The sequence below is a fragment of the Streptomyces sp. NPDC059718 genome (genome assembly GCF_042733315.1).
Classification (GTDB): domain Bacteria; phylum Actinomycetota; class Actinomycetes; order Streptomycetales; family Streptomycetaceae; genus Actinacidiphila.
The window spans coordinates 1-57671 of the sequence record NZ_JBHWGA010000039.1 but is presented as its reverse complement, the minus strand read 5'-3'; the positions used below and the strand labels follow the sequence as shown (position 1 = coordinate 57671).

The 57671-nt window shown below is 73.3% G+C and carries 47 protein-coding genes and 1 pseudogene (1 of these 48 running past the window's edge); 18 read left to right on the top strand and 30 right to left on the bottom strand.

Going from position 1 to position 57671, the window contains the following annotated elements:
* Window positions 1–672: the 5' portion of a carbohydrate ABC transporter permease gene (locus ACFV3E_RS33925; RefSeq protein ID WP_500363940.1), read on the bottom strand. 213 nt of this gene lie to the left of the window's left edge; the window shows 672 of its 885 coding nt (coding positions 1–672); its start codon is at window positions 670–672; its stop codon lies off the left edge, out of view.
* Window positions 669–1937, bottom strand: a complete 1269-nt coding sequence (locus tag ACFV3E_RS33920; protein WP_500538339.1) for an ABC transporter substrate-binding protein — start codon at window positions 1935–1937, stop codon at window positions 669–671. The genes ACFV3E_RS33925 and ACFV3E_RS33920 overlap by 4 nt, the downstream gene beginning before the upstream one ends.
* 165 nt (window positions 1938–2102) lie before the next feature.
* Between ACFV3E_RS33920 and ACFV3E_RS33915 the strand changes: the two genes are divergently transcribed.
* The 3 genes from ACFV3E_RS33915 to ACFV3E_RS33905 all read left to right on the top strand — a co-directional run bounded on the left by ACFV3E_RS33915 (window position 2103) and on the right by ACFV3E_RS33905 (window position 5270).
* Window positions 2103–3362 carry an FUSC family protein gene (locus tag ACFV3E_RS33915; protein ID WP_500538337.1) on the top strand — a complete coding sequence of 420 codons (1260 nt, stop codon included), beginning with the start codon at window positions 2103–2105 and terminating at the stop codon, window positions 3360–3362.
* A gap of 20 nt (window positions 3363–3382) precedes the next feature.
* Window positions 3383–4189, top strand: coding sequence for a 4-hydroxy-tetrahydrodipicolinate reductase (dapB, locus tag ACFV3E_RS33910; RefSeq protein WP_500538335.1), 807 nt, complete (start codon window positions 3383–3385; stop codon window positions 4187–4189).
* A gap of 151 nt (window positions 4190–4340) precedes the next feature.
* Window positions 4341–5270: a hypothetical protein gene (locus ACFV3E_RS33905; RefSeq protein WP_500538333.1), complete on the top strand. Its 930-nt coding sequence runs from the start codon at window positions 4341–4343 to the stop codon at window positions 5268–5270.
* 80 nt (window positions 5271–5350) lie between these two features.
* On the opposite strand, the gene chvE is transcribed toward ACFV3E_RS33905, so the two are convergent.
* Complete coding sequence (chvE, locus tag ACFV3E_RS33900) at window positions 5351–6451, bottom strand: multiple monosaccharide ABC transporter substrate-binding protein (protein ID WP_500538331.1); 1101 nt, start codon at window positions 6449–6451, stop codon at window positions 5351–5353.
* A gap of 274 nt (window positions 6452–6725) precedes the next feature.
* Entirely contained in the window at window positions 6726–7148 is a 423-nt protein-coding gene (gene panD, locus ACFV3E_RS33895) for an aspartate 1-decarboxylase (RefSeq protein ID WP_499515347.1), read from the bottom strand.
* A gap of 213 nt (window positions 7149–7361) precedes the next feature.
* On the opposite strand from panD, the gene ACFV3E_RS33890 reads away from it, so the two are divergent.
* Complete coding sequence (locus tag ACFV3E_RS33890) at window positions 7362–9167, top strand: AMP-dependent synthetase/ligase (RefSeq protein ID WP_500538329.1); 1806 nt, start codon at window positions 7362–7364, stop codon at window positions 9165–9167.
* Here the strand turns inward: ACFV3E_RS33890 and ACFV3E_RS33885 are convergent.
* The 13 genes from ACFV3E_RS33885 to betA form a co-directional block, all read right to left on the bottom strand.
* Window positions 9146–9667, bottom strand: coding sequence for an NUDIX hydrolase (locus tag ACFV3E_RS33885; RefSeq protein ID WP_500538327.1), 522 nt, complete (start codon window positions 9665–9667; stop codon window positions 9146–9148). The two genes, ACFV3E_RS33890 and ACFV3E_RS33885, sit on opposite strands and share 22 nt — an antisense overlap.
* Before the next feature lie 17 nt (window positions 9668–9684).
* Window positions 9685–10887 carry a globin domain-containing protein gene (locus ACFV3E_RS33880; RefSeq protein WP_500538325.1) on the bottom strand — a complete coding sequence of 401 codons (1203 nt, stop codon included), beginning with the start codon at window positions 10885–10887 and terminating at the stop codon, window positions 9685–9687.
* Between the two features lie 88 nt (window positions 10888–10975).
* On the bottom strand, window positions 10976–11425 hold the full coding sequence (locus ACFV3E_RS33875) for an RrF2 family transcriptional regulator (protein ID WP_499515343.1): 450 nt from the start codon (window positions 11423–11425) through the stop codon (window positions 10976–10978).
* A gap of 62 nt (window positions 11426–11487) precedes the next feature.
* The gene (locus tag ACFV3E_RS33870; RefSeq protein WP_500538323.1) at window positions 11488–12081 is read right to left on the bottom strand and encodes a sarcosine oxidase subunit gamma; all 594 of its coding nucleotides are present in this window, start codon (window positions 12079–12081) and stop codon (window positions 11488–11490) included.
* Window positions 12074–15151 carry a sarcosine oxidase subunit delta gene (locus ACFV3E_RS33865; RefSeq protein WP_500538322.1) on the bottom strand — a complete coding sequence of 1026 codons (3078 nt, stop codon included), beginning with the start codon at window positions 15149–15151 and terminating at the stop codon, window positions 12074–12076. Before ACFV3E_RS33865 ends, ACFV3E_RS33870 begins: the two co-directional genes overlap by 8 nt.
* A 12-nt stretch (window positions 15152–15163) precedes the next feature.
* On the bottom strand, window positions 15164–16396 hold the full coding sequence (locus ACFV3E_RS33860; protein WP_500538320.1) for a sarcosine oxidase subunit beta family protein: 1233 nt from the start codon (window positions 16394–16396) through the stop codon (window positions 15164–15166).
* Window positions 16393–17679: a serine hydroxymethyltransferase gene (gene glyA, locus ACFV3E_RS33855; protein ID WP_500538318.1), complete on the bottom strand. Its 1287-nt coding sequence runs from the start codon at window positions 17677–17679 to the stop codon at window positions 16393–16395. The genes ACFV3E_RS33860 and glyA overlap by 4 nt, the downstream gene beginning before the upstream one ends.
* Before the next feature lie 61 nt (window positions 17680–17740).
* On the bottom strand, window positions 17741–20182 hold the full coding sequence (locus ACFV3E_RS33850) for a GcvT family protein (RefSeq protein ID WP_500538316.1): 2442 nt from the start codon (window positions 20180–20182) through the stop codon (window positions 17741–17743).
* A 244-nt stretch (window positions 20183–20426) separates the two neighbouring features.
* On the bottom strand, window positions 20427–21416 hold the full coding sequence (locus ACFV3E_RS33845) for an ABC transporter substrate-binding protein (RefSeq protein ID WP_500538314.1): 990 nt from the start codon (window positions 21414–21416) through the stop codon (window positions 20427–20429).
* A 19-nt stretch (window positions 21417–21435) separates the two neighbouring features.
* Window positions 21436–23424 carry an ABC transporter permease subunit gene (locus tag ACFV3E_RS33840; protein WP_500538312.1) on the bottom strand — a complete coding sequence of 663 codons (1989 nt, stop codon included), beginning with the start codon at window positions 23422–23424 and terminating at the stop codon, window positions 21436–21438.
* Window positions 23424–24524 (bottom strand): quaternary amine ABC transporter ATP-binding protein, encoded by a 1101-nt coding sequence (locus ACFV3E_RS33835; RefSeq protein WP_500538310.1) that lies wholly within the window; start codon window positions 24522–24524, stop codon window positions 23424–23426. Before ACFV3E_RS33835 ends, ACFV3E_RS33840 begins: the two co-directional genes overlap by 1 nt.
* 20 nt (window positions 24525–24544) lie before the next feature.
* Window positions 24545–26014, bottom strand: coding sequence for an aldehyde dehydrogenase family protein (locus ACFV3E_RS33830; protein ID WP_500538308.1), 1470 nt, complete (start codon window positions 26012–26014; stop codon window positions 24545–24547).
* Between the two features lie 140 nt (window positions 26015–26154).
* A complete protein-coding gene (gene betA / locus ACFV3E_RS33825; protein ID WP_500538306.1) occupies window positions 26155–27819 on the bottom strand; it encodes a choline dehydrogenase in 1665 nt (554 codons plus the stop codon).
* Window positions 27820–28034: 215 nt separating this feature from the next.
* On the opposite strand from betA, the gene ACFV3E_RS33820 reads away from it, so the two are divergent.
* Entirely contained in the window at window positions 28035–28832 is a 798-nt protein-coding gene (locus ACFV3E_RS33820) for an IclR family transcriptional regulator (RefSeq protein ID WP_500538304.1), read from the top strand.
* Here the strand turns inward: ACFV3E_RS33820 and ACFV3E_RS33815 are convergent.
* The 3 genes from ACFV3E_RS33815 to ACFV3E_RS33805 form a co-directional block, all read right to left on the bottom strand.
* A complete protein-coding gene (locus ACFV3E_RS33815) occupies window positions 28820–29953 on the bottom strand; it encodes an aromatic ring-hydroxylating oxygenase subunit alpha (protein WP_500538302.1) in 1134 nt (377 codons plus the stop codon). The genes ACFV3E_RS33820 and ACFV3E_RS33815 overlap by 13 nt on opposite strands.
* Before the next feature lie 83 nt (window positions 29954–30036).
* Window positions 30037–31206: an NAD(P)/FAD-dependent oxidoreductase gene (locus tag ACFV3E_RS33810; RefSeq protein ID WP_500538300.1), complete on the bottom strand. Its 1170-nt coding sequence runs from the start codon at window positions 31204–31206 to the stop codon at window positions 30037–30039.
* Window positions 31203–31565: a bifunctional 3-phenylpropionate/cinnamic acid dioxygenase ferredoxin subunit gene (locus tag ACFV3E_RS33805; protein ID WP_500538298.1), complete on the bottom strand. Its 363-nt coding sequence runs from the start codon at window positions 31563–31565 to the stop codon at window positions 31203–31205. Before ACFV3E_RS33805 ends, ACFV3E_RS33810 begins: the two co-directional genes overlap by 4 nt.
* Before the next feature lie 260 nt (window positions 31566–31825).
* Here ACFV3E_RS33805 and ACFV3E_RS33800 point away from each other — a divergent pair, with 260 nt between their 5' ends.
* The 3 genes from ACFV3E_RS33800 (at window position 31826) to ACFV3E_RS33790 (ending at window position 36641) form a co-directional block, all read left to right on the top strand.
* Entirely contained in the window at window positions 31826–32551 is a 726-nt protein-coding gene (locus ACFV3E_RS33800; RefSeq protein WP_500538296.1) for a response regulator transcription factor, read from the top strand.
* 196 nt (window positions 32552–32747) lie between these two features.
* Entirely contained in the window at window positions 32748–35522 is a 2775-nt protein-coding gene (locus ACFV3E_RS33795; protein ID WP_500538294.1) for a SpoIIE family protein phosphatase, read from the top strand.
* Between the two features lie 84 nt (window positions 35523–35606).
* The gene (locus ACFV3E_RS33790; protein WP_500538292.1) at window positions 35607–36641 is read left to right on the top strand and encodes a helix-turn-helix domain-containing protein; all 1035 of its coding nucleotides are present in this window, start codon (window positions 35607–35609) and stop codon (window positions 36639–36641) included.
* Here ACFV3E_RS33790 and ACFV3E_RS33785 read toward each other — a convergent pair.
* The gene (locus ACFV3E_RS33785) at window positions 36628–38052 is read right to left on the bottom strand and encodes a sensor histidine kinase (RefSeq protein ID WP_500538290.1); all 1425 of its coding nucleotides are present in this window, start codon (window positions 38050–38052) and stop codon (window positions 36628–36630) included. The two genes, ACFV3E_RS33790 and ACFV3E_RS33785, sit on opposite strands and share 14 nt — an antisense overlap.
* A 115-nt stretch (window positions 38053–38167) precedes the next feature.
* Here ACFV3E_RS33785 and ACFV3E_RS33780 point away from each other — a divergent pair, with 115 nt between their 5' ends.
* From ACFV3E_RS33780 to ACFV3E_RS33770, 3 genes are all read left to right on the top strand, one after another.
* Window positions 38168–39112 carry a D-2-hydroxyacid dehydrogenase family protein gene (locus ACFV3E_RS33780; protein WP_500538288.1) on the top strand — a complete coding sequence of 315 codons (945 nt, stop codon included), beginning with the start codon at window positions 38168–38170 and terminating at the stop codon, window positions 39110–39112.
* A 146-nt stretch (window positions 39113–39258) separates the two neighbouring features.
* Entirely contained in the window at window positions 39259–39417 is a 159-nt protein-coding gene (locus ACFV3E_RS33775; protein WP_500538286.1) for a hypothetical protein, read from the top strand.
* Between the two features lie 3 nt (window positions 39418–39420).
* Entirely contained in the window at window positions 39421–39678 is a 258-nt protein-coding gene (locus ACFV3E_RS33770; RefSeq protein WP_500538284.1) for a DUF4190 domain-containing protein, read from the top strand.
* A 43-nt stretch (window positions 39679–39721) separates the two neighbouring features.
* Here ACFV3E_RS33770 and ACFV3E_RS33765 read toward each other — a convergent pair whose 3' ends face one another.
* The 5 genes from ACFV3E_RS33765 to ACFV3E_RS33745 form a co-directional block, all read right to left on the bottom strand.
* A complete protein-coding gene (locus ACFV3E_RS33765) occupies window positions 39722–40354 on the bottom strand; it encodes an MBL fold metallo-hydrolase (protein WP_500363995.1) in 633 nt (210 codons plus the stop codon).
* Window positions 40351–41436, bottom strand: coding sequence for an S-(hydroxymethyl)mycothiol dehydrogenase (locus tag ACFV3E_RS33760; protein WP_500323083.1), 1086 nt, complete (start codon window positions 41434–41436; stop codon window positions 40351–40353). The genes ACFV3E_RS33765 and ACFV3E_RS33760 overlap by 4 nt, the downstream gene beginning before the upstream one ends.
* Window positions 41437–41639: 203 nt before the next feature.
* Window positions 41640–43946, bottom strand: coding sequence for an ABC transporter permease (locus ACFV3E_RS33755; protein WP_500538282.1), 2307 nt, complete (start codon window positions 43944–43946; stop codon window positions 41640–41642).
* A gap of 5 nt (window positions 43947–43951) precedes the next feature.
* Window positions 43952–44725 carry an ABC transporter ATP-binding protein gene (locus ACFV3E_RS33750; protein ID WP_500538280.1) on the bottom strand — a complete coding sequence of 258 codons (774 nt, stop codon included), beginning with the start codon at window positions 44723–44725 and terminating at the stop codon, window positions 43952–43954.
* Window positions 44722–45228 carry a PadR family transcriptional regulator gene (locus ACFV3E_RS33745; protein WP_500323080.1) on the bottom strand — a complete coding sequence of 169 codons (507 nt, stop codon included), beginning with the start codon at window positions 45226–45228 and terminating at the stop codon, window positions 44722–44724. Before ACFV3E_RS33745 ends, ACFV3E_RS33750 begins: the two co-directional genes overlap by 4 nt.
* Window positions 45229–45397: 169 nt before the next feature.
* Here ACFV3E_RS33745 and ACFV3E_RS33740 point away from each other — a divergent pair, with 169 nt between their 5' ends.
* From ACFV3E_RS33740 to ACFV3E_RS33715, 6 genes are all read left to right on the top strand, one after another.
* Complete coding sequence (locus ACFV3E_RS33740; RefSeq protein WP_500364001.1) at window positions 45398–46675, top strand: ABC transporter substrate-binding protein; 1278 nt, start codon at window positions 45398–45400, stop codon at window positions 46673–46675.
* A 255-nt stretch (window positions 46676–46930) separates the two neighbouring features.
* A complete protein-coding gene (locus ACFV3E_RS33735) occupies window positions 46931–48616 on the top strand; it encodes a glycoside hydrolase family 13 protein (protein WP_500538278.1) in 1686 nt (561 codons plus the stop codon).
* A gap of 40 nt (window positions 48617–48656) precedes the next feature.
* Window positions 48657–49988, top strand: coding sequence for an ABC transporter substrate-binding protein (locus ACFV3E_RS33730; RefSeq protein ID WP_500538276.1), 1332 nt, complete (start codon window positions 48657–48659; stop codon window positions 49986–49988).
* A 9-nt stretch (window positions 49989–49997) separates the two neighbouring features.
* Window positions 49998–51350 carry a carbohydrate ABC transporter permease gene (locus ACFV3E_RS33725; RefSeq protein WP_500538274.1) on the top strand — a complete coding sequence of 451 codons (1353 nt, stop codon included), beginning with the start codon at window positions 49998–50000 and terminating at the stop codon, window positions 51348–51350.
* A gap of 92 nt (window positions 51351–51442) precedes the next feature.
* Window positions 51443–52273: a carbohydrate ABC transporter permease gene (locus ACFV3E_RS33720; RefSeq protein ID WP_500538392.1), complete on the top strand. Its 831-nt coding sequence runs from the start codon at window positions 51443–51445 to the stop codon at window positions 52271–52273.
* Between the two features lie 155 nt (window positions 52274–52428).
* Entirely contained in the window at window positions 52429–53700 is a 1272-nt protein-coding gene (locus ACFV3E_RS33715) for an alpha-L-fucosidase (RefSeq protein ID WP_500538272.1), read from the top strand.
* A 321-nt stretch (window positions 53701–54021) separates the two neighbouring features.
* Here the strand turns inward: ACFV3E_RS33715 and ACFV3E_RS33710 are convergent, their stop codons facing one another.
* From ACFV3E_RS33710 to ACFV3E_RS33700, 3 genes are all read right to left on the bottom strand, one after another.
* The gene (locus ACFV3E_RS33710; protein WP_500538270.1) at window positions 54022–55002 is read right to left on the bottom strand and encodes a hydroxyacid dehydrogenase; all 981 of its coding nucleotides are present in this window, start codon (window positions 55000–55002) and stop codon (window positions 54022–54024) included.
* A 209-nt stretch (window positions 55003–55211) separates the two neighbouring features.
* Window positions 55212–56288: an adenosine deaminase gene (locus ACFV3E_RS33705; protein WP_500538268.1), complete on the bottom strand. Its 1077-nt coding sequence runs from the start codon at window positions 56286–56288 to the stop codon at window positions 55212–55214.
* On the bottom strand, window positions 56285–56707 hold the full coding sequence (locus ACFV3E_RS33700; protein WP_500538266.1) for a VOC family protein: 423 nt from the start codon (window positions 56705–56707) through the stop codon (window positions 56285–56287). Before ACFV3E_RS33700 ends, ACFV3E_RS33705 begins: the two co-directional genes overlap by 4 nt.
* Before the next feature lie 327 nt (window positions 56708–57034).
* Here ACFV3E_RS33700 and ACFV3E_RS33695 point away from each other — a divergent pair, with 327 nt between their 5' ends.
* Complete coding sequence (locus tag ACFV3E_RS33695) at window positions 57035–57553, top strand: hypothetical protein (protein WP_500538264.1); 519 nt, start codon at window positions 57035–57037, stop codon at window positions 57551–57553.
* Here the strand turns inward: ACFV3E_RS33695 and ACFV3E_RS33690 are convergent.
* Window positions 57540–57671 (bottom strand): annotated as a pseudogene (locus tag ACFV3E_RS33690) (ABC transporter ATP-binding protein); the annotation flags it as partial. The gene ACFV3E_RS33695 and the pseudogene ACFV3E_RS33690 overlap by 14 nt on opposite strands.

The following is a 57671-nucleotide window of genomic DNA, read 5'->3' as shown; positions in this document are numbered from 1 at the left end:
GAACGCGTCGAGGGTGCGGAACAGCAGCGCCACCAGGATGGCGGGCTTCATCAGCGGCAGCGTGACCAGCCGGAAGCGCTGCCACCGGCCGGCGCCGTCGACCATGGCCGCGCGCAGGGTCTCCTCGGGCACCAGGGCCAGCCCGGCGAGCAGCAGCAGCGCCATGAAGGGCGTGGTCTTCCAGACCTCGGCCAGGATGATCAGTCCGATGGCCTTCCAGTGGTCGGTCAGCGGGGCCTGTCCCGCCGCGTCGACGAGGTAGCCGATGCCGGGGGTCCAGGCGTACTGCCAGGAGAAGGCGGCGACGACGGTCACGATGCCGTACGGCAGCAGGATCGCGGTGCGCACCGCGGAGCGGCCGAGGACCGCCCGGTGCATGACGACGGCCAGGGCCATGCCGAGGGCCAGTTCCACCGCCACGGACACCACCGTGATCAGGCAGGTCACCCAGAAGGCCTCCCACCAGAACCCGGAGCTCAGGACCGCGGCGTAGTTGTCCAGGCCCACGAAACGGGCCAGCTGGGGGAAGCGCAGGTCGTAGCGGTGCAGGGACAGGTAGACGGCGTAGAACACGGGGTAGGCCGTCACGACGAGCATGACGACCACGGCGGGGGCACAGAGCAGCCAGCCCAGCCGCCGCTCCTGGCGGGCGCCCTCCGAGAGCCGCGTCACGGGACCAGCCCCTTGGACTGCAGGGCGTCCTCGATCTGCCCCCGCAGGTCCCGGACGGACTCGGCAGGCCGGATCGCGGCGGGTGGTGACAGGGTGTGGGACACCGCGATGGACACGTTCTGGTAGGCGGGGGTCTGCGGCCGCAGGGCCGCGTTCTCCAGCTCGGCGAGGATGTCCTGCGCGAAGGGGTAGCTGCGTTCGATCTGCGGATCGTCGTAGAGCGCGCGCAGGGTCGGCGGCAGGCCGCCCCGCAGCGCGGCGGTCCGCTGGTTGTCGCGGTCGCGCAGGCACAGCGCCGCCTCGAAGGCGAGGGCGGGCCGGCGGCTGTAGGCGCCGACGGCGAGGTCGATCCCGCCGATGGTGACCCGCGCGGGGCGGCCGGCGTCCACCCTGGGGTAGCGGGCCCACCGCAAGTGCCGGAACAGCTCCGGGTTGTCGGCCTTCATCGCCGGATACACGAAGGGGTAGTTCAGCTGGAAGGCGGCGGTGCCGGACTCCATCGCCAGCCGGTTCTGGTCCTCCGTCTGGTTGGGCAGCGACGGGTCGGCGGCGGGCGAGACCGCCAGGTCGCGCATGATGCCCGCGGCCCGTACCGCGGGCGCGCCGAGCGAGGGCGCGGTCGCGTCGGCGTTGAGGATCGACCCGCCGGCGCTGGCGACGAGCGTGTTGAACCAGACGGTGAGCCCCTCGTACTGGGCGCCCTGGACCTCGATCCGGTGGGGCTTGCCGGCCTTCGCCAGGGCGCGGGCCGCATCGAGCATCCCGGCCCAGGTCGTGGGCGGCTCCGGCACGAGGTCCGACCGGTACCACAGCAGCTGGACGTTGGTGTTGTAGGGGACCGCGTAGAGGCGGCCCTTCCACGTGGCCGTCCGCAGCGGCGCGGCGAGGGTGTCCCGGACGGCCTCGGCGCGCCGTTCGCCCGTCCACGGGCGGATCCAGCCGGCCTCGGCGAATTCCGGGGCCCAGGTGACGTCCAGGCCGAGGACGTCGAGCGCGGGGTCGTGTGCGGCCAGCCGGCGTACGAGTTGCTGCCGCTGGCCGTCCGCCGTCCGGGGGAGCTTGTTGTAGCGGATGACGTAGCGTCCGCCGGAGGCACGGCTGCAGCGGTCGGCGGCCTGCTGGAGCGCCCCGGAGTCGTCGGGGAAGTTGTACCAGTCGAGCGTCGCCCGTCCGGACGTCCGCGACGCGCCGCCGCAGGCGACCGCGGCGGCCGCGAGGACGACCACCGCGGCAAGGGCCCGGGAGCGCCGTACCGCGCACGCCATAGGCACCTCGCTCCCCTGCTCGGACACACTCGGCCCGGACCATGAAGCCCCCGCCACGGCCGCCGACGGTGCCTCAGGGGCGTGTCGGGGCGAGGTATTCACGCGGTCGGCGCAACCCGTGCCGCCGACCGGTGCCGGCGTCCCGCGCGTGGGGAGACTGGCAGGGTGCCCGGCGTCCTCCCCGCCCCGCTCGCCGACCTCCTGCGGCGCAACAACGACCCGATCGTCGTGCAGACGGTGCGCTCCACCGTGGCCGCGGTGCTGTCGTACGCCGTGGCCGTCTGGCTGCTGCCCAACCCCGCACCGCTGACGGCTCCGCTGACGGCCCTGCTCGTGGTGCAGGTGACGCTCTACACGACGGTGACCACGGGCATCCGACGGGTGGTCAGCGTGGTGGCGGGCGTCCTCATCGCGGTCGGCTTCGCGGAGCTGATCGGGCTGACGTGGTGGAGCCTCGGGCTGATCATCCTGGCGTCGCTGGTGATCGGTCACTTCATCCGCGTGGACGAGTTCGTGGCCGAGGTGGCGATCAGCGCGATGCTCATCCTGGCCGTCCCCGCCCCCTCCGGCGAGGCACTGGACCGCATCCTGGAGACCCTGGTCGGGGCGGTCGTCGGGGTGCTGCTGAACGTCGTCGTGCCGCCCCCCGCCTTCGTGGAGCCGGCCGGTGACGCGGTGCGGGAGCTGGCCGAGCACATGCGGGCGCTGATGCTCCGTATGGGGCGGGAGGTGCGCGACGGCGCCACCGCCGGGCAGGCCCGCTCCTGGCTGATGGACGCACGCCGGCTGGACAACGAGATCGCACGGTTCGACGCCTCGCTGCGCAGGGCGGAGGAGGGGACCCGGCTCAACCCGCGGGTGAAACCGGCGGAGGGCGCGATGGCCCGGCTCCTCCTGCGCAGCGGGCTGGACACCCTGGAGGTGTCGACCGTGCTGCTGCGGACGCTGTGCCGCTCGCTGACGGAGCTGGACCGCGAGCGCGGCGCGCGGGAGCCGCTGTTCACCGGCGAGCTCGCCGCCGGCATCGACGAGTTGTTCGCCGACATGGCGGACGCCGCCGACAGTTACGGCCGGCTGATCGCCGCCCAGGTCACGGAGGGCGCGGACCAGGCGGAGGCCCGGCTGGAGGACGCGCTGCGGCGCGGCCGGGAGGAACGGGACCGGATCGCGGCGCTGCTGCGGGCGGAGACGGAACGGCGCTGGGAGAGCTGGGACCTGTACGGGGCGCTGCTGGCCAACATCGACCGGCTGCTGGACGAGCTGGACCTGGAGAAGCGCTCGCTGTGGCTGTCGGAGCAGCTCGTCGCCGCGGCGCCGCACTCGCCGACGCTGCCCGGCCGGATGCGCCGTCAGGCCCGCTCCGTCGCCACCCGGCTGCGCCTGCGGTCCCCCGGGGGGACCGGTTCCGGGCGGGACGGACGGTGATCATGCCTCATGCTGGTGGGATGGACCTGCTGAACGTGTGCGTCGCCGGGGCGACCGGCTGGACCGGGGAGGCGGTCGCGCGCGCCGTCCTGGACTCCGGGGACCTGCGGCTGCGGACGGCGGTGGCGCGGTCGGCGGCCGGCGCGGACCTCGGGGCGGTGTGGGGCGGTCCGGAACTCGGGGTGCCCGTCTTCAGCACGGTCGACGACGCGCTGGACGGCGTGGACGTGCTGATCGACTACACCTCGCACACCGCTGTCGGGCGTCATGTGCGCACCGCGGTGGTCCGCGGGGTCAACGTCGTGGTCGGCTCGTCGGGCCTGTCCGGCGCGGACTACGAGGAGATCGCCGCGCTGGCCGAGGAGCACGGGGTCGGCGTGGTGGCCTCGGGGAACTTCTCGCTGACCGCCGCCATGGCGCAGGCCGCCGCCCGGCTGGCCGCCCGTCACCTGCCGCACTGGGAGATCATCGACTACGCGTCCGCGACCAAGCCCGACGCCCCCAGCGGCACCGCGCGCGAACTCGCCGAACAGCTGGGCGCCGTACGGCGTCCCGAGTACGCCGTGGACCCGGAACGCACGGCGGGGCACCCCGAGGCCCGCGGCGCGTCGATCGCGGGCACACAGGTCCACTCGCTGCGACTGCCGGGCTACACCCTCGCCGTGGAGGCGCAGTTCGGGCTGCCGGACGAGCGTCTGGTGATCCGTCACGAGGCGGGCACCTCCCCCGCCCCCTACGTCGCAGGGACCCTGCTCGCCGCTCGCGCGGCCGCGACACGCCGGGGTCTGGTACGCGGTCTCGACACGCTGTTGCTCAGCGAGGACTGACTTCCGTACCTCGTGGCACTGCGTCACTTCCTTGGCCACGCTGTCGCCCGGACGCTCCGCTCGACGGGCGGCCCTTGACCGCGCGACGTACGACTGGATCGCAGGGGCGGCGTCGACCGCCGCCCGCCACGCGTCCGAAGGAAGGACACTCATGCGAACCAGTCTGATGCGCCGCACCGCTCTCGGCGTCGCGACCGGACTTCTTGCCACCGGCCTCTTGGCCGCCTCGACCGGCAGCGCCGCCGCCACGGCGGGCAGCGACGACGGCGGGAACGGCTCCTACAGCAAGGGCAGCGACGGCTACGGCGACGACGACAACGGCTACGGGGACGACGGCGGGGACAACGGGAACAACGGCTACGGCGACAGCGACAGCGACAGCGGCCGAGGCGGAGGCGGCGGAGACAACGGCCGCGGCGGCGGTGGGGGCGGCGGAGGCCGGGGCAACGGCGACGACGACGGCGGCTACGGCGGCGGCGGCGGAGACAACGGCCGCGGCGGCGGTGGGGGCGGCGGAGGCCGGGGCAACGGCGACGACGACGGCGGCTACGGCGGCGGCGGAGACAACGGCCGCGGCGGCGGCGGGGGCGGCGGCCGCGGCGGTGGCGTCTCCAACTGGAACGACGACGGCGACAGCGGTCGCGGCGGCGGCGACAACGATGACGACAACGGCAACGGTGGAGGCAAGGGCGGCAAGGGAGGCGGTAAGGGCGGCAACGGGGACAACGCGACCTACAAGGACAAGGACGACAACAACGGGAAGGGCAGCAGCAAGGGCAACAAGGGCAAGGGCGGAAAGGACAGCAAGGGCAAGGGCAACAAGGGCGGAAAGGGCCACGACAAGGGCCACCACAAGAAGTACAAGAAGCACCACAAGAAGGAGTGCAACAAGCACGGCTACCGGTTCAGCTTCAGCTACAAGTACAGCGTGAGCTATGGCTATGGCGTTGGGTTCGGCAAGGGCGTCCACGCCCTCGGTCTCGGCAAGGGCCTCGACGACTTCGACTACGGGTTCGGTGACAAGTTCGGCCGCGGCTACGGCGGTCTGTACAGCTCGGGTTCGCTGAACGTGCTCATCTGACGCGGGGCTGCCGCCGGGTACGACGAGGGCCGGGAGGAACGTTGTGTTCCTCCCGGCCCCGCGTACGTGCGCCCTCTTCGTCAGCCGAGGTCAGAGGCCTTGATGTAGCCGCTCTTGACCAGCAGCTTCTCGTAGTTGCCCTTGTCGACGCCGACCGGGGAGATCAGGTACGACGGCACGATCTTGTTGCCGTTGTCGTACGTGCTCTTGTCGTTGATCTCGGGCTGCCGGCCGCCGAGGATGTCCTGGGCCATCTGGACCGCGCGGGCCGCGAGCTTGCGGGTGTCCTTGTAGACCGTCATGGACTGCTCGCCCTTGATGATCTCCTTCACCGAGTCGACCTCGGCGTCCTGGCCGGTGACGATCGGCATCGGCTTGGCCGTGGTGCCGTAGCCGTCGGCCTTCAGCGCCTGGATGACGCCGCGGGCGATGCCGTCGTTGGGGGAGAGGACGGCGTCCACGGTGGAGCTGCCCTTGTAGTGGTTCCTCAGCCGGGTCGCCATCGTCTCGGTGGCGATCGCCGCGTCCCAGTGGAACGTCGCCACCTGGCTGAGGCGGGTCTGGTCGCTCTTCACGACCAGCTGGCCCTTGTCGATGTACTTCTGCAGGACGTCCATCGCGCCCTTGAAGAAGAACCCGGCGTTGTTGTCGTCGGGGTCGCCGCCGAACACCTCGAGGTTGTACGGCCCGTTGCCGGACTTCAGCCCGAGCTTCTCCTCGATGTACTTGCCCTGGATCGTGCCGACCTGGGCGTTGTTGAAACTCGCGTAGTAGTCGACGTTGCTGGAGCCCAGCAGCAGGCGGTCGTAGGCGATGACCTTGACGCCCGCCCTCGACGCCTTCTGGAGGGCGTCGCCGAGCTCGAATCCGTCGACCGCCCCGATGATCAGGAGCTTGTCGCCCCGGTCGATCATCGCCTCGACCTGGTCGACCTGCGTGTTGACCTTGTCGTCGGCGTACTGCAGGTCGGTCTTGTACCCCTGGGCCTTGAACAGCTTGGCCATGTTGTCGCCGTCGGCGATCCAGCGGGTCTGCTTCTTGGTGGGAAGGGCGATGCCCACCGTGACTTCGCCGCCCTGCCCGCCCGAATCGCCGCCGCAGCCGGTGGCCGCTGCCGTCAGGGAGAAGGTGAGGACCACCAGGGACGCGGTGCGCAGCCTGGCAGTTCTGCCAGCGTGCATGGGACTCAGTTCCTTTCGGGCCGAACAAAAGTGTGCTCTCATCGCCCACCCCCGAGAGCGACAGTGTCCGGGCCCGTCACGGAGATCCGTGGCAGCCCAGCGATCCGCCGGAGCCCGGTGAACTGCTGATGCGTCAGGCCCGAGGAATGCTGTGGGAGGACGACGGCAGCACGCCACGCTCCCGGTCCCGGCGAGGCCCGTGATCACCGGACCCCACCTGGACGGATACCTCGAAGTTGGATCCGGACAATAGCACAGCCACTCGTACGGACGTTCAGCCGACCGGCACCGCGTTCGGGCTCGCCTGGGTTCCGCTCCCGGGGACCGGCTCGGAGGCGTCGGCGCCCAGCGCGACGATCCGGTTGTCCGCGTCGACGTGCACCACCCGCGGCCGCAGCGCGCGGGCCTCCGCGTCGTCGACCTGCGCGTAGCTGATCAGGATGACCAGGTCTCCGGGGTGCACCAGGTGCGCGGCGGCACCGTTGATGCCGATCACCCCCGAACCGCGGCGGCCCTCGATGACGTAGGTCTCCAGGCGGGCGCCGTTGGTGATGTCCACGATGTGGACCAGCTCGCCGGGCAACAGGTCGGCGGCGTCCATCAGATCGGCGTCCACGGTGACGGAGCCGACGTAGTGCAGGTCGGCCTCGGTCACGGTGGCACGGTGGACCTTGGACTTGAACATGGTGCGCAGCACGGCTCACACTCCTGATGCGGACGGTCGCGTCCCGGTCGGGGTACGCGCCTGATGCGGCCATGGTAGTCGGCGCGAACCACCGGCCCCGAGGTACCCGTTCGCGTCAGTGACTGCCGCTTCCGCCCCACCTCTAGGCAAGTGGACCAATCGCCGGATATCTTCCCTGCCTGCCGCCTCGCCGCGGCGTGGCACAGGCTCGGGGAAGGGGGCGCCGTGCGCGAGTTCAGCCTTCCGCCCCGGGCGGAGCAACTGCGGTCGGGGGGACTCGCCGACTCGGTGTACGACGCGGCCGACAGGCGCCCGGACGCGGCCGTCCTGGCCCGGCGCGCGGGGCACGAGGGCGACCGCTGGCAGGAGGTCGGCGCCGCGGCCTTCCGCGACGAGGTGGCCGAACTGGCCCGCGGTCTGGTGGCGGACGGTGTCCGCTTCGGCGAGCCGGTGGCGGTGATGGCCCGCACCCGGTACGAGTGGACGCTGTTCTCGTACGCGCTCTGGTCGGTGGGCGCCCGGATCGTCCCCGTCTATCCCACCTCCTCGGCCGAGCAGGTCCGCTGGATCCTCGCCGACTCCGGGGCGGTCGCGGTCGTCGTCGAGCACGAGGACCACGCCATGACGGTGGGCGCCGTCTGCGACACGCTGCCCGCGCTGCGCCGGATCTGGCAGCTGGACGCGGGGTGCGTCCCGTGGCTGGCGGCGCTGGGCCGGCAGGTCCACCCGGTGATGCTGGACCAGTTGCGCTGGGCGGTCGAGCCGCAGTCGGTGGCGGTGATCGCCTACACCTCGGGCACCACGGGACCGCCCAGGGGCTGCCTGATCACCCACGCCAACCTCGCCGCCGAGTGCGACACGCTGCTGACCGGGTACGGCTCGATCTTCGCCCCGCCGGGGGTGCGGCCGTCGGTGCTGGCGTTCCTGCCCATGTCGCACATCTACGGGCTGATGGTGACCACCTGCGCGGTGCGCGGGGGCGTGCTGCTCGGCCACCAGCCCGACCTGACGCCGGGCGAACTCCTCCCGGCGTTCCGGTCCTTCCGGCCGACCATCCTGCTCGCCGTCCCGTACGTCTACGAGAAGATCATCCAGGGCGCTCGGAACACCGCCGCCCGCGGCGGCAAGGCCCATGTCTTCGACCGGGCGGCAAGCGTGGCGGTGCGCTACGCCGAGGCCGTGGAGCGGCACGCGCTGGGCTCGGGTCCGGGGCCGGGGCCGCTGCTGCGGGCGGCGCACTCGGCGTTCGACCGGATGGTCTACGGCCGGATCCGGGAGGTGCTGGGCGGGCGCGTGCACTACACCGTCTCGGGCGGCTCCCCGCTCAGCCGGGAGCTGGCGCTGCTGTTCGCGGGTGCCGGGCTCACCATCTACGACGGGTACGGACTGACCGAGACCACGGCCGCGGTGACCGCGCAGCCGCTGGGGAAGGTGCGCTTCGGCACCGTGGGCCGGCCGCTGCCCGGCAGCGCGGTGCGGATCGCACCGGACGGCGAGGTGCTGGTGCGGGGGACGACGGTCTTCGCCGGCTACCACGCCGACCCGGTCGCGAACCACGAGGTGTGGCGCCGCGGCGGATGGATGGCCACCGGCGACATGGGCTCGCTGGACCCAGACGGGTACCTGACGATCACCGGGCGGAAGAAGGACATCATCATCACCAGCGGCGGCAAGAGCGTGGCGCCGCTGGTGCTGGAGGAGCGGCTGCGGGCGCACCCGCTGGTCTCGCAGTGCATCGTGGTCGGCGACAACAGGCCCTTCGTCGCGGCGCTGATCACCCTGGACCGGGAGGCCGTCCAGCTGCGGACGGCGATGGCCCAGCCGGACGTGCACGCCGAGGTCCAGCGCGCGGTGTCGATGGCCAACGCGGCGGTCTCGCGGGCCGAGTCGATCCGGGCGTTCCGCATCCTGCCGCACGAGTTCTCGGTGGAGAACGGGATGCTGACGCCCTCGCTGAAGCTCCGCAGGAACACGATCGTCAGCCAGTACGCGGCGCAGATCGAGTCGATCTACACCTCTCCGGCCCCCTGACCGGCTCCGCCGGCGCCGCCCCCGTCGAGCAGCCGGCGCAGCCGGTCGAGGAACGTCCGCTGGGCGGAGAGGATCTTCCCGTGGGCGGCCGGGCCGAGCGGGAACCACGCGGCCCGGTCGACCTCGGGGAACTCCCGGACCCGGCCCGAGCCCCGGGGCCACTCCATGGAGAAGGTCCCGGGCACCACGAGGCCGGTGTCGAGGTCGCCCTCCAGCGCCCAGACGGTCACGACCTTCCCGCCCGGCTGCAGGTTCTCGCCGAGCGGTAGCAGCTCGCCCTGCGGCACGGGCAGGCCCAGTTCCTCCAGGAACTCGCGCCGGGCGGCCGCCTCGGCGGTCTCGTCGGGCTCGTACTCGCCCTTCGGGATGGTCCAGGCCCCGGCGTCCTTGGACGACCAGAACGGGCCGCCCATGTGGGCCAGCAGGACCTCGGGCGCGCCGCGCGGGGTGCCGCGGAAGAGCAGGATCCCCGCGCTGCGCTTGACCGCCTTGTCCGCCATCCGACCAGTGTGGCCGGTCAGCCGCGGGCCAGCCACAGGTCGGGGCCGAAGACCTCGTAGTGCACGTCCGCGGCGGGCACGCCGCGTTCGATGAGCTGGCCGCGCACGGCGCGCATGAAGGGCAGCGGGCCGCACAGGTAGGCCCGCAGGCCGTCCGGCAGGTCGACGCCGGACAGGTCGACCCGGCCGGTGCGGTCGCCGGGGACGGCGCCGGTGCCCGGGTCCTCGTACCAGAAGTGGGCGCTGCCCCCGGGGAGCTTCTCGGTCAGGGCGCGGTGGTCGGCGGCGTGGGCGTGGTGCCCCGGCGTGCGGTCGCCGTGGACGACGGTCACGGGGGCGCCGTAGCCGTCGCCGGCGAGCCGGTGCAGCATGGCGAGCATCGGGGTGCAGCCGATGCCGGCCGAGGCGAGCAGCAGGGGCCCGCCGTCGTCGTGGAGGACGATGTCGCCGTAGGGGGCCGACAGCTCGACCAGGGCGCCCTCGCCCACGTGGTCGTGGAGGTGGCCGGAGACCTCGCCGGCCGGGTCCCCGGCGACGCCGCGCTCGCGCTTGACGGTGATCTGCCGGGTGGTGTCGCCGGGGGCGCCGGAGAGGCTGTACTGCCGGATCTGCCGGGCGCCGTCGGGGAGTTCGACGCGCACCGAGACGTACTGGCCGGGGCCGAAGTCGGGCAGGGGCAGGCCGTCCGCGGGACGGAGCCGGAGGGAGACGACGTCCTCGGTCTCCTGCACCTTCTCCGCGACCTCCCAGGGGCGCCAGGTGTCGCCGGCGAGGACGCCGTGCTCGGCGTACAGCCGCTGCTCGATGGCGATGAGGGCGTTCGCCATCAGCCAGTAGACCTCGTCCCAGGCGGCGGCGACCTCCTCGGTGACGGCGTCGCCCAGCACTTCGGCGATGGCGGCGAAGAGGTGCTCCTGCACGATGTGGTACTGGCCCGGGGTGATGCCGAGCGACGCGTGCTTGTGGGCGATGCGGGAGAGCATCGCGTCGGGGCGCTGTCCGGGGTGCTCGACCAGGACGGTGGCGAAGTGCGCGATGGCTCCCGCGAGCGCCTCGCGCTGCGTGCCGGCCGCCTGGTTGCCGCGGTTGAACAGGTCCCTCAGCAGCTCGGGGTGGGCGGCGAAGAGCCTGTCGTAGAAGAGCGCGGTGATCTCGGAGATCGCGCCGCCGACGGCGGGCAGGGTGGCGCGGACGGTCGCTGCGGACTTCTCGCTGAGCATGGACGGCTCCCTAATTGGTATCTGATATTCGCATTAAAGGGCGTACGAAGACCCACCCTCGGCGGGCGGTCGGTTCGGGTGGGCCGGATCAGCCCCGCGGACCGGGCGGGCCGGAACCGACCAGCCCCACCAGGACGGGTCCGGTGGGCGCGGCGGTCAGATCGGCGACGGTGAGCGGGTCCAGGGAGGCGTAGAAGGCCTCCTGCGCCCGGCGCAGCGCGCCGCGCAGCCGGCAGGCACCGGCGAGTGGACAGGGCGTCTCGCCCTCGCAGTCCACGACGTCGCCGACACCCTCCAGCTCCCGCACCAGGCGGCCGACCGAGGCCGCCCGCCCGGCGGCGGTGAGCTCCAGGCCACCGCCGCGCCCCCGGCGGGTCTCGACGACCCCCAGATGCTGCAGCCGGGCCACCACCTTGGCCAGGTGCGAGTACGGGACCCGCATCGCCTCGGCCACGTCCCGGGCGGTGGACGGCTCGTCCTTGACGGACAGGGCCATCACCGCGCGGAGCGCGAGGTCGGTGGACTTCGTCAGGCGCATGCCTTGAGGCTAGATAATGCGCATCAGGGATTCAAGTTAAGAGGGGGGTCGTGCGGCCCACGTCACACGTATTCCGTGGCGGCGTCCAGCAGCCAGTCGGCGAGGTAGCCGGCGAAGGAGGAGCGGACCAGCACCCAGAAGCCCGCCCGCACCTCCTCCCTGGCCACCAGCACCACCTGGGCGCGGGCCAGCGCGGTCTGCGCGCAGCGGCCGGGGGGGAACACCCGCGGGTGCAGGTCGAGCGAGCAGCCGTGGGCCAGCAGGTCGCGGGCGCGGGGGCCGGAGACCAGCAGGGTGGTGCGCTGGGCGGAGACGTCGGTGACGGAGACGTGCGCCTCCCCCGCGGCCTTGCGCAGACGGGCCTCCAGGTCCTCCTGTGCGCCGGGCGGCCCGACGACCAGCCACTGGTCGGGGCCGAGCCACAGGACCGCCAGGTCCCCGGTGCGGACGGCCGTGCACGGCTCCAGGGGCAGCGGTGCGCCCAGGGCGAGCCCGGCGGCCTCAGCGGCCGGGCCCCCGGGGTCCAGGCGCAGGTCGATCTGCGTGAGGAAGGGCAGTTCGGCCAGGCGCAGGGCACCTCCCGAGGCGCGGGTCGTGGCGGCGAGCCGGCCGGCCGCGGCCGACAGCGGACCGAGTCGGGTGACGGTGTCAGCCATCGCGGCGGGCCCCCTCGGGGTCGTAGAGGACGGGGGAGGCGACGGTCACGGGCACCAGACGGTCGCCGACGGGCGCGTACAGCCGCTCCCCCACCCGCTGCCGGCCGCCCTTGACCAGGGCGAGCGCGAAGGTGCGGCCGAGGGCGGCACTGCGGTAGCTGGAACTGACGTGGCCGAGCGCCGGAACGGGCGGTCCGGGCAGCACCGGGTCAGCGACGAGGTGGGTGCCCTCCGGGAGCAGCAGGCCCGGGTCCTCGGGCAGCAGGCCGACGAGGTGCTTGCGGTCGGGGCGTGCGGTGTCGGTGCGGGCGTGCGACCGCTTGCCGATGAAGTCGCGCTTCTTCTTCGACACGACCCAGTCCATGCCGAGGTCCTGCGGGGTGACCGTGCCGTCGGTGTCCTGGCCGACGATCGGATAGCCCTTCTCGGCGCGCAGCACGTGCATCGTCTCGGTGCCGTACGGGGTGGCGCCGGCGGCCCGCACCGCCTCCCAGAGGGTCGTCGCGCGCCAGGGCGGGACGTTGACCTCGTACGCGAGCTCCCCGGAGAAGCTGATCCGGCACACCCGGGCCGGCAGCCCCGCCACCGTCGCGTCGCGCCAGGCCATGAAGGGGAACTCGGCCCTGTCCACGGCCAGTCCGGGGGCGAGCGCGCCCAGCACCTCGCGTGAGCGCGGGCCCACGAGGGCGACGGTGGCCCATTGCTCGGTCACGGAGGTGCAGTGGGCGCGCAGTTCCGGCCACTCGGTCTGCAGCCACTCCTCCATCCAGTCCAGGACGGCTGCGGCGTTGCCCGTGGTCGTCGTGACCAGGAAGCGGTCCTCCGCGAGCCGGATGACCGTGCCGTCGTCGAAGACCATCCCGTCCTGGCGGCACATGACGCCGTAGCGGATCATGCCCGGGCGCAGGGTGGACATCAGGTTGGTGTAGAGCCGGTCCAGGAACTCCGCCGCGTCCGGGCCCTGGACGTCGATCTTGCCGAGGGTCGAGGCGTCCATGAAGGCCACGTCCTCGCGGGCGGCCCGGCATTCGCGCAGGACGGCCGCCGCCATGTCCTCGCCGGGGCGCGGGTAGTACCGGGGGCGTTTCCACTGCCCCACGTCCTCGAAGACCGCGCCGCCGGCGAGGTGGAGGTCGTGCAGCGCGGTCACCCGGACCGGGTCGTGGAGCGCGCCCCGGTCGCGGCCCGCGAGCGCGGCGAAGGACACCGGCGCGTACGGGGGGCGGTGCGTCGTCGTGCCGAGCGCGGACACCTCCACGCCGAGCAGGCCCGCGACGACGCCCGAGGCCAGGACGCCGGAGGTCTTCCCCTGGTCGTTCGCGGTGCCCGCGGTGGTGTACCGCTTGGTGTGCTCCACCGAGCGCATCCCCGTACCGGCCGCGCGCGCCAGGTCGGCGACGGTGACGTCGCGCTGCAGGTCGACGAAGCGCGGGCCGGGGGCCGGGACGGGGACGTCGAAGAGGGCGATCGGCGGGCGCCCGGGTCCCGGCTCCGCCGGCTGGACGAGGGGCCGCGCCGGCGTGAAGCCCTCGGCCGCGAGCGCCCGGGCGGCGGCCGCCACGCCCTCCGCGGGTGTGGCGGCGAACTCCACGGCCTGGTGCGTCGATCCGGGCACCGGGACGAAGGTGCCGAGGGCCCCGTCGTACCGCAGGGCGCCGCCCGCCTGGCTGTAGAGGTGGCCCACGGGGTTCCAGCCGCCCGAGACCAGCAGCAGGTCGGCCTCGATCCGCCGGTCGCCGACCAGTACGGCCGTCAGCCGGTCCGTCCCCTCGGTGCCGGTGACGTACGCGCCGTCCCGCGCGTCGGCCACCGCCGCGATCTCCACTCCGGCGGCGGCCAGGTCGCGCACGACGTCGCCGGTGCTGTCGTTGGTGGTGAACACGACGGCCCTGCGCCCGGGTACGACGCCGTAGCGGCGGACGTAGGCGCGGGCCGCGCCGGCCAGCATGACGCCGGGACGGTCGTTGTCGGGGAAGGCCAGGGAACGTTCGTGCGCGCCGGTGGCGAGGACGACCCGGCGGGCGCGGACGCGGTGGACGCGTTCGCGGGAGACGTGGGCGGGGGCGGCGGCGCCGAGGTGGTTCGTGCGGCGCTCGACGGCGAGGACGTGGTTGTCGTCGTAGTGGCCGAAAACCGTCGTACGGCGCAGGATGCGGATCCCGGGTTCGGCGGCGAGGAGGGCCTCGGTCTCCGCGGCCCAGTCCAGGTGCCGTCCGCTGCCGAGGAGGCTGCCGCCCGGTTCCGGCTGGTCGTCGGCGAGGATCACCCGCGCTCCGCTGCCGGCCGCCACGGCCGCCGCCGCGAGCCCGGTGGGGCCCGCGCCGACGATCAGCAGGTCGCAGTGGGCGTGGACGGCGTCGTAGCGGGCCGGGTCGGGACCGGTGGCGAGCCGGCCCCGACCGGGCAGGCCGGTCGCCACGAGGCCGTCGTACAGCTCGACGGTCGTCGCGGGCAGCATCGGTTCGGGGAACGGGAACTCGATCTGCACCAGGGCGTTGGGCTCCTCCACCCCGGCGGAGAAGATGCCGCGCGGACGCCCCAGCCTGATGCCGGTACCGGTGGCGACGACCCCGTGGGCGAGCAGCGCGGAGGCGAGGGTGTCCCCGCGGTAGCCGGTGTACGTGGTGCCGTCGAAGGTGAACGTCAGGGGCGTGGCACGGTCGATCCGCCCGCCCTCGGCGAGCCGGAAGGGCTGGGCCGGGTCACGCGCGGGCCGCGGGGCGGGGGCCGGGGCCGGGGCGGCCTGCGCGCGGGACGCCGTCGGGCCGACGGGCGGGGACGCGGCCGGGCCGACGGCCGGTGACGGGCCGAGGTCCGGGGCGGACGCGCCGGTGACGAAGCGGTTCGTCGCCGTGTCGCGCACCGCGTCGAACCAGCGGCGGCAGCCCGCGCCGTGCATCCAGCGTTCGGCGAAGGGACCCTTGGGGTTGTCGCGGAAGAAGAGGTGGCGGGCCCACTCCTCGTCCGTCAGGGCCGCCGGGTCCCGCGGGTAGGCGAGGTGCGCCTGACCGCCGTAGTGGAACTCGGCCTCGTCGCGGGGCCCGCACCAGGGGCAGGGGATGACCAGCATCGATCGGGCTCCTCAGTGGGCGACCGCGGCCGCGCCGTGCTCGTCGACGAGCGCGCCGGTGGTGAATCGTTCGAGCGAGAAGGGCGCGGCCAGGGCGTGCGGGCTGTCGTGGGCGATGGTGTCCGCGTAGACCCACCCCACGCCGGGGGTGGCCTTGAAACCGCCGGTGCCCCAGCCGCAGTTGAGGTAGAGGCCGTGGACCGGGGTGAGACCGACGATCGGCGAGGCGTCCGGGCTGACGTCGACGATGCCGCCCCAGGTGCGCAGCAGGTGGGCGCGGGCGAAGACCGGGAAGAGTTCCAGCGCGGCGGCCATCTGCCGCTCGATGACGTGGAACGCGCCGCGCTGGGTGTAGGAGTTGTAGGCGTCGATGCCCGCGCCCATGACCAGTTCGCCCTTGTGGGCCTGGCTGACGTACACGTGCACCGCGTTGGACATGACGACCGTGGGGTGCACGGGCTCCAGTAGTTCGCTCACCAGCGCCTGCAGCGGGTGGCTCTGCAGCGGCAGGTCGAAACCGGCCATCCGCGCGAGCACCGAGGTGTGGCCGGCCGCGCAGAGCGCCACCTTGCCCGCGGCGATGGGCCCGAGGTTCGTCCGTACGCCGGTGACCCGGCCGCCGTGGACGTCGATACCGGTCACCTCGCAGTTCTGGACGAGGTCGATCCCGGCCGCGTCGGCCGAGCGGGCCAGGCCCCAGGCCACGTGGTCGTGCTTGGCGATCCCCGCGCGGGGCTGGTAGGTCCCGCCCATCACCGGATACCGCACGTCCGGCGAGGTGTTGACGATCGGGCAGGCCTCCTTCACCTGCGCGGGGTCGAGCCACTGGGCGTCGACTCCGTTCAGCCGGTTGGCCTCGACCCGGCGGACTCCGTCGCGTACGTCCTGGAGGCTGTGGGCGAGGTTGAGGACCCCGCGCTGGGAGAACAGGATCGGGTAGTCCAGTTCCTCCTCCAGGCCCTCCCACAGCTTCAGGGCGTGCTCGTAGATGCCCGCGCTCTCGTCCCAGAGGTAGTTGGAGCGGATGATCGTGGTGTTGCGGGCCATGTTGCCGCCCGCGAGCCAGCCCTTCTCCAGCACGGCCACGTCGGTGATGCCGTGGTTGCGCGCCAGGTAGTGCGCGGTGGCCAGGCCGTGGCCGCCGCCGCCGACGACGACCACGTCGTAGGAGCGCTTGGGTTCGGGCGTGCGCCAGAGGAACTCCGGGTGCTCGGGGAGGTCGGCACCCAGGGTGCGCGGGGTCATCGGGCGTCGTCTCCGTCCTGCTGCAGGTGCGGGTAGAGCGGGTGCGCGGCGGCGAGCGCCTCGGTGCGGGCCCGCAGCGCGGACAGGTCGGGCGCGGGGCGCAGGGCGAGCGCGACGACGTCGGCGACCTCGGCGAAGTCGTCCTCGGTGAAACCGCGGGTGGCCAGCGCGGGCGTGCCGATCCGCAGCCCCGAGGTGACCATGGGCGGGCGCGGGTCGAAGGGGACGGCGTTGCGGTTGACGGTGATGCCGACGGAGTGCAGCAGGTCCTCGGCCTGGCGGCCGTCGAGGGCGCAGGCGCGCAGGTCGACGAGGACGAGGTGCACGTCGGTGCCTCCGGTGAGCACCGACACGCCCGCCCGCGCGGCGTCCTCCCGCGTCAGGCGCTCGGCCAGGATGCGGGCACCGGCCAGGGTGCGGGCCTGGCGTTCCCTGAACTCCTCCCCCGCGGCGACCTTGAAGGAGACCGCCTTCGCGGCGATCACGTGCTCCAGGGGGCCGCCCTGCATGCCGGGGAAGACCGCCGAGTTCAGCTTCTTGGCGAGGTCCGCGTCGTCGGTCAGGATCACTCCACCGCGCGGGCCGCCGAGCGTCTTGTGGGTGGTCGTGGTGGTGACGTGGGCGTACGGGACGGGGTTCGGGTGGAGCCCCGCGGCGACCAGGCCCGCGAAGTGCGCCATGTCGACCAGGAGCAGCGCACCGACCTCGTCGGCGATGCGGCGGAAGGCGGCGAAGTCCAGCTGCCGGGGGTACGCCGACCAGCCCGCGATGATCACCTTCGGGCGGTGCTCCTTGGCGAGCCGCTCGACCTCGTCCATGTCGACCCGGTGGTCGGTCGCGGCGACGTGGTACGGGACGACGTCGAACATCTTCCCGGAGTAGTTGAGCCGCATCCCGTGCGTGAGGTGGCCCCCGTGCGCGAGGTCCAGCCCGAGCACGGTGTCGCCGGGTCGCAGCAGGGCGAAGAGCACGGCGGTGTTGGCCTGCGCCCCGGAGTGCGGCTGGACGTTGGCGTACGCGGCGCCGAAGAGGGCCTTGACGCGCTCGACGGCGAGCCGCTCGGTGACGTCGACGTGCTCGCAGCCGCCGTAGTAGCGGCGGCCGGGGTAGCCCTCGGCGTACTTGTTGGTCAGCACCGAGCCCTGGGCCTCCAGGACGGCGGCGGGCGCGAAGTTCTCCGAGGCGATCATCTCCAGGGTGGACCGCTGACGGGCCAGTTCGGCGCGCAGCGCGGCGTGCACCTCGGGGTCGAGTTCGGACAGGCGGGCGGTCAGCGGGTTCATGCGCGGGGCTTCCTCTCAGCGGCGGCGTCGGAGGTCTCGCGGTGGTGCCGTCCGCGGGGTGTCAGCCGCGGAGGCGGGACATGGCCGGGTCGAACAGCGGCTCCGCGGCGACCCGCGCCGCCATGCGCCGGTCGAAGTACGCGATGTCGAGGGAGCGCCCCGGCACGGCGAGCTCCGCCGGCAGCCAGGCGTAGGCGATGCCCTTGCCGACCGTGTAGCCGTAGGCGGCGCTGGTGACGTAGCCGACGGGCCGGGCGCCGTCGTACACCGGCTCCTTGCCCATCACCACGGCGCTCGGGTCGTCGACGGTCAGGCAGGTGAGCCTGCGCCGCACCTGGTCCCGGCGCCGGGCGAGCGCGGCCTTGCCGGTGAAGTCGTCCTTGTCCTCCCTGACGGCGAAGGCGAGGCCGGCCTCGTACGGGTCGTGCTCGAAGGTCATGTCGGTGCCGAAGGAGCGGTACCCCTTCTCCAGACGCAGGCTGTTGAAGGCCCCGCGCCCGGCGGGGATGCCGCCCAGCGGCCGCGCGGCGGCCAGCAGGGTGTCCCAGAGCTTCAGGCCCAGGTCCGCCGTGGTGTACAGCTCCCAGCCCAGCTCGCCGACGTAGGACAGCCGCATCGCCGTGACGGGCACGGCCCCGACGTGCACCCGCTTGGCACGGAAGTACTTCAGTCCGGCGTCGGAGAAGTCGCCGTCGGCGAGCGGCTGCAGGACCTCGCGGGCGAGCGGCCCCCACAGGCCGATGCAGCAGGTGCCCGCGGTGATGTCGCGGACCGCGACGGTGCCGTCGGCGGGGAGGTGCCGGGTGAGCCAGTCCAGGTCCAGGTTGCCGTTGACGCCGACCTGGAAGAGGTCGCGGCCGAGCCGGGCCACCGTGATGTCGCTGCGGATGCCGCCGTCGTGGTCCAGGAGCAGGGTGTAGGTCACCGACCCGACCGACTTGTCGACGTTGCCGGTGGTGAGCCGCTGCAGGAAGGCGGCGGCGCCGCGTCCGGTGACCTCCAGGCGCTTGAGCGCGGTCATGTCGTACAGGGCGACGGTCTCCCGGGTGACCTGGGCCTCGGCACCGACGACCGGCGACCAGTAGCGGGCCGCCCAGTCACCCGGGACGGGAAGGGAACGGCCCTCCACCAGCCCGGCGTTGCTCTCGTACCACTGCGGCCTCTCCCAGCCGTTGGCCTCCAGGAAGAACGCCCCGAGCTCCTCCTGGCGGGGGTGGAAGGGGCTGGTGCGGATCGGGCGCGGGGCGCCCGTGGGCTGGAGCGGGTGGATGATGTCGTAGACCTCGACGAAGTTGCGGCAGTCGCGGGCGAGCACGTAGTCGGGCGCGAGCTGGTGCGGCTCGAAGCGGTTGACATCGCATTCGTGGAGGTCGAAGGACGAGCAGTGGCCGTCCACCAGCCATTCGGCCATCGCCCGGCCGACGCCGGCCGAGTGCGTGACCCAGACGGCCTCGGCGACCCAGAACCCCTTCACCTGCGGCGACTCGCCGAGCAGCGGCATGCCGTCGGTGGTGAAGGAGAACAGGCCGTTGATGCCCTCCTCGACCTTGGCGTCGCGGGTGGCGGGCAGCAGGGACCGGGTCTCGGTCCAGGCGTCGGCGAAGTCGTCCTCGGTGAACGCCAGGACGGACGGCATCCCGTCCGCGGCGTCGAACGACGCGATGTCGTCGACGGGGACCGGCATGGGGCGGTGGCCGTAGGAGCCGATGCCGATGCGGTCGTGGCGGTCGCGGTAGTAGAGGTCGGCGTCCTGGTGGCGCAGGATCGGGCGGACGGCCTCGGCGGCCTGGCCCGCCAGGGCGGGGACCGGGGCGGTCCAGGCGAACTGGTGGGCGAGCGGGGTCAGCGGCAGTTCCATGCCCGCCATCCGGGCGACCCGCGGGCCCCAGATCCCGGCGCAGCAGACGACGACGTCGGCCGCGAGCTCGCCGCCGCGGTCGGTGACGACCCCGGTGACGCGGCCGTCGTCCTGGGTGACGGCGAGGACTTCGTGACGTTCGAGGAAGCGGACGCCGCGCGCGGCGGCGCGCCGGGTCTGCGCCTCGACGGCGAGGACGGCCTTGGCGAGTCCGTCGGTGGGGACGAACAGTCCGCCCAGGACGCGTGAGCGGTCCAGCAGCGGGTGGAGCGCGGCGCATTCGTCGGGTCCTACGACCCGGGCCTCGACGCCCCACGAGGTCACCCAGCCGTGCCGCCGGTGCAGTTCGGCCAGGCGCTCGGGGGTGGTGGCCACCTCCAGGCCGCCGACCTGGAGGAAGCAGGGCTGCCCGTCGACGTCGAGGGAGCAGAGCTTCTCGACGGTGTAGCGGGCGAGTTCGGTCATGGTCTTGGAGGGGTTGGTCTGGAACACCAGGCCCGGGGCGTGGGACGAGGAGCCCCCGGTGGCGGGGAGCGGCCCCTGGTCGACGACCGTGACGTCGGTCCAGCCGGCGGAGGACAGTTCGTCGGCCAGCGCCGCCCCCACGACACCCGCTCCGATGATGACCACGCGGGGTCCCGTCATCGCCAAACCTCCCAGTTGCTGTCAGCGCAACATGATTCAGGTTGCGCAACTCAATGTGCCGGGCGCCGGAGAGGGTGTCAAGAGGCCCGCCAGGGGCGGGAGAAGGCCGCCGGGGGCCTGCTGGAGCGGCCCCGGGAGGGCCTGGTGACGGCCCGGGGAACGGCGGTGCCCGGCGGGCTGTCGGAACAGCCCGCCGGGCACGGGAACGGCGCGTTGCGGCGCGCCGCGGTGGCGCGGCGCGGGGTTACTTGACCCAGGCGTCCACCTTGCCGGGGTTCGCCTTCACCCACTTCTCGGCGGCGGCCTCGGGGCTCATCTTGTCGACGGCGATGTACTTGGCGACGAGGTTCTGGTCCTCGTTGGTCCAGCTGAAGTTCTTCACCAGGTCGTAGGCCGGGCTGCCGGAGCCGGCGAACTTCTTGCTGACGATCTTGTCCAGGTCGTAGACGGGGTAGTCGCAGGCGACCTTCTCCGCGTCGGCGTCGCACCCGGCCTCGTACGGCGGCAGCTCGACCTTGGCGAGCGGGACCTCCGACAGGAACCACTGCGGCTCGTAGAAGTAGCCGAGCAGCCACTGCTTCTTGGCCTCGGCCTGCCGGAAGGCCTGGATCAGCGCGGTCTCGCTGCCCGCGTACACCACCTTGAAGTCCAGCTTGAGGTTCTTCACCAGGGCGGCGTCGTTGGTGACGTACGACGGGTCGCCGTCCAGGAGCTGGCCCTTGCCGCCGGACTCGGAGGTGCGGAACTTGTCGGCGTACTTGTCGAGGTTCTTCCAGTCCGTGATGTCCGGGTGCTCCTTCGCCAGCCACGGCGGCACGTACCAGCCGATCACGCCCTTGTTGCCGGTCGGGCCGGCCTCGACGGCGGTCTTCTGCTGCTCGACGTACTTCTTCTTCAGGTCGTCGTGGCCCCAGTTCTCCAGGATCGCGTCGACCTCGCCGGTGCCGAAGCCCTGCCAGGCGATCTCCTCCTTGAGGTCCTTCTTCTTGACCGTGCAGCCCAGCTCCTTCTCGGCGACGTACGCCACGACCGCCGCGTCCGCCTCGTAGCCGACCCAGGGGTTGACCGCCAGGTTGAAGGTGCCGCACTTGCCGGAGGAGCCCCCGGAACCGGCCTCCGACCCGCCGACCTTGGCGCCGCCGCAGCCGGTGAGGACCAGCCCCAGTGCCGCGGCCCCGGCCGCCCCGGCACGCCATCGCGCCGACCGGCCGCCCGCCGTCAGGTGTGTTGCCATGTGTCTACCGCCTCCTGCCCTAGCGCCCGCCGGGCACCCTCGTGGTGCGCCCGGCCGCGGCCTGAGTGATCCGGTCGAACATCACGCCGAGCAAGACGATGGCGAGTCCCGCCGCCAGCCCCTTGCCGTACAGCTCGCCCTGCGAGAAGCCGGCCACGACGTCGTAGCCGAGGGCGCCCGCACCGACCAGGCCGCCCACCACGACCATCGACAGCACGTAGATCAGGCCCTGGTTGGTCGCGAGCACCAGGGCGCCGCGTGACATCGGCAGCTGGACCTTGGTGACGAGCTGCCAGGTACTGGACCCGGCCGCCGCCGCGGCCTCCACGGTCGTCCCCGGCACGCCCCGGACGCCGTCGGCGACGATCTTCACCGTCACGGGCGCGGCGTACACGACCGCGGCGACGATCGCGGTGAAGCGGCTCGCGCCGAACAGCGCGAGGAACGGTACGAGGTAGACGAAGGGCGGCATGGTCTGCGCCGCGTCCAGGCCCGGCCGGACGATCCGGTCGGCGAGCGCGCTGCGGCCCATCCACACGCCCACCGTGACCCCGAGCAGCAGCACCAGCAGCGTCGCCACGACGGTCGAGGCGAGCGTGGTCATCGCGTCCTGCCACACCCCGGTGCCCACCAGCAGCCCCACGCACACCGCCGCGGTGCCACCGGCGCCGAGGCCGCCGAGGACCGTTCCCAGGGCCACCAGCACGAGGCCGGTGAGCCACCACGGGGAGTCGGTGAGCAGGGTCTGGAAGGGGTTGAGCAGGGCGTTGGTGAGCACGTCGCGGACGGCGCCCGTGACCCCGGACAGGTGCTCCTGCGCCCAGGTGGTCACGGTGTCGGCGGCACTCGCCAGGGAGCGCCCCGCTCCGCCCTCGCCGGGGAACTCCGCGGCCCAGACGTAGGTGTGGGACAGCCAGGCGGCGACCGCCGCGGCGACGGCGCCCGCGGCGAGCAGCGGCCCGCGCCCGCGCCGCAGGCGGCCGCCGGAGCCCTGCCCCCGCTCCGTCCTGACGGCGGCCGCGGTGGTGACCCGGTCCAGGACGATGGCCATGACGACGATGGCGAGGCCGGCGTTGAAGGCGGTGCCGACGTCGAGCGACTGCAAGGCCTGGACGACGGTCTTGCCGAGGCCGGGGGCGTCGATGAGGGCCGCGATGGTCACCATGGACAGGGCCGCCATGATGCTCTGGTTGACGCCCATCACCACGGTGCGCCGCGACATCGGCAGCAGCACCTTGGTGAGGGTCTGCGCCCTGGTCGAACCCAGCGACTCCGCCGCCTCCACCGTGGTCGCGGGTACCGAGCGGATGGCGTGCGCGGTGATGCGGACGGCGGGCGGCGCCGCGTAGATCAGGGTGGCGATGGTGGCGGAGGCCGGCCCGATGAGGAAGAAGAGGGTGAGCGGCGCCAGGTAGACGAAGGTCGGCATCGTCTGCATGAAGTCCAGCACGGGGGTCAGGACGCGGTTCACCCGCGGCGACAGCCCGGCCCACACGCCCAGCGGGATGCCGAACAGCAGCGCCACCAGCACCGCCGACACGGTGAGCGCCAAGGTGTCCATGCTCTCCTGCCACAGGCCCTGCAGCCCGAAGAAGGTGAAGCCCGCGACGGCCAGCAGCGCCACGCGCCAGTTGCCCAGCGCCCAGGAGACGTAGCCGGCGATCGCGACGACGCCGAGCCATCCGATCTGCGGCACCGGGCGGCCGTCGGGCGGCTGCGAGATCAGGGTCTGGACGAAGGTCACCAGGGTGTCGATGACCAGCCGGATCTCGTTGAAGAAGTAGAGGAAGAGCGGGTTGCTGTTGCGGTCCGCGCCGATGGTGTCGTTGACGTCGTTGAACCAGCGGTGCAGCGAGGTCAGGTCGGCCGCCGCGAGGGCGAGCGTCTGCCGGCCGCGCAGGAGCGCGAAGAGCACCAGCCACAGCACGACGATGCCCGCCACGACGGCCCGGCGGCGCAGCCGGACGGGCGCGAGCCGTTCGCGTGCCCCGGAGGCGGCGACCGCCATCACGCGCCGCCTTCCCGGCCCGCGACGACGGCGAGGATCTCCTCGTCGCCGACGACGCCGAGCAGCCGTCCGTCCTCGACGACCCTGACCGGCTTCTCGGCGGCGAGCACGGCCCGTGTCGCCTCGCGGACGACCGTGCCGGGGCCGAGCTCGGGGCCGTCGAGGGCGTCGTCGGGCCGCGGGTCGCGCATGATCCAGCGGAGCGTCAGCACGTCGGCCCGCGGCACGTCCTTGACGAAGTCGCGTACGTAGTCGTCGGCGGGGGCGCCGACCAGTTCGTCGCCCGTGCCGCACTGCACCGTCCTGCCGTCGCGCATGATCAGGATGCGGTCGCCGAGCTTGAGGGCCTCGGACAGGTCGTGGGTGATGAACACCATCGTCTTGCCGACCTCGTGGTGGAGGCGGATGACCTCGTTCTGCATGTCGCGGCGGATCAGCGGGTCGAGCGCGGAGAACGGCTCGTCGAAGAAGAGGATGCCGGGGTCCCCCGCCAGTGCCCGGGCCAGGCCGACGCGCTGCTGCATGCCGCCGGAGAGCTGGTCGGGGTAGGAGTTCTCGTAGCCCGCCAGGCCCACCAGTTCGACGACCTCCAGGGCCCGTTTGACGCGCTCGGCCCGGCCCATGCCGCGGATCTCCAGGCCGTACGCGACGTTGTCGACGACCCGGCGGTGCGGCAGCAGGCCGAAGTGCTGGAAGACCATGGAGAACCTGTTGCGGCGCAGTTCGCGCAGCCGTTTGGCGTCGGCGGCGCGGATGTCCTCGCCCTCCAGGACGACCTGGCCCGCGGTGGGTTCGACGAGCCGGGTCAGACAGCGCACCAGGGTGGACTTGCCCGAGCCGGACAGGCCCATCACGACGAAGACCTCGCCGGGCGCGACGTCGAAGTGGACGTCGCGCACGGCCGCGGTGCAGCCCGTGCGCTCCATCAGCTCACGGCGGCCGAGCCCGCACAGTTCCTGCGATTCCGGCACCCTGTCGGCCTTCGGCCCGAACACCTTCCACAGCCCGCGCACGGAGATGACCGCGTTCCGGTCCTGGTCCTGGTCCTCGTCGTGGGACGCGCCGCGCCGCTGCGGCACATCGGTCGGTGCTGGGGTCACGGTCGGCCTCTCCTGGGCGTTCAGCCGCGGAACCAGTGCTGCGGCCTGGGTCGGATGTTCTGCCAGATGTGCTTGGGCTCGCGGTACTCGTCCAGGCCGGTCGGTCCCAGCTCCCGGCCCACGCCCGAGTGCCCGAAGCCGCCCCATTCCGCCTGCGGTACGTAGGGGTGGTAGTCGTTGATCCACACGGTGCCGTGGCGCAGCCGGCGGGCGACCCGCTGGGCGCGGCCGGCGTCCCCCGTCCAGACGGCGCCGGCGAGGCCGTACTCGGTGTCGTTGGCGATGCGTACGGCGTCGTCCTCGTCGGTGAAGCGCTCGACGGTCAGCACGGGCCCGAAGGACTCCTCGTGGACGACGCGCATGCCCTGGTCGCAGTCGTCGAGGACGGTCGGCGGGTAGTAGAAGCCGTCCTGGAGCGCCGGGTCCGCGGGGCGGGCGCCGCCGCAGCGCAGCACGGCGCCCTCGGCGATCCCGGCGGCGACGTACGCCTCGACCTTGTCGCGGTGGGCGGCGGAGATCAGCGGGCCGGTCTCGGCCGCGGGGTCGAAGGGGCCGCCGAGGCGGATGGCGCGGGCGCGCCGTACGACCTCGTCGACGAAGGCGTCGTGGACCGTGTCCTGCACGATCAGCCGGGCCCCGGCGGAGCAGACCTGGCCGGAGTGCAGGAAGACGGCCGTGAGCGCGAAGTCCACGGCCGTCTCGAAGTCGGCGTCGGCGAAGACCACGTTGGGGTTCTTGCCGCCGAGTTCGAGGGCGACCCTCTTCACCGTGGCGGCGGCCGCGGCCATGACCCGCTTGCCGGTCTCCAGACCGCCGGTGAAGGAGACCATGTCGACGCCGGGGTGCCCGGCGAGCGGGGCGCCGGCCCCGGTCCCGGCGCCGAGGACCAGGTTTCCGGCCCCGGGCGGGAGTCCGGCCTCCTCCAGGGCCCGCATCAGCAGCACGGAGGTGGAGGGGGTCAGCTCGCTGGGCTTGAGGACGAACGTGTTGCCCGCGACGAGCGCGGGCGCGACCTTCCAGGAGGCCTGCAGCAGCGGGTAGTTCCAGGGGGTGATCAGGGCGCAGACGCCGACCGGCTCGTACTCGACACGGCTGACGGCGTCGTCGCGGCCGGTGTCGACGACCCGTCCGGCGGAGGTCCCCGCGATGCCGCCGTAGTGGCGCAGGCAGGCGACGACGTCGGCGACGTCGTACTCGCTCTCCACGAGCCGCTTGCCGGTGTCGAGGGATTCGGCGCGGGCGAATTCCTTGGCGTCCCGCTCGACGATGCCGGCGGCGCGGAGCAGGAGGGCGCCGCGTTCGCGCTCCGGGGTGCGCGGCCAGGGGCCGTGGTCGAAGGCGGCGCGGGCGGCGGCGACCGCGGCCTCCGCGTCGGCGCCGGTCGCCTCGGAGACCGTCGCGACGAGCACTCCGTCGGCGGGGCAGCGGATCTCCCGGCGGCCTCCGGCCACCGCCTCGCGCCACTCTCCGTCCAGGTACAGGTCTGCCACGCGCGGAGCCCTCGCTTCGTTGCACATAGCGCATCGAATTGCTTGTGGTGGAACACCCTGTCCGAACGGCCACCGGCCGTCAAGGGGTGGCACGGGGTGTACGGCACATCTTGATCCAGTGAACGCGGCACCGGACACGATCAGTTGGCGGTGGCGTCGCGGTGCCGGTAGAACTGCGCCTTCGAGGGCGGCAGCGGTTCACAGCCGAGGATCAGATCCGCCGCCTTCTCGGCGATCATCATCACGGGGGCGTAGATGTTGCCGTTGGTCACGTAGGGCATCACGGACGCGTCCACCACGCGGAGCCCCTCCACGCCGTGCACCCGCATGCTCGCCGGGTCGACGACGGCCATCGCGTCGGTGCCCAGCCTGCAGGTGCAGGACGGGTGGAGGGCGGTCTCGCCCTCCTTGGCGACCCACGCCAGGATCTCCTCGTCGGTCTCGACCCCGGGGCCGGGCGAGACCTCGCCGCCGTTGAAGGGGGCGAGCGCGGGCCGGCCGAGGATGTCGCGGGCGACGCGCACCGCCTCGACCCACTCGCGGCGGTCCTGTTCGGTGGAGAGGTAGTTGAAGCGCAGCGCGGGCTTCTGGCGCGGGTCCCTGCTCCTGATCTTCACCGAGCCGCGGGCGTCGGAGTACATCGGCCCCACGTGCACCTGGTAGCCGTGGCCGCCGGCCGGGGCCGAGCCGTCGTAGCGCACCGCGATGGGCAGGAAGTGGAACATCAGGTTGGGGTAGTCCACGTCCTCGTTGCTGCGCGCGAAGCCGCCGGCCTCGAAGTGGTTGGTGGCGGCGGGACCCTTGCGGAAGAGCCACTGCAGACCGATGAAGGGGTAGCGCCACTTGGCCAGGTACGGCTGCATGGAGACCGGCTGCGTGCAGGCGTACTGGACGTAGACCTCCAGGTGGTCCTGGAGGTTCTCGCCGACGCCGGGCAGGTCGTGCACGACGTCGATGCCGAGCGCGGCCAGTTCCCCGGCGTTGCCGACGCCGGACAGCTGCAGCAGCTGGGGCGAGTTGACGGCGCCGCCGCAGAGGACGACCTCGCGGGCGCGCACCTGCTCGCGGCGGCCCTTGCGGCGTTCGTACTCCACGCCCACGGCGCGCTTGCCCTCGAACAGCACCCGGGTGACCAGGGTCCGGGTCCGCACCGTCAGGTTGGGGCGCCTGCGCACCGGGTCGAGGTAGGCCCGGGCGGCGGAGAGCCGGCGGCCGCGGTGGACGTTGCGGTCGAAGGGCGCGAAGCCCTCCTGGCGGTAGCCGTTGACGTCGTCGGTGAGCGGATGTCCCGCCTCCTGGACCGCCTCGAGGAAGGCGGGGAACAGCGGGCTGGATGCGGGCCCGCGCTCCAGGACGAGCGGACCGTCGTGACCGCGGAACTCGTCGTCGGGGCCGGCGGCGAGGCAGTTCTCCATGCGCTGGAAGTACGGCAGGCAGTGGGCGTAGTCCCAGCGCTCCATGCCGGGGCCCTCGGCCCAGCGTTCGTAGTCCATGGGGTTGCCGCGCTGGAAGATCATGCCGTTGATGCTGCTGGAGCCGCCGAGCACCTTGCCCCGGGCGTGGTAGATCCGCCGTCCGCCCATGTGGGGCTCGGGCTCGGACTCGTAGCCCCAGTCGTAGAAGCGGCTGCCGATGGGGAAGGTGAGCGCCGCCGGCATGTGGATGAAGACGTCCCACGGGTAGTCGGGGCGGCCGGCCTCCAGCACCAGGACACGGTTGCCCGGATCGGCGGAGAGCCGGTTCGCGAGGGCGCAACCGGCGGAGCCCCCACCGACGATGACGAAGTCGTACTGCACGGGAGCCATGTCAGCCTCGTCTCACTCGTCTCGCTTGTCTCGCTTGAATCGCTCGTCTCGATCGCGCGGTCGACGGGTCGACTGGCGCAGCATGCTAGTACGGTGCCGCTATGCGCACCAGGTTGCGAGCCGCGCAACTTGACACCGGAGTTTCGGTCGTGTTTCCCGTCCGGACTCCGCCCGGGAACCCCGACGCTGTTGTTTACCGCGCGTATAGTTTCGCTGTGAGCAACTTCAGTGCAGATACCGAAACAACCGCCCCTCAGCCGGGCGGCGTCCAGTCCGTGGACCGGGCCATCAGCGTGCTGGAGATCCTGGCGCAGCGCGGCGAGGCCGGCGTGAGCGAGGTCGCCGCCGAGATCGAGGTCCACAAGTCGACGGCGTTCCGGCTGCTCGGCGCACTGGAGGCACGCGGGCTGGTGGAGCAGGCGGGCGAGCGCGGCAAGTACCGGCTCGGCTTCGGCATCGTGCGGCTGGCCGGCGCGGTGACCGGCCGCATCGACATCACCCAGCAGGGCCGGCCGGTCTGCGAACGGCTCGCCGAGGAGATCGGCGAGACCGTCAACATCGCCGTGATGGAGAAGCACTTCGCGATCAACCTGTACCAGGTGCGCGGACCGGCGGCGGTGACCGCGCACAACTGGGTCGGCCAGCTCACGCCGTTGCACGCGACCTCCAGCGGCAAGATCCTGCTCGCCCACCTCTCCGCCGCGCAGCGCGCGGAACTCCTCACGGACGCGGGCCTGGAGAAACTGACCCCGCACACCCTCACCTCGCGGACGAAGCTGGAGAAGAACCTCGCCGAGGCCAGGGAGCGCGGGTACGCCTGGACGCTGGAGGAACTGGAGATCGGCCTGCACGCGATGGCCGCCCCCGTCCGCTCCCGCGACGGCGAGGTCATCGCCGCCGTCAGCGCCTCCGGCCCCTCGTACCGCTTCACGCAGGAGCGCATGCACGAACTGGCGCCGCTGCTGGTCGCCGGGGCCGCCGAGATCAGCCACCGCATGGGCTACCTGGGCTGAGCCGTGCCGAGGCGCTCGTGCACCCAGTCGTGGAAGCCGGCGATGTGGTGCTCGCTGGGGACCAGCACCCCGCCCTTGGCGTAGAGCCGGGAGCCCATCGCGGGCTGGCAGCGCTCGCAGGCCTCGAAGTCCTGGCGGTTGACCCGGTCGAAGAGCTCCACCGAGCGGCCGACGTCCCTGCCCGCGGTGACGACCTCCTCCAGGTAGAGCCAGTCGCACTCGACGACCGTGCGGTCGGCCGCGACCGGGTACATGCGGTGGAAGATCACGTGGTCCGGCACCAGGTTGACGAAGACCTGCGGCTTGATGGTGATCGCGTAGTAGCGCCGGTCCTGGGCCGCGGAGACCCCCGGTATACGGTCCAGTCCCGGCGAGCCGTCCACCGTGAAGCCCTCGATGTCCGCGCCGAACTCGGCGCCGTGGCCGACGTAGTACTGCGCGGCGTAGCCGCCGGCGAACTCCGGCAGCACCTCGGTCAGTTCGGGGTGGATCGTGGCGCAGTGGTAGCACTCCATGAAGTTCTCGACGATGAGCTTCCAGTTGGCCCTGACGTCGTAGACGATCCGCCGGCCGACCCTCAGGTCCTCGATGCCGTAGCGCTCCAGGGACTCCACGTCCCCGAGCCGGGCGACCACCTCGCCGACCACCTGCTCCTCGAAGGAGGGCGGGTCCTCGGCCAGGCAGACCCAGACGTAGCCCAGCCATTCGCGGACGTGGACGGGGACGAGCCCGTACTCGGTGCGGCCGACGTCGGGCATCTTGGTGAGGTTGGGGGCCGCCACGAGCCTGCCGTCCAGGTCGTACGTCCAGGCGTGGTACGGGCATTGGAACGCCCGCCTGACCTCGCCTCCCTCCTCGGTGAGCAGCCGGGCGCCGCGGTGCCGGCACACGTTGTAGAAGGCGCGCACCGCGTGGTCCCGGGACCGGGTGACCAGGATGCTCTCGCGGCCGACGTCCACGGTCCTGAAGGCGCCCGGCCTGCCGAGCTCGGAGGAGCGCGCCACGCAGAACCACATCGCCTCGAAGATGCGCTCCTGCTCCTGGGCGAAGATCCCGGGGTCCGTGTAGTAGGAGCCGGGGAGGGTGGCGATCAGGCTGTCCGGCAGGCCGGTCGGGGTCACGGGGCACTCCTTGCGGGACGTTGTGTAATGAGCAACGGAGTGTGCACTGCGCAACTGCAGCATGTGGTGCCGCTCCGGCGCTGTCAAGACGCGGCGGCGGCCAGCTGCTTGCGCCAACGGGTGAACGACCGGGGCCGGTTCATCCCCAGTACGGCGACCGGAACCCCGCCCCTGCGGTAGACCGCGAGGACGTCGCGTTCCTCCGGGACGCCCTCCTCGACCGTGACGGTGTCGGCCCCCGCGGCGCGGCCCGCGAACTGGATGCGCACGCCGTACTGGTCGGACCAGAAGTACGGCGGGCGGGGGGCCCGTTGACCGCCCGCGCCGCCGGACAGCAGCGCGGCGACGGCGGTGGCCGGACGCTCCAGGGCGCCCGTCCAGTGCTCCACCCGGTGGTGCGCACCGGCGGCCGGGTCGTACCAGGCGGCGCAGTCGCCGACGGCGACGACGCCCGGCAGGCCCGTCCGGCCGTCCGCGCCGCACAGGACACCGTCGCCGAGCTCGATCCCGGACCCGGCGAGCCAGTCCGTGCACGGGCGCGCCCCGATGCCGACGACCACGGTGTCCGCGGGCAGCCTGCGGCCGTCGGCCAGGACCACGGCCACCACCCGCCCGTCGCCGTCCGCCTCGGTCCCCCGCACCCCCGTGCCGCACAACAGCCGTACGCCGTGGTCGGCGTGGAGGCCCGACACGACGCCGCCCATCGTCTCGCCGAGCGGACCCGACAGCGGGGTGGGTGCCGCCTCGACGACGGTGACGTCCAGGCCGAGGGCGTACGCGGTCGAGGCGACCTCGGCCCCGATGAAGCCGCCGCCGATGACGACGAGCCGCCCGCCGCGCGCCAGATCGGCCCGCAATGCGCGGGCGTCGTCCAGGGTGCGCAGGGTGTGCACACCGGACCGGTCCGCCGCGCCGGGCAGCGTACGGGCCGCGGACCCGGTGGCGATGACGACTCCGTCGGCGGTGAGGGCGCGGCCGTCCGCGAGCCCGACGCCCCGCGTGCCCGGGTCGAGCGTCACGGCCCGGGCGCCCAGCAGCCATTCGGCCCCGAGGTCCTCGCCGTCCGCCTCCAGGACCAGGGCCGCCTCGTCGGCGCGTCCGGCGAGGAACTCCTTGGACAGCGGCGGCCGGTCGTACGGCCGGTGCGGTTCGTCGCCCACGACCACCAGCCGGCCGTCGTACCCCTGGGCGCGCAGTGCCCGCGCCGCCGACAGCCCCGCGAGCGAGGCGCCGACCACGAGGACCGCTCTCATCCGGCTCCCCCGGCGAGCCGGCCGGCCGCGCACGAGGGCGGGCCGGGGGCGGCCGCCGACAGCCGTACGTGGATCATGCCGTCCTCGACCACGACCTCGTGCGTCCGCACGGGCCGCCGGGCCGGGGGCGCGTCCACCGCACCCGTGCGCAGGTCGAACTTCGAGGCGTGCAGCGGGCACTCGACCTCGCACCCCTCCAGCCAGCCGTCCGCGAGCGACGCGTCCTGGTGGGTGCAGGTGTCGTCGACGGCGTAGAGCTGGCCCTCCTCGGTGTGGAACACCGCGACGGGCGGGTCGGTCTCGAGCCGGAAAGCCTCGCCACGCGGGAGATCCGCGAGCCGGCACACGGGAATCATCATGACACCTCGGTGCGTATGGCGGAACTGATTGCGGTTGACGCAACATCAGTGTGGGGGTGACCCCCACCCCTGTCAAGGCATCGCCCGGACACCCGGACGTCGCATCTGACGGGGGCTCATCCGCAGCTCCGCGGGGGAGGCCGGCGGCGGATCGTCGCGATTCGGTCACGGGGGTTGTCCGGGTTCGACTGAATGACATAATCCGTTCCTCTTCTGTGTGACAACGGCCGGAATACGGCCCGGAGGAAGTGACCCGCGGCATGAACGTGACCGTCTCGGCCCAGCAGCCCCGCGTGCTGGTCGTGGAGGACGAGGCGAGCATCGCCTCGATGCTCGCGATGGCGCTGCAGTTCCTGGGCTTCGACGTGGTCACGGCCGGGACCGGCGAGGATGCGGTGAGCACGGCCGCCGACCGCGCCGCCGACGTGATCCTGCTCGACGTGGGACTGCCCGACCTCGACGGCTTCGAGGTGTGCCGCCGGCTCCGCGCCGCCCGGGTCGACGCGCCCGTCCTCTTCCTCACGGCCCGGGACGCCGTGGAGGACAAGATCAGGGGCCTGGCCCTGGGCGGCGACGACTACGTCACCAAGCCCTTCGACATCAACGAGGTCGCGGCCCGCGTGAACGCCCTGCTGCGCCGGGGCCGGGCCCCCGAGCCCGCCGGGCGCCGGCTGCGCGCGGGCTGGGTCGAGCTGGACGCGGACACCCACGAGGTGTGGCGGCACGGCCGGCCGGTCCAGGTCTCGGCGACCGAGTTCGCGCTGCTCCGCTTCCTGCTGGAGAACCCGGACCGGGTGGTGTCCAAGGGGCAGATCCTCGACGCCGTGTGGAGCTGCGACTTCCAGGGCGAGTCCGGGATCGTGGAGACCTACATCTACTACCTCCGCCGGAAGCTCGGCGACACCGACCAGTCGCTCATCCGCACCGTGCGGGGGGCGGGCTACCTGGTGAGGGCGGCACCGGCCGGCGATACGGCTTCGCGCTGACGGTGCCCGCGCGCGGCGCTATGTTGGCCTTCGGAGGAAGAGCCGACGAGAAGAGGGCACGATCCCGAACGAAGCCGCCGCCCAGGAGCCCGAAGCGCCGCTCGACCAGCCGGGAGCGGAGCGGCTGCGCCTGCTCCGGTCCTCGGGCGACGACCAGGGCGAGCGCGAGGCGCTGCGACTGGGACTGCAGCAGGCCGTGGCGGCGCTGAACGGCTTGGGCGGACTGGTCCACCTGCGCGGGCAGGAGGCCCGGGGCGGAGTGCCCCTGCGCCTGGCCGCCAGCAGCGGTCTGCCCAGGAACCTGACCCGGGCCTGGCTCTTCCTCCCCCCGCAGGACGCCACCGCGCCGGGCCGAGCGACGACCGGGGGCGAACCGGTGTGGCTGCCCACGACGGAGACGACCCCCGGCCCGCTGCCCGGCGGGTCCGGGCTCGCCGCCGTACCGCTCCCCGGCCCCGAGGGCCCGCTCGGCGCGCTCTCCGTGGTGACCGCGGACGCCGTACCGCCGGCTCCCGGCGCGTGGGAGCTGCTGCGGGGGATCGCCGCGTGGGTGTCGGAGCGGCTGGGCCGGACAGCGGCCGTCGGGTCGCGCGAACGCTGGCGCCTGGCGGAGGGCGGCTCGGGTTCCCGGCCCCGGGAGACCCCGTCCGACGTGGGCATCGGCACCTGGGAGTGGAACGTCCGCACCGGCGAGGCCTACCTCGACGAGACCGCGCGCTCCGTCTTCGGGATGTCCCCGCAGATGTACGACGGACGCCTGGAGACCTGGGTGGAGCTGGTCCACCCCGAGGACCTGCCCTGGGTGATCGCCGACGCCGAGGAGGCCGCCCGGGCCCGCGGCGGCTTCGCCTGGGAGTACCGCGTCCGCCGGCCCGACGGGACCTTCCGCTGGGTGCAGGCCCGCGGCCGCAGCGTGCTCGGTGCGGACGGCAAGGCCGTCCGGCTCGCCGGTGTGCTGTGGGACAGCACGGAGACCCGGGTGGCGATGGACGCCGCCGGCCGGGCCCTGCGTCACATGAGCGACGGCTTCCTGGCGGTCGACGACGACGGCCGCATAGCCTTCGCCAACCCCCAGGCCGAGCGGCTGCTCGGGGCGCGGCGGCCCCTGGTCGGCGCGGTGCTGTGGGACCTGCCCGGTGTTCACGACTCGGAGATCGAGGCCCACTGCCGCCGGGCGGCCGAGGGCGACGCGACCGTCAGCGCGGACATCGAGTGGGGCGGCGGCACGCGCCGCTACCACCTGCGCGTCATGCCCGTGCCCGACGGCCTGACCCTCTACCTCACCGACGTCACCGAGCACCGGCTGGCGGAGGAGGCCCGCGCCGACGCCGCCCGCACCGCCGCCGACCGCGCGGCGCACATCGGCCGGCTGACCACCGCGCTCGCCGAGGCCGTCACCGTCAAGGACGTCGTCGCCGCGGTCGCCGACCGCGTACTGCCGCTGTTCGACGCCACCGGGCTGATCATCAAGACGCTGGAGGGCGACCTGCTGCGGGTGGTCGGCTTCGTCGGCTACCCCCCGGGCCTGATGGAGCGGCTCAGCCGGACCCGGCTCGCCGAGGGCAGCCCCAGCACCGACGCCATCCGCGAGCGCGTGCCCCGCTACATCACCTCCGCCAAGGAGTTCCACGAGGCGTACCCGGCCCGGGTCCACCTCCAGGAGTGGTCGCAGAAGCACGCCTGGGCCTTCCTGCCGCTGATCGTCTCCGGGAAGGCCGTCGGCTCCTGCGTCGTCTCCTTCTCCGAACCGCGCCCGTTCAGCGAGGAGGAGCGCACCCTGCTGACCGCGCTCAGCGGGCTGGTCGCCCAGGCCCTGGAGCGGGCCCGGCTGTACGACGCCGAGCACGGACGGGCACAGGAGCTGCAGCGCGGCCTGCTGCCGCGCGTCCTGCCCGAACTGCCGGCGGTCAGCGCCGCGGCGCGCTACCTGCCCGCCGTCGAGGGGACGACGGTCGGCGGGGACTGGTACGACGTCATCCCGCTCTCCGCCGACCGGGTCGCGCTGGTCATCGGGGACGTGATGGGGCACGGCATCTCCGAGGCCGTGACCATGGGGCGGCTGCGTACCGCGGTGCACACCCTCGCCGGTCTCGAACTGCCCCCCGACGAGCTGCTCGCGCACCTCAACGAGCTGGTCAGCGATCTCGGGGACGACTTCTACGCGACCTGTCTGTACGCCGTGTACGACCCGACGAACCGCACCTGCGCCTTCTCCCGGGCCGGGCACCCGCCGCCCGCGCTGGTGCTGCCCGACGGCAGCGTCCACTTCGCCGGGCACTCCCCGGACCCACCGCTGGGCGCCGCCACGCCGCCGTTCGCGACCGTGGAGCTCGAGATCCCCGAGGGCAGTCTGCTGGTGCTCTACAGCGACGGCCTCGTCGAGTCCTCCCGCCGGGACATCGACACGGGGATGGCCGGGCTGGCGAAGGCCCTCACCGGCGCGCCGGCCGCGGCGCCCGTGCGGCCGGCGGACGGCCGCCGGGGCGAGGTCGAGCGCCTGGGAAGGCTCTGCGACGAGGTGGCCGCCGCCCTCGACCCCCACCAGGAGCACGCCGGGGACGACGCGGCCCTCCTCATCGCCCGCACGCACGCCTTGTCGCCCGGGGACGTCGCCTCCTGGTCCCTGCCCGAGGACCCGCTCGCCGCGGGCCAGGCACGCGAGCACATCCGCCGCCGGCTGGACGCCTGGGGACTGGGCGAACTGGTCATGACGACCGAGCTGATCGCCAGCGAGCTGGTCGGCAACGTGGTCCGGCACGCCCGGGGCCCCATCGGCCTGCGGCTGATCCGCAGCCGCACCCTTGTCTGCGAGGTGTCGGACGGCAGTCTCAGCACCCCCCGGATCCGGCACGCCGGCGACACCGACGAGGGCGGCCGCGGGCTGCAGCTGGTGGCCGCGCTGTGCCAGCGCTGGGGCACCCGCTACGTCCCCGGCGGCAAGTGCATCTGGACCGAGCAGGCGATCCCCTGACCGTCGTGACGGCGGGCGATCCCCAGCGCGGACTCTGATCCCGCTTTGATGTGACTCTGATACTCCGGTGCTTGGCTTGCGCGCATGACCACCCACGCACCGGTGTCCACGGGCCTGGATTCCTGTCTTGACCTGGGATTCACCGACTCCGGCGGAGGCGAGCCCTCGCTGCGGCGGGAGCTGTTCGCCGCCCTGATAGAAGTCGTCTCCGGCTCGGGAGAGTGGAGCGAGCAGACCGCCGCGCGGATCCGCGGCGAGGGGGTCGCCTGGGCCGCGCGGGGTGAGCCGGTGAGCGCGCTGCGGGTCGCCGTCCAGGAGACGACGGAGTACATCCTGGTCTCCGGCGGGCACGCGGCGGCCGGGGCCGACGGCTCGCGCGGCGAGTTCGCCCGGCGCCTGACGGACGCGGGGCGCCGCGTGGCCCGGGAGCTGAACCGGGGCTACTTCGCCCGGTCCGGGCCGGAGGCCCCCGCCTCGGTCCCGCAGCCGCCCCCGCCCGGGCCGTCCTACGCCCCGCCCGCCTACGCCGTGATGGCGCTGCGCGCGCCCGGCCTCCCCCTCGGCGACGTGGAGGCGGTGGCCCGCGGCCACGGCGGACCCGAGACGGCCGTGCTGCCCTCGGCGCGCGGACTGTACGTGCTCACCCCCGCGCCGCGCCACGAGGAGTCCGTCGACCTCGCGGACCGCATCCACCGCGACCTCGCCGGGACGGCCCGGCTCGCGGTGCACTGGAAGCCCTACAACGAGGTGACGGCGGGTCAGCTGCTGGTGGACGACGTCTGCGCGGTGGTCGACGCGCTGGGCTTCGGGCCCGGCGTCTACCAGCTGGACGACGTCCTGGTCGAGTACGCGGCGGCGCAGACGCCCGACATCGCCCAGCGGCTGGTCGGCATGGTGCAGCCGGTGCTGGACGACCAGGTGCTGCGGGAGACGCTGAGCGCGGTGATCTCCGCCGACGGCGATCCCGACCTGGCGTGCGAGCTGCTCACGCTCCGCCGCAAGTTCTTCGACCGTCGGCTGCGCCGGGTCGAGGAGCTGACCGGCCGGCGCGTCGACGGCCCGCGCGACCTCCAGGTCCTCAGGACGGCCGTCGCGGTCGCCGCGATCATGCGTCAGTGAGCGCCGGCAACCGCACCCGGAACCACGCACCCGACGCCGAGGCCTCCACCCGCACCGACCCCGCGTGCGCCGCGGTGATCGCGGCCACGATGCTCAGGCCCAGTCCGCTGCCGGGGGCCGGGTGGTCGTCCCGGCGGGCGGGGCGGGGGGTGCCGCCGCCGGCGCGGAAGAACCGTTCGAAGATCCGCTCGCGCAGTTCCTCGGGTATCCCGGGCCCGCCGTCGATGACGTCGACGATCTGCTCGTCGCCCTCGCGGCCGACCCGTACCTCGGCGGGGACGTCGTGGGCGGTGTGCGCGACCACGTTGGCCAGCAGGTTGGTGACCACCTGACGGAGCCGGTCGGGGTCGCCGGTCACCATGTGGGGCCCGGGTTCCACGACGAGGGTCACCGGGCGGTCGGGGTCGACGACGCGGGCGTCGGCCACCGCGTCGGCGCAGAGTTCGGCCAGGTCCACGGGGCGGCATTCGAGGGGGCGGCCCTGGTCGAGGCGGGCCAGCAGCAGCAGCTCGTCCACGAGGGCGGACATCCTGCGGGTCTCGTTCTGCACCCGGCGCATGGCGTCGTCCAGGCGGGCCGGGTCGTCGAGGGCGCCGAAGCGCACCAGTTGCGCGTAGCCGCCGATCGCGGTGAGCGGGGTGCGCAGTTCGTGGCTGGCGGCGCCGACGAAGTCGCGCAGCTGCTCCTCGGCCTTGCGGCGGCGGTTGAACTCCTCGTCGACCCGGCCGAGCATCGCGTTGACGGCGTCGGCCAGCGCCTCCACCTCCGCCGTCGACACCGGGGCGGCGACCCGCTGCGAGAGTGCGCCCTCGGCGGCGAACCGGCGGGCGGTGGCGGTGATCTCCTTGAGCGGCGAGATGGTGCGGCGGCTGAAGTACAGGGCGCCGAGCACGACGCCGGCGACCAGCGGCACACCGGAGACGGCCTCGATGACCACGAGGTTGTGCACCGTGGCCGCGTCGTCCGCGGTGGACTCCGCGATCACCAGGTAGCCGCCGTCGGGGAGCTTCTCGACGACCGCCCGCATCGGGGCCGGGCCGACCGCGCCCGCCCGGCCGGCGGTGGCCATACGGTCCAGGTCGGCGCTGGACAGCCGGATGACGGCCCGCTCCACCATCGCGCCGGACTCGCGCTGGACGACCCTGCCGATGGCGTCGGTGAGCAGCACCACGGCCGTCGCCCCGGCGGGCTTGAGGTCCGAGCTGGCCTCCAGCTCGTCGAGCCGGTCCTGGCGTATGGAGGCCAGCTGCTGGTCCAGCCGGTTCCGCAGGCCGTCGGCGAGGGCCTGCGCGGCGTAGACGTCCGCGGCCGCGACGCCGACCGTGGTGATCGCCAGGAAGCCGAGCGCGAGGCGCCAGTACAGCGAGCGGGGCCACCAGCGCAGCCGGCGCCGCCTGCCGGGTGTCTCCACCTGCCCACCCCTCGTCCGGTTCCGGCGGCTGTCGGGTTCCGGCCGCTTTCCGAGCAGATACTAGGACAGACCAGGGGGACACCCGTTCGACCGATCGAGCCGAGGAGACCGCACCATGCGCATCGCCGTCCTGGACGACTATCAGAAGGCGGCGCACCGGTTCGCCGACTGGGACGCGCTGGGAGCCGAGGTGGTCTTCCTCCACGACCACGTCTCCGGTACGGCCGAACTGGCCGAGGCGCTGGACGGTTTCGACGTGGTGGTCGCCATGCGCGAGCGCACCCCCTTCACCGAGGAGCGCTTCGCGGCGCTGCCGGCGCTGCGGCTGCTGGTGACCACCGGGATGGCGAACGCGTCCGTCGACCTGGACGCCGCCCGCCGGCACGGTGTGACGGTGTGCGGCACGGAGAGCGTCGCGCACGCCACGGCCGAGCTGACCTGGGGGCTCGTCCTGTCGCTGGTCCGGCACCTCCCCGAGGAGACGGCCGGGATGCGGCGCGGTGAGTGGCAGCACACGATCGGCGGCGACCTGCACGGCCGGACGCTGGGCGTGGTGGGGCTGGGCCGGCTGGGCGCGCGGGTCGCCGCGATCGGCACCGCCTTCGGGATGCGCGTCCTGGCGTGGAGCGCCAACCTCGACCCGGAGCACGCCGCCGCGTGCGGCGCGCGGGCGGTCGGCAAGCGTGAGCTGTTCTCGCAGTCCGACGTCGTCACCGTGCACTACAAGCTCAGCGCGCGCAGTACCGGGCTGGTCGGCGCCGAGGAGCTGGGCTGGATGAAGCCCACGGCGCTGCTGGTCAACACCTCGCGCGGTCCGCTCGTCGACACCCCGGCGCTGGTCGCCGCGCTGCGCGAGCGCCGGATCGCCGGTGCGGCGCTGGACGTGTACGACACCGAGCCGCTGCCCGCCGGGGACGTCCTGCGGGGCCTGCCGGGCGCGCTGCTCACCCCCCACCTGGGCTACGTCACGGAGGCCACGTACGAGGTCTTCTACCGGCAGGCGGTCGAGGACATCGCGGCCTTCCGGGACGGCGCGCCGCTGCGGGTGCTCAGCGCCTGAGCGGCGGGCGCGCTTTCCGGCCGAACCGGCGTCCCGGCACCCGCGGGGCGCCGGTCCGCGTTTTCCGGGGGCGGTGGTGGGCAGAAGCTCCGTGTACAACTGTTCACCGAATTTCCCGGAACGTCGGAGCACAGGGAAGGACCGGAATGCTGTTCCTGGTGGCCGCACTCGCCCTGTTCGGGCTGCTGCTCGGACCGGTCGCGCATCTGCCGCCGCACGTGACCCTCGCCGTCGCCGCCGTCATCGTCGGGTGGCTCGCGCTGTACGCGGCACGCCGGCGCGTCGCGCACCGAAGGGAGGGGTGAGGGATGCCCGCGACACCCGTGAGCACGCGCCGCGCCCATGCGGACGGCGCGGCGGTGGCGTCGTTCGTCCTCGGGCTGGTGGGCCTGCTGGTCTTCAGCGTGGTCCTCGGCCCCGCCGCCCTCGTGCTGGGCTCGATGGCGCTGTTCCAGGGCACCGCCCGCCGCGGGCGGGCCGTGCTGGGGCTCGTACTGGGGGCGGCCGACCTGGTCGTGCTCGCGGTGGTGACCGCGAGCGACCACGCCTACGTGTGGTCGCTCTGACCGCGGTGACCGCCGCACCGGTGGGTGCGGCGGTCACGGGGGCTCAGTGGCCGCGGGCGATCCACTCGTCCAGATGCGGGGCCTCGGCGCCGATGGTGGTGCTGTCGCCGTGGCCGGTGCGGACGACCGTCTCCGGCGGCAGGGTCAGCAGCCGCTCGCGGATGGAGTCGATGATGGTGGGGAAGTCCGAGAAGGACCGCCCCGTGGCGCCCGGGCCGCCCTGGAAGAGGGTGTCGCCGGTGAAGACCGTGCCGAGGGCCGGTGCGTACAGGCAGACGGCGCCCGGCGCGTGGCCCGGGGTGTGCAGCACCGTGAGCTCGGTGCCCGCGACCGCGATGACCTGACCGTCCGTCAGTTCCCCGTCCGGGGAGCGCTCCGGGTGGGTCTGCTTCCACAGCGGCAGGTCGTCGCCGTGCAGCAGGATCTTCGCGCCGGTGCGGGCGGCGAGCGCGGGCGCGGCGTCGACGTGGTCGTTGTGGGCGTGGGTGCTCACGATCGCGAGCAGGCGGCGGCCGCCCAGCGCCGCGGCGATGGCATCGGCGTCGTGGGCGGCGTCGACGACGATCGCCTCGGTGTCGTCGCCGACGATCCATACGTTGTTGTCGACGTCCCAGGTACCGCCGTCCAGCGAGAAGGTGCCCGAGGTGACGAGGTGGTCGATGCGGGCGGCCGTCACAGGACCACCACCGAGCGCAGCACGTCGCCGTGGTGCATCCGCTCGAAGGCCTTCTCCACCTCGTCCAGGGCGATGGTCTCGGTGACGAAGGTGTCCAGGTCCAGCCGGCCCTGCAGGTGGAGGTCGATGAGCATGGGGAAGTCACGGGAGGGCAGGCAGTCGCCGTACCAGGAGGACTTCAGGGCGCCGCCGCGGCCGAAGACGTCCAGCAGCGGGAGTTCCAGCTTCATCTCGGGGGTGGGCACGCCGACCAGGACGACGGTGCCGGCCAGGTCGCGGGCGTAGAAGGCCTGCTTGTACGTCTCGGGGCGGCCGACCGCCTCGATGACGACGTCGGCGCCGAAGCCGCCGGTCAGCTCGCGGACCGCCTCGACGGGGTCGGTCTCCTTGGAGTTGACGGTGTGCGTGGCGCCCAGCTTCTTCGCCGTCTCCAGCTTCCGCGCGTCGATGTCCACCGCGATGATCTTCGCGGCGCCGGCCAGCCGGGCGCCGGCGATCGCAGCGTCGCCCACGCCGCCGCAGCCGATGACGGCGACGGAGTCGCCGCGGCCGACGTTGCCGGTGTTGATGGCCGCGCCGATGCCCGCCATGACACCGCAGCCCAGCAGCCCGGCGACGGCCGGGGAGACGGCCGGGTCGACCTTGGTGCACTGCCCGGCGTGGACGAGGGTCTTCTCGGCGAAGGCCCCGATGCCGAGGGCCGGGGAGAGCTCGGTGCCGTCCAGCAGGGTCATCTTCTGCTTGGCGTTGTGGGTGTTGAAGCAGTACCAGGGGCGGCCGCGCAGACAGGCACGGCACTGGCCGCACACCGCACGCCAGTTGAGGACGACGAAGTCGCCGGGGGCGACGTCGGTGACGCCCTCGCCGACCGACTCCACGATGCCGGCCGCCTCGTGGCCGAGCAGGAACGGGAAGTCGTCGTTGATGCCGCCCTCGCGGTAGTGCAGGTCGGTGTGGCACACCCCGCAGGCCTGGATCCGTACCAGCGCCTCCCCGGGCCCCGGGTCGGGCACGACGATCGTTTCCAGGCTGACGGGGGAACCCTTCTCCCGGGCGACGACGGCACGGACCTGGTGAGCCATGGGGCACTCCTCGGCTGGTACGGAACCCTGAGACGGGCGTTTCTCATTACGGCACATTCCGCACGTGCCGCAACACAAGCATCGACGACGGCCGACAGAGCGGTCAAGGACCGCGCAGCCGGGCCGACCGGCGCGCTTCATTCTTACCAAGGATCTTGCCCGGCGGCCCCGTTCGGCGGGGCACGGCGTCGGGTGTCTTCCCCTCACTGGGCGTTGAACAGCATCCGCGGATTGCGGTCCCCCGCCGCGCGGGAGGCGGGCAGCAGCGAGAGTGCCACCGCCGCCGCGACGCACACGCCGACGATCAGGGCCAGCGCCGCAACCGGCGGGGACTGGGCGATCCCCGCGCCGACGCCGCTGGAGCCGGCCTGGAGGTCGATCAGCCAGTCGGAGGCGAACACCCCCGCGGTGACCCCCGCCGCGGCGGCCGCCAGGACCACCAGGCCGACGCCGGTCACGACGGTCGCCACGGTCTGCTGCGGCGTCAAGCCCACGGCGCGGTAGGCGCGCATGTCGCGGGCGTGGTCGCGGATGCCGCTGCCGACGGCCGTGGACAGTTCGGCCAGGGCGATCAGCGCGAGGACGCTGACCAGTCCGATGATCACACCGCGCACCGGGGAGAGTTCGGCGCCGGGGCCGGTGACCTCGCGCACCTCCAGGGCGCCGTGCGACGCGTCGGTGAGGGCACCGCGCACCGCCGCGCGGTCGGCGCCGGGACGCAGCACCAGACTGTAGTACGAAGGCCCGATGGAGGCGTCCTGGGCCCGCAGCACGTCGAGCGGGGCGGAGATCACCCGCCCGCCGTGCCCGGTCTCGATGCTGCGGCCGACGATGTGCAGGATGTGCGGGGTGCCGCCGACGGTGACCCGGACCCACTGGCCGACCTCGATGTGCAGCGCGTCGAGCAGGCCCTGCCCGGCGAGTGCCTCGTCGGGGCCGGCGGGGCGCCGGCCCTCCGCGACGGCGAAGGGGTAGGGGTCGGCGGTGGTGCCGATCCCCCGCAGGGTGACGGACTGCGACTGGCCCGGGGCGAGCGCGGGGAGGTCGACGCCCGGGTGCGCCGCGGCGATCTCCGGTCGTGCGGCGAGCAGCTGCCGGACGGCCTCGTCGGTGAGGCCGTTGGGGCGGGCGGTGAGCGCGCCGGCCTGGCCGAGCAGTTCGGGGTGGTGCTCGAAGCGGTCGAGGGTGGCCCAGGTCCCCAGCGCCACGGTGATCATCAGGACCGGCAGGGCGAGCCGGGCCACGGCGGCCGCCGAGCGTGCGGGCCGGTGCAGCACGCCGCGGCAGCCGAGCACCAGGGCGGGCGGGGTCCCCAGGCGTAGCGCGGCCCGGGCCGCGCCAGACATCCTGCGGCGTCCCGGAACGGCCCCCCGCGCGGCGGGGATCGGCGGCACGCGGCCGGCCCGCCAGGCGGCGAGCACCGTGGCCAGGGCGATGACCAGCACGGTCGCCGCGGCCGTACCGGGGAGCGCCCAGGTGTGCTGCGGCAGTCCCTGCCACAGCCCCATGGCGTCCCCCATCGGCCCGGGGATGCCCGGCGCGAGCGTCTCCGCGGCCACCGATCCGAGCACCACACCGGCGGTGGCGAGCACCGCGTGCTGCACGAGGAACATCCGGACCACCTGGGCCGGGGTGAAGCCGACCGCCTTCAGGACGGAGATGTCACGGACGTACGCCAGGACGCGGGTGGCGATGCCCCCGGTCACCGCGATCGCGGCGGCCAGCAGCGCGGCCAGCCCGAACAGGCCGAGCAGCAGCCCGAGGAGGTGGTTGTCGCCCTCGGCGTCGGCGCGGGCCTCCCGCCAGGTGGCGACGCTCGTGACGCGGTCCGGTCCGACGACGGAGACGGCCCGCTGGATGACGAAGGCGGTGTCCGCCGGGTCCTTCAGCCGCAGTCCCACGGTCTGCCCCGACCGTGCCGGGCCGGTGGCGAGGCCGCTCACCAGCGTGGGCGACGCCCAGGCGACACCGGGGTTGTCTCCCGGGGAGTAGAGCGGTTCGGCGGTCCCGGCGACGCCGACCACGCGGACGGTGCTCCGCCGTCCGTCGCGGGTCACGCTGATCTCGTCCCCCGGCTCGGCCCACAGCGCCGACGCCACCGACCGTTCCAGCACGATGCCGTCGCCGTCATCGCCGTCCAGCCAGCTCCCGCGGTCCATGAGCGGCCGGCCCACCGACGGCGGGCTCGTGCCCGCGGCCCGCAGGTCGAGGGCGGCCTTCTCCCGGCCGTGCTGCGCGGTGACGGTGAGGGTGCGGAAGGGTCCGGAGACCGCGGTGACCCCGTCGATCCGGGACAGCGCGCGGGTGTCGGCGCGGCCGTCCGTGCGCAGCCAGACGTGGGCGCCCTCGGTGGCGGTGAACATCCGCTGCCAGGGGTTGGCCGCGTACACCAGCAGGGCGACGGAGAGCAGCAGCGCCACGGTGATGCCCGCGGTGGCCAGGACGATGGACAGGGCCTGGCCGCGGTGGGTGCGCAGATCGGCGAGGGCCCAGCGGGCGGTGGCGCGCACGGCGGTCAGCCCTGCAGCTTCACGACGTCGGCGGCGGCACGGGAGGGACGCGAGGCGTACGGCGGGGCGTCGAGGGTGATGTCGTCGACCACTTCGCCGTCGAAGAGGCTGATCACCCGGTCCGCGGCGCTGGCCACCTTGGCGTCGTGCGTGACGAGCAGGATGGTCTGGCCGCGTTCGTGGCAGCGGGTCAGCAGCCGCAGCACCTCCCGGGTGCCCTTGCTGTCGAGGCTGCCGGTGGGCTCGTCGGCCAGCAGCAGGGCCGGGCGGTTGACCAGGGCCCGGGCGAGGGCGACCCGTTGCTGCTCACCGCCGGACAGGTCGGCGGGGGTGCTGTCCTCCTTGCCCGTCAGGCCGAGGTCGGCCAGCAACTCCTGGCGCGCGGCGCGCACCTGGCGGGGCGAGCGGCCGGCGAGCAGGGCGGGCAGTTCGATGTTGTCCGCGACGGTGAGGGTGGAGACGAGGTTGAAGAACTGGAAGACGATGCCGACGCCGCGCCGGCGCAGTACCGCCCAGCGTGCCTCGCTGAGCTGGTCGACCCGCTGCCCGTCCAGCCATATCCGCCCCTGGTCGGGGCGTTCGAGGCCGCCGAGCAGATGCAGCAGGGTGGACTTGCCGGCGCCGGAGGGGCCCGTGACGGCGACGAACTCGCCGGGCCGCACCTCCAGGTCGACCCCGCGCACGGCCCTGACCTCGCCGCCGTCCACGCGGTGCGTCTTGACCAGGCCCTCGACCCGGAGCATGTGCGGCGCCGCGGGGGGCGGCTCGGCCCTTCTCATTCCAGCTCCTCCTGGCAGCGCTCCAGCCAGTCGAGGTCCGCCTGCAGATGCAGCGTCGCGCCCTCGATCAGCAGCTGCGCGATGGTGTTGTCCCGGTCCTCCCCCGCGGCGAGCCGGGACATGGCCCGCATGAGGTTGAGGTAGTGGCGGCGCTGCTTGTTGATCAGGGAGACCTGGTCGGCCAGGCCCGTGGCCGGGGCGAGGGCGAGCTTCATGAAGAACTCGTCGCGGACCCGCGGCTCGCTGGACGGCTCGTCGAACCAGGCGGCGACCGCCTCCTGCCCGGCGTCGGTGAGTTCGTAGATCCGCTTGTTGGGCCGGCCGGACTGGGTGACGTCCTCGCCCCGGATCAGCCCCGACTTCTCCAGGCGCGCCAGCGTCACGTAGATCTGGCCGATGTTCGGCTGAGGATAGGCCGCACCGAAAAGCTTCTCAAGTGCCGTTTTGAGCTCGTAACCATGGGCGGGCCCCTTGGCGAGGAGTGCCATGAGCGGAAGGCGCACGCTCGACCTGCCTCCTCCCCGGCTACCTGCTTGTTAGGGGCCGCTCACCAGCCCGATCATCGGTGAGCAGGCCATCCTGCCGCAATGGCTAGTATCGCGCATGTCCAACAGGTATACATGTCCCTTCGGACGACGACGCCGTCGCCGGAAGCGGGACCTGGAGGATCGTATGCGCTGGGCGCGGGCCGCGGGCAGGACCCTGCTCGCCGCTGCCCTGCTGCTGACGGGATACGCCTCCGAGGGCGCCCGCGCCGCCGACGGACCGCCCGGCACGACGGGCCGGGGCCCGGTGACCCTCGCGACCGGCCGCGATCTGACCGGCTACCTCCAGCACGTGCTGGACGGCTGGAACCGTGGCCACCCCCTGGAGAAGGCGACGCTCGTCGAACTGCCCGAGGCGGCCGACGAGGTGCGCGCGCAGATGGCCGACAGCCTGCGCTCCGGCAGCGACCGCTTCGACGTGCTCAACATCGACGTGGCGTGGACCTCCGAGTTCGCGGGCGCCGGATGGATCGCGCCGGTCGACCCGCGCGGCCTGCCGCTGGACCGGCTGCTGCCCTCGGTGGTGGACACCGCCACCTTCCGCGAGCGGCTGTACGCGGTCCCGTACGTCACCAACGCCGGGCTGCTCTACTACCGCAAGGACATCCTCGACCGGGAGCACCTGGATCCGCCGCGCACCTGGGCGGAGTTGGAGCGACAGGCGCGCACGCTCGCCCCGAAGTACGGGATCGGCGGCTACGCCGGGCAGTTCCTGCCGTACGAGGGCCTGACCGTCAACGTCACGGAGGCGGTGCAGTCGGCCGGGGGCGGCATCCTCGGCGGCGACGGCAGCCGGGTCACCGTGGACTCCGCCGCGGCCCGCGAGGGGCTGGGCTTCCTGGTGCGCGGGGTGCGCGAGGGCTGGATCCCGGGTGAGGCACTGCGGTTCAAGGAGGAGGAGTCCCGGCAGGCCTTCGAGGACGGCCGGCTGCTCTTCCTGCGCAACTGGCCGTACGTGTACGACCTCGCCTCCGCGCCGGGCTCCAAGGTCGCCGGGCGCTTCGGCGCGGTGCCGCTGCCCGGCCCGGACGGGCCGGGTGCCAGCGTGCTGGGCGGGTCCAACCTCGCGGTCAACGCGCACTCGCGGCATCCGCGGACGGCCGCCGACCTCATGGCGTACATGACGGGTGAGTCCGTGCAGCGCCAGGTCCTGACGGAGGGCTCGCTGCCGCCGGTGTGGGCCGATCTGTACCAGGACCCCGGGCTGGTGCGCCGGTACCCGTACCTGCCGGTGCTGGAGCAGAGCGTTCGGGCGGCCAAGCCGCGCCCGAAGAGCGCCCGCTACGAGCAGGTGAGCCTGGCGGTGGCGGCGGTGAGCCGGGACGCGCTGGCGCTGCACACCACGCCGGAGCAGGCCGTCGCACGGCTGGACCGCGAGCTGCGGGAGATCGTGCGGGACCGCTGATCCCGCGGCGCCCTTCGGCGGATGTCGCCACCCACCTCATACCTACTTGTTAAGTAACTCTGGGGTCTCCCCGACACTCCCTCGACTCCCGACTGCGGATCTTACCTGCATAAATCACCCCAGTAAGCGCCGTCTATCGGCAGCTCCGTTGACACCTTCCTGACACTGCTACTTAACATGCATGCATAACGAGCCACCCCGCGCGGCGTGCAGTGTCGTGTCCGTCCGCGCGCCCGCAGTCAGGAATGGTGACGGGTGTTCACAGCCCCTCTGGAGGACGGTCCCTCCACCGCCGCCGCCCCCTCCCCGGCACTCACCGCCGTACGCCCCTGGTGGCGCGACGCGGTGGTCTACCAGGTCTACGTGCGCAGCTTCCTGGACAGCACCGGCGACGGTGTCGGGGACCTGGCCGGCGTCCGGGCCGGTCTGCCCTACCTGCGCAAGCTGGGCGTCGACGGGATCTGGCTGAGCCCCTTCTACCCCTCGCCGCAGCACGACCACGGCTACGACGTGGCCGACTACACGGGCGTCGACCCGCTCTACGGCGACCTCGCGGAGTTCGACCGCCTCGTGGCCGACGCACACCGGCTGGGTCTGCGCACCGTCCTCGACGTGGTCCCCAACCACTGCTCGACCGCCCACCCGTGGTTCCGCGAGGCACTGACGGAGGGACCGGGCGGCCCCGCCCGGTCGCTGTTCCACTTCGCCGACGGACGCGGCGAGCACGGCGAACTGCCGCCCAACAACTGGCGGGCGATGTTCGGCGGCCCCGCCTGGTCCCGGGTGACCGGGCCGGACGGCCGGCCCGGCCAGTGGTACCTGCACCTGTTCACCCCGGAGCAGCCCGACCTCAACTGGCGTGACCCGCGCGTGGGGGAGCACTTCGAGCACGTGCTGCGCTTCTGGCTGGACCGGGGGGTCGACGGCTTCCGCATCGACGTGGCGGCGGGCCTGTTCAAGCACCCCTCGCTCCCCGACTCCCCCGACCCCGCGGCGGACGAGCGGTCCCGCGACTCCGTCAACCCGCTGGCCTGGAACCGTCCCGAGGTGCACGGGGTCTGGCGGCGGTGGCGCGCGATCTGCGAGGAGTACACCGCCCGCGACGGACGCGAACGCCTGCTGGTCGGCGAGGTCTCCGTCCCCACCCCGGCTGAGCAGGCCCGCTACGTCCGCCCCGACGAACTCCACCAGGCCTTCTTCTTCCACCTGCTGAGCGCCCCCTGGGACGCGCAGGCGTTCCGCACGGCCATCGCCGAGGCGCTGCGCGACATCGCCGGGACCGGGTCCACCGTCACCTGGGTGCTCAACAACCACGACCAGGTCAGGACCGTCACCCGGTACGCGGGCGGCCCCACCGGGCACTTCGGCGCCGCCCGGGCGCGCGCCGCCGCGCTGCTGATGCTGGCGCTGCCGGGTGCCGCGTACGTCTACCAGGGCGAGGAACTGGGGCTGCCCGAGGTCGTCGACCTGCCGGACGAGGTCCTGACCGACCCGATCTTCCGCCGCACCGGCAGCCGCCGCTTCGTCCGGGACGGCTGCCGGGTGCCGCTCCCCTGGTCGGGCCACGCCTCGCCGTTCGGCTTCACCGCCGAGGGCAGCGCGGCCCGGCCGTGGCTGCCGCAGCCCGACTGGTTCGCCGAGCACAGCGCCGACCGCGCGCTGCTGGACACCGGTTCCTTCTGGCACCTGTACCGGGAGGCGCTCGGCCTGCGGGCCCGGCTGCCCCAGCTCGGCGAGGGGACGCTGCGCTGGCTGGAGGCACCGCCCGGCGTGCTCGCCTTCGTCCGCGGCGAGGGCCTGGTCTGCGCCGTGAACTTCGGCGACGAGCCGGTCCCCGCCCCCGTACCGGGACAGCCGCTGCTGTCCAGCGCCCCCTGCCCACCGGGGGTCCTCCCCGCCAACGCCGCCGCCTGGTGGGTCCACGACCCGGCGCGCACCTGACCGTTCCGCACCACTCCACCGAAGAAGGGACACCACCCCGATGAAGCGCACCCTCGTCGCGGCCACCGCCATATGCGGTCTGGCCCTCGCGACCACCGCCTGCGGCGGTGACACCAAGGCCTCCTCCGACTCCGCCCCGGCGGCCGGCGCCCAGAAGCTCAAGGGCCAGACGGTCACCGTCGCCGCCGTCTGGACCGGCGTCGAGCAGCAGAACTTCCAGAAGGTCCTGGACGGCTTCACCGCGAAGACCGGGGCGAAGGTGGCGTACGTCTCCACCGGCGACAACTTCGCGACCGTCCTGGGCAGCAAGGTCGAGGGCGGTGACTCGCCCGACGTCGCGATGGTGCCGCAGCCCGGCGTGCTCAAGGAGTTCGCGGGCAAGGGCTGGCTCCAGCCGCTGTCGCCGGAGGTGAAGGGCGCCGCGGAGAAGAACTACGCCAAGATCTGGCAGACGTTCGGCACGGTCGACGGCACCTACTACGGCCTGTACTTCAAGACCTCCGACAAGTCGACGGTCTGGTACAGCCCGCAGGCGCTGGAGACGGCCGGCGTGCAGCCGCCCAAGACCTTCGCGGAGATGCTGGACGCCGCCCGCGCCGTCTCCGACTCGGGCCTGCCCGCCTTCGCCGTCGGCGGCTCGGACGGCTGGACGCTCACCGACTGGTTCGAGAACGTCTACCTCTCCCAGGCCGGCCCGGAGAACTACGACAAGCTGACCCGGCACGAGATCCCGTGGAGCGACCCCACCGTCGTCAAGGCGCTCACCACCTTGTCCCAGCTGTTCGGCGAGGACGACCTGCTCGCGGGCGGCCGCAAGGGCGCCCTGGCCACCAGCTTCCCGGACTCCGTCGCGCACGTCTTCGGCAAGAGCCCCAAGGCCGGCCTGGTCTACGAGGGCGACTTCGTCGGCGGTGTCATCTCGGGTGACCTGGGCGGCAAGGTCGGCGAGGACGCCAAGTTCTTCCCCTTCCCCTCGGTCGACGGCGGCCCGGCACCGGTGGTCGGCGGCGGCGAGGCCGCCGTGGCGCTGAAGTCCGGCAAGAACGCCAAGGCCGCCATGGAGCTGATCGCCTACCTGGCCACCCCCGAGGCCGCGCAGATCTGGGCCAAGGCGGGCGGCTTCCTCTCCCCCAACACCAAGCTGGACCCGGCCTCCTACGCGGACGACACCCTGCGCACGGCCGCCAAGTCCCTGGTCGACGCCGGTGACACGGTGCGCTTCGACATGTCCGACCAGACCCCGCCCGCCTTCGGCGGCACACCCGGCAAGGGCGAGTGGAAGATCCTGCAGGACTTCCTGCGCGACCCGTCGGACCCGAAGGCCACCGCGGCGAAGCTCGAGGCCGCGGCCGCCAAGGCGTACAAGGGCTGAGGCCGGATCATGTCCGCCCCCACCCGCAAGGTGCCGTCCGCCCCGGCGGGCGGCACCGCCCCGGCCTCCGTCCGGCGGCGTTCACGCCGGGCCCGCATCACGGCGATCGTCTTCGCGCTCCCGGCGCTCGCCCTGCTCGGCGCCCTCGTCGGCTACCCCATCCTCTTCTCGGTCGGCCGCAGCCTGTTCGACGCGAGCGGCGACCGCTTCGTGGGGCTCGCCAACTACCAGGAGATGTTCAGCGACCCGGCCACCCTCAAGGCCGTCCGCAACACCGCGATCTGGGTCGTGGCCGCGCCGGCGCTGCTCACCGGCGTCGGCCTCGTCCTGGCCGTGCTCACCGAGAAGATCCGCTGGGCCACCGCCTTCAAGCTGCTGATCTTCATGCCGATGGCGGTCTCCTTCCTCGCCGCGGGCATCACCTTCCGCCTGGTGTACGACCAGGACCCGCAGCGCGGCGTCATGAACGCGGTCGCCGTCGCCGTCCACGACACCTTCAACGACTCCTCCGCCTACCCCGGCGCCCGGCCCCGCGGCACGGACGTGCTGAAGGAGTCGGGCGACGGCGGTTACCAGGCGGTCGCGCGGGTGGAGCCGGGCAAGGACGTCACGCTCGGCCTGGTCGGCCTGCCGCCCGCGTCCCTGCCGGAGCAGGCCCGCCCGGCCGCGCCCGCGCAGGTCTCCGACGACGCCGTCACCGGCGTGGTCTACCTGGACTTCGTCCCGGGCGGCGGGGGCACGCCCGGCGCCGTGGACCCCCAGGAGCGCGGCCTGCCGCACATGGCGGTCGAACTGACCAAGGGCGATGCCGTGGTCGCCACCACGACCACCGGTGACGACGGCTCCTTCCGCTTCGCAGGAGCCGGGGACGGCCCGTACGGCGTCCGGCTGCCCGGGAAGAACTTCGCGGAACCGTACGCGGGCATCGACTGGCTAGGCCCGACGCTGATCACCCCGGCGATCATCGGCGCCTACCTGTGGATCTGGACCGGCTTCTCCATGGTGCTGATCGGCGCCGGGCTGTCCTCGCTGCCGCGCGAGACGCTGGAGGCCGCCCGGATGGACGGCGCGGGCGAGTGGCAGATCTTCCGCAGGATCACCGTGCCGCTGCTCGCGCCGGTGCTGGGCGTGGTCTTCGTGACGCTGGTGATCAACGTGATGAAGGTCTTCGACCTCGTCTACATCATCGCGCCGGGCCCGGTGCAGGAGGACGCCAACGTCCTGGCGCTCCAGATGTGGCTGGTCTCCTTCGGCGGCGGCAACAACCAGGGCCTGGGCAGCGCGATCGGCGTCGTCCTCCTGCTGCTGGTGCTGCCGGCCATGGCCCTCAACATCCGACGCTTCCGCAGGAGCAACCGATGACCGTGCAGACCGCCGCTCCGCACCCCGCTCCGCCCACCCCGCCCGGCGGGACGTCCGGCCGGGCCCCCGGGCGTCCCTCCGTGGCGGGCCGGCTGGTCGCGGTGCTGCGCGGGGGGCTCGTCCAGGTCCTGCTGACGGTCGTCGCGCTGATCTGGCTCACCCCGACGGCCGGACTGTTCGTGTCCTCGCTGCGGAACGCCGACGACAACGCCGGTTCCGGCTGGTGGACCGCCCTGGTCCACCCCGGATCGCTGACCTTCGACAACTACTCCGCGATCCTCGGGGACAGCGGGATCACCCAGGCGTTCTGGAACACCGTGCTGATCTCGGTGCCCGCCACGGCCGCCGTCGTGGTCCTCGCCGCCCTGGCCGGGTACGCCTTCGCCTGGCTGGAGTTCCCGGGGCGCGACTGGGTCTTCCTGGTGGTCGTCGGCATGCTCGTGGTGCCGGTGCAGATCGGACTGCTGCCGGTGGCCCGGCTGTTCGGGGCGGTGGGGCTGTTCGGCACGACCGCGGGCGTGGTCCTCTTCCACGTGGCGTACGGGCTGCCGTTCGCCATCTTCCTGCTGCGCAACTACTTCGCGGAGATCCCGCGCGAGATGCTGGAGGCCGCCCGCATGGACGGCGGGACGGAGTGGACGATCTTCCGGAAGCTGGTGCTGCCGGTGGGCCGTCCGGCGATCGCGAGCCTGGCCATCTTCCAGTTCCTGTGGGTCTGGAACGACATGCTCGTCGCGCTGATCTTCGCCGACAGCGGCTCGCAGCCGCTCACGGTCGCCCTGCAGTCCCAGATGCGGCAGTTCGGCTCCAACATCGACGTGCTGGCGCCGGGGGCCTTCCTGTCGCTGATCGTGCCGCTGGCGGTCTTCTTCGCCTTCCAGCGCCACTTCGTGGAGGGGGTCATGGCCGGGTCGGTGAAGTAGCGGCCGAGCCGCCGCGGGAGCGGGTGCGGCGATACATCGGAGGTCTTTCTTGTCAGTCACCCCGATCCCCCTTAGGGTCGGGGCGGAGGACAGGACTCCTCCGACGTATCACCGCACCCGCGGTCGTCTTCCCCCTCCCCGAGGACTCGTCAGCCATGCCCCTGCAGCCGTGGTTCGCCGACGCCAAGCTCGGCATCTTCATCCACTACGGGATCTACGCGGTCGACGGCGTGCCCGAGTCCTGGGCCTTCTACAACGGTGAGGTCCCCCACGAGCGGTACATGCGCCAGCTCGACGGGTTCACCGCCGCGCGGTACGACCCGCGCGCCTGGGCCGGGCTCTTCGCCCGCGCGGGCGCCCGCTACGCGGTGCTGACCGCCCGGCACCACGACGGCGTCGCCCTGTGGGACACCGCGCAGGGCGACCTGTCGGTCGTCCGGCGCACCCCGGCCGGGCGCGACCTGATCGCCCCGTACGCGCAGGCACTGCGCGAACACGGCCTGAAGGTCGGGCTCTACTACTCCCACTCGGACTGGAACCACCCGGACTACCCCAGCGTCGTCCACCCCGCCCCGCCCACGGAGGACGTGGCGACCAGCCCCTACGTCGCCCCGGCGGACGGCAAGGAGGACCCGGCCGCCTGGGAGCGCTACCTCGCCTACCGCGACGCCCAGGTCGGCGAGCTGGTCGACCGCTTCCGGCCCGACCTGCTGTGGTTCGACGGCGAGTGGGAGCGCAGCGAGGAGCAGTGGGGCCTGGACGCCCTGGCCGCGCGGATCCTCGCCGGGAACCCGCAGACGGTCCTCAACGCGCGCATGCTGAGCCACGGCGACTACGCCACACCCGAGCAGGGAATCCCCGTCCAACCGCCGGCCGGGCCGTGGGAGCTGTGCCTGACCGTCAACGACTCCTGGGGCTTCCAGCACACCGACCACCGCCACAAGTCGGTGCGCCAGCTGGTCCGCTACTTCACCGAGACGATCGGCGCCGGCGGCAACCTGCTGCTGGACGTCGGCCCCCGTGAAGACGGCACCATCACCCCGGAGCAGACGGCCCGCCTGGAGGGCCTCGGCGACTGGATCCGCGGCCACGCCGACGCCGTGTACGGCACCGTCGCCGGCCTCCCGGCCGGGCACCACTACGGCCCCAGCACCCTGTCCGCCGACCGCCGCACCCTGTACCTGGTGTGCTTCGACGCCCCGCGCGAGACGATCGCGCTGCGCGGCCTGCGCAACCGCGTCCGCCGTGTGTCGGTGGTGGGCACGGGCGCCGAGCTGGGCCACCACGTGACCGGCGGGCTCCACGACGTGCCCGGCGTCACCTGGATCGACGCGCCCTCCCCCGACGACCTGGACCCGTACGCCACCGTCCTCGCCCTCGAACTCGACGGCGAACTGGACCTCTACCGCGGCACCGGTCGCACCTGAGCAGCTCCGGCATCGTCGCGCAGCCCGTGCGGTAGCCCGTGACGCGGCGCAGGGCCGCGCCGTCGCCGGTGAGGCGGATGCGCAGGCAGGTCACCCGGTGTTCGGGGAAGGCGTGGACGCGGCGGACGCCGACGGTGCGGCCCCGGGCGACGGTGCGGCCGCCGGCGTGGACGGTGTCCTCCCGGACGCGCTGTCCGCCCGTCAGGTCCTCCGCCAGGTCGAGGTGGTCGAGCACGACCGGGCCGGGGAACCGGGCGGCCCAGGTGGCCCCCGACCGCCGCGGGGTCGGGACGGGGACGGGGACGGCCGTGCGGTCCTTCCTCAGGCGGAGCGTGCGAGCGTGTCGCGGTGGACGGCGTGGGCGAGGGGCGCACCGTGGGCGAGACGTTCGATCTCCTCGATCGCGGTGTCGGCGAGCCGGGCCAGCTCGCCGCCGAGCGATCCGGCGACGTGCGGGGTCAGCAGGACGTTCGGCAGGTCGTAGAGCGGCGAGTCGGCGGGCAGCGGCTCGGGGTCGGTGACGTCGAGGACGGCGTGCAGCCGGCCGGCGACCAGTTCGGCGGTGAGGGCGGCGGTGTCGACCAGCGAGCCCCGCGAGGTGTTGATCAGCGTGGTCCCGTCCCGCAGCAGCGCCAGGCGCACGGCGTCGAACAGGTGCCGGGTCTCGGGCAGTTCGGGGGCGTGGACGGTGACCACGTCGCCGAGCAGGCACAGTTGGTCCAGCTCCACCGGCTCCGCGCCGAGCGCGACCGCCTCGCCGGGGTCGAGGTAGGGGTCGTGGACGAGCAGGCGCAGGTCGAAGGGGCGCAGCAGCTCGATGACCCGCCGCCCGATGCGGGAGGCGCCGACGACCCCCACGGTGCGACGGTAGTTGCCGATGCCGGCCGGCATGTCGCAGGGCCCCGGCCGGTGGCGGGCCTCCCGGTAGGCCTGCGCCGAGGCCAGCACGCGCTTGTTGGCGAACAGCACGGCGGCGACGGTGTACTCGGCCACCGGCAGGGCGTTGGCCGCGGCGGCGGTGGAGACCTGGATGCCGCGCCGCCACACGGCGTCGGTGACGTGCTGCTTGACCGATCCGGCGGCGTGGACGACCGCGCGCAGCGCGGGCATGCGGGCCAGCGCCGCCTCGTCCAGCGGCGGGCAGCCCCAGCCGGTGAGCAGCACCTCGGCCTCGGCGAGCGGTTCCGCCACGGCGGGGTCCCCGAAGTCCTCGACGAGCAGGGCGGGGTCGACGCGGGCGGCACGGCAGAGCCGTTCGAGCGCCGCGTCGCCGAGGACGGCCTCACGGGTCCCGGCACTCATGGCGAGGACGGTACGGGGACGGTGGTGCGCGCGGGTCACGTGACGGCTCCCCCTGTAAAGACCTGCGGACAGGTGAGGGCGCCATCATTCGCACGGGACCCGGTGGCGTCAAGGGCGGGCCGGGCCTCCCCGGCCGCGGTACGCGCACCGCCTCGGACGCCACACGCGGGGTACCGGACCGGGAGCCGGACCGGCACCCCCGTCGGGGGTCAGCTGCCCGCGGCGAGCACCGTCTCGTAGCCCGGCAGGACGACGTCGCGGATGATCGCGTTCCGCTCGTCGAAGGGGAGGAACGCGCTCTTGAGCGCGTTGACGGTGACCTCGCGCAGGTCCTCCGCCGTCCAGCCCGCCTCGGTGACGAGCAGCTCCATCTCGCGGGTCATGGTGGTCGCCGAGACCAGGCGGTTGTCGGTGTTGAGGGTGACGCGGAAGCCGAGGTCGCGCAGGAGGGTGATGGGGTGCTCGGCGATGGAGGTGGCGGCGCCCGTCTGGAGGTTGGAGGTCGGGCAGACCTCCAGTGCGATGCGGCGGTCGCGTATCCAGCCCGCGAGGCGGCCGAGCTTGCCGTCCACGATGTCCTCGGCGAGGCGGACGCCGTGGCCGATCCGCAGCGCGCCGCAGACCTGCACCGCCTGGTGGATGCTGGGCAGGCCGTGGGCCTCGCCCGCGTGGATGGTGAAGGGCACGTTCTCGCGGCGCAGGTGCTCGAAGGCGGCGAGGTGGTCGGCGGGCGGGAAGCCGTCCTCCGCGCCCGCGATGTCAAAGCCGACGACGCCCGCGTCGCGGTACGCGACGGCGAGGTCCGCCACCTCGCGGCTGCGGTCGGTCATGCGCATCGCGCACAGCAGCGTCCCCACGCGGACCGGCGTGCCCGCGGCCGCGGCCTTCGCCATGCCGGCGGCCAGGCCCTGCTGGACGGTCTCGACGACCTCGGCCAGGCTCAGGCCCCGGTGCACCAGCAGCTCGGGCGCGTAGCGCACCTCGCCGTAGACGACGCCGTCGGCGGCGAGGTCCAGCACGTACTCCTCGGCGACGCGCAGCAGGCCCTCGCGGGTGCCCATCACGGCGATCGTGTGCTCGAAGGTGGCGATGTAGCGGACCAGGTCGCCGGAGTTGGCGGCGTCGTAGTACCAGGCGGCCAGCTCGCCGGGGTCGGTGGCGGGCAGGGTGTGGCCGATCTCCGCGGCCAGTTCGACCAGGGTGGCCGGGCGCAGACCACCGTCCAGGTGGTCGTGGAGGACGGCCTTGGGGAGCCGGCGGATCAGGTCGGTGTCGAGGGCGGTCACGCGGTGTGCTCCTGGTCGGTGGGGGCGGTGGCGGCGGGCTGGAGGAGGTCCCAGCGGTTCCCGTACGGGTCCTGGAAGACGACGACCGAGCCGTACGCCTCGTGGCGGGGCTCCTCCAGGAAGGTCACCCCCGCGGCGCTCATCCGCGCGTGGTCGCCCGCGAAGTCCTCGGTGTGCAGGAAGAAGCCGACCCGTCCGCCGGTCTGGTCGCCGACCCGCGACAGCTCCGCGTCGTTCTTGGCGCGGGCGAGCAGCAGCCCGCTGCCCGCGGCGCCGCCGGGCGGGCGCACGACGACCCACCGGCTGCCGCCGGGGCGCGGCTCGTCCTCGACGAGCTCGAAGCCGAGGGCGCCGGTGTAGAAGGCGATGGCCTCGTCGTAGTCGCGGACGACGAGGGTGACCAGGGCGATACGGGACATGCGCGAACGTTATACGTAACACCATGACCCGGGCAAGACGCCCCCTCCGGCTGGGAGGGGGCGCCGGTCCCGGGCCGTACGGGGCGGGCGCCGGGCTGACCCGGGGGCCGGCCGCCCCGCCCGGCCCCCGGGTCAGCCCGCCTCGGCCTGCCCGGCGCGCAGGGCGCGGCGCCGCAGCGCCCGGGCGTGCCGCCGCTCGTCCTCGGCCGACGCCGGCCTGAGCTCCGCCACCGGCCGGGGTGATCCGCGTGCCGGGCGTCCCGGTGGGCGTGGCACACCCCCAACTCGGTCTCCCGCAGGGCCTGGTGGTTCCCGTAAATTGCTTCCATGGGGGCACGGGACGCACAGGACGAACCGATGCGAGCGGGCCGGCGATCGGAAGGGCGGGGCTCGGGCGAGGGCTCCGCGCATCCCCTGGCGCTCCTGCTGGCCGGCGTGGTGTTCCTCGCGGCGGGCGTCTGGCTGCTGACCGCGACGGCCAGGGACACCCTGGCCGTGCGCTACGGCGTGCACACGGTGGGCACGGTCCGCGAGGCCCGCGACGCCTCCGGCGACGGCCGGCTGTGGGTGACCTTCACCGTGGCGGGCGCCGAGGTGACCCACCCGCTGCCGCCGGGCACCAACCGCCGCCAGGTGAACCACGGGGACCGGCTCCCCATCGTCTACCGGGCCGACCGTCCCGAGCGGGTCGTCGCCCGACGTGACGTCGGGCACGGGCCCCTGCTGTTCTGGTCGGGGTTCACCGCGGTGGGACTCGTCCTGGCCGGCTGGTCCGGCCTGGCGCTGCACCGCGCCGGCCGGCGGCGGACACGCGGCGGCCCCGGGGCGTGGGTCAGTCGGTGGTGAGGATGTGGCCGTCGCGGAGTTCGAGGACGCGGTCGGCGAGGGCGAGGAGTTGGGGGTCGTGGGTGGCGACGAGGGCGGTGACGCCTTCGCTGTGGACGACGGCGCGCAGGAGTTCCAT

Bases quoted from the DNA above. Each gene is read 5' to 3' on its own strand.
- ACFV3E_RS33760 (WP_500323083.1), bottom strand. From the start codon at position 41,436: ATGGCTCACCAGGTCCGTGCCGTCGTCGCCCGGGAGAAGGGTTCCCCC.
- ACFV3E_RS33725 (WP_500538274.1), top strand. From the start codon at position 49,998: ATGTCCGCCCCCACCCGCAAGGTGCCGTCCGCCCCGGCGGGCGGCACC.
- ACFV3E_RS33740 (WP_500364001.1), top strand. From the start codon at position 45,398: ATGCGCTGGGCGCGGGCCGCGGGCAGGACCCTGCTCGCCGCTGCCCTG.
- ACFV3E_RS33770 (WP_500538284.1), top strand. From the start codon at position 39,421: ATGCCCGCGACACCCGTGAGCACGCGCCGCGCCCATGCGGACGGCGCG.
- ACFV3E_RS33850 (WP_500538316.1), bottom strand. From the start codon at position 20,182: ATGACGGGACCCCGCGTGGTCATCATCGGAGCGGGTGTCGTGGGGGCG.
- ACFV3E_RS33885 (WP_500538327.1), bottom strand. From the start codon at position 9,667: ATGGCGGACAAGGCGGTCAAGCGCAGCGCGGGGATCCTGCTCTTCCGC.
- ACFV3E_RS33920 (WP_500538339.1), bottom strand. From the start codon at position 1,937: ATGGCGTGCGCGGTACGGCGCTCCCGGGCCCTTGCCGCGGTGGTCGTC.
- chvE (WP_500538331.1), bottom strand. From the start codon at position 6,451: ATGCACGCTGGCAGAACTGCCAGGCTGCGCACCGCGTCCCTGGTGGTC.
- ACFV3E_RS33805 (WP_500538298.1), bottom strand. From the start codon at position 31,565: ATGATGATTCCCGTGTGCCGGCTCGCGGATCTCCCGCGTGGCGAGGCT.
- dapB (WP_500538335.1), top strand. From the start codon at position 3,383: ATGGACCTGCTGAACGTGTGCGTCGCCGGGGCGACCGGCTGGACCGGG.
- ACFV3E_RS33845 (WP_500538314.1), bottom strand. From the start codon at position 21,416: ATGGCAACACACCTGACGGCGGGCGGCCGGTCGGCGCGATGGCGTGCC.
- ACFV3E_RS33810 (WP_500538300.1), bottom strand. From the start codon at position 31,206: ATGAGAGCGGTCCTCGTGGTCGGCGCCTCGCTCGCGGGGCTGTCGGCG.
- ACFV3E_RS33695 (WP_500538264.1), top strand. From the start codon at position 57,035: ATGGGGGCACGGGACGCACAGGACGAACCGATGCGAGCGGGCCGGCGA.
- ACFV3E_RS33780 (WP_500538288.1), top strand. From the start codon at position 38,168: ATGCGCATCGCCGTCCTGGACGACTATCAGAAGGCGGCGCACCGGTTC.
- ACFV3E_RS33800 (WP_500538296.1), top strand. From the start codon at position 31,826: ATGAACGTGACCGTCTCGGCCCAGCAGCCCCGCGTGCTGGTCGTGGAG.
- glyA (WP_500538318.1), bottom strand. From the start codon at position 17,679: ATGAACCCGCTGACCGCCCGCCTGTCCGAACTCGACCCCGAGGTGCAC.
- ACFV3E_RS33790 (WP_500538292.1), top strand. From the start codon at position 35,607: ATGACCACCCACGCACCGGTGTCCACGGGCCTGGATTCCTGTCTTGAC.
- betA (WP_500538306.1), bottom strand. From the start codon at position 27,819: ATGGCTCCCGTGCAGTACGACTTCGTCATCGTCGGTGGGGGCTCCGCC.
- ACFV3E_RS33715 (WP_500538272.1), top strand. From the start codon at position 52,429: ATGCCCCTGCAGCCGTGGTTCGCCGACGCCAAGCTCGGCATCTTCATC.
- ACFV3E_RS33875 (WP_499515343.1), bottom strand. From the start codon at position 11,425: ATGCGCCTGACGAAGTCCACCGACCTCGCGCTCCGCGCGGTGATGGCC.
- ACFV3E_RS33750 (WP_500538280.1), bottom strand. From the start codon at position 44,725: ATGAGAAGGGCCGAGCCGCCCCCCGCGGCGCCGCACATGCTCCGGGTC.
- ACFV3E_RS33840 (WP_500538312.1), bottom strand. From the start codon at position 23,424: ATGGCGGTCGCCGCCTCCGGGGCACGCGAACGGCTCGCGCCCGTCCGG.
- ACFV3E_RS33860 (WP_500538320.1), bottom strand. From the start codon at position 16,396: ATGACCCCGCGCACCCTGGGTGCCGACCTCCCCGAGCACCCGGAGTTC.
- ACFV3E_RS33865 (WP_500538322.1), bottom strand. From the start codon at position 15,151: ATGCTGGTCATCCCCTGCCCCTGGTGCGGGCCCCGCGACGAGGCCGAG.
- ACFV3E_RS33730 (WP_500538276.1), top strand. From the start codon at position 48,657: ATGAAGCGCACCCTCGTCGCGGCCACCGCCATATGCGGTCTGGCCCTC.
- ACFV3E_RS33710 (WP_500538270.1), bottom strand. From the start codon at position 55,002: ATGAGTGCCGGGACCCGTGAGGCCGTCCTCGGCGACGCGGCGCTCGAA.
- ACFV3E_RS33775 (WP_500538286.1), top strand. From the start codon at position 39,259: ATGCTGTTCCTGGTGGCCGCACTCGCCCTGTTCGGGCTGCTGCTCGGA.
- ACFV3E_RS33700 (WP_500538266.1), bottom strand. From the start codon at position 56,707: ATGTCCCGTATCGCCCTGGTCACCCTCGTCGTCCGCGACTACGACGAG.
- ACFV3E_RS33880 (WP_500538325.1), bottom strand. From the start codon at position 10,887: ATGCTCAGCGAGAAGTCCGCAGCGACCGTCCGCGCCACCCTGCCCGCC.
- ACFV3E_RS33870 (WP_500538323.1), bottom strand. From the start codon at position 12,081: ATGGCTGACACCGTCACCCGACTCGGTCCGCTGTCGGCCGCGGCCGGC.
- ACFV3E_RS33905 (WP_500538333.1), top strand. From the start codon at position 4,341: ATGCGAACCAGTCTGATGCGCCGCACCGCTCTCGGCGTCGCGACCGGA.